This is a genomic window from Hongsoonwoonella zoysiae (assembly GCF_013266695.1).
GTDB lineage: Bacteria > Pseudomonadota > Alphaproteobacteria > Rhizobiales > Stappiaceae > Hongsoonwoonella > Hongsoonwoonella zoysiae.
The window spans coordinates 341,072-388,138 of sequence record NZ_JABRXF010000001.1 but is presented as its reverse complement, the minus strand read 5'-3'; the positions used below and the strand labels follow the sequence as shown (position 1 = coordinate 388,138).

Sequence of the window (47,067 nt, the reverse complement as noted above, 5' to 3'; positions counted from 1 at the left end):
CCTGACGCGGACAACGGCGGTCAGACGGAGACGGGCGCGGAGAGCTACGGCTACACGGCAACGGATGCCAACGGCAACACGGTGACGGGCACGATCACCATCGACATCGTCGACGATGTTCCGATCAACATCGACACCACGGCCTCAGCCACGGTTCATGAAGACGCGCTGGACAATTACAACCCAGGTGTCGTGCTTCCGGGCATTGAGGGATCCAGGGGAAACAACGAAGGCGGCAAGACCACGACGGCCGTCTTTACCTATGCCACGATCGCCGCCCTCGTAAATTTCGGGGCCGATGGGGCCGGCGCGATCACGCTCAATGACGACGGCAGCATCAACGGCACGGCCATTTCCGGCGTCACGTCAAAGGGTGATGCCCTCACCTGGCAGGTGAGCGGAAGTGAGCTTCTGGGCGTGGCCGCGGACGGGCGAACCGTCTTCAGGATCACCCAGACCGCCGGTGGCGGCACGGCCGCCCCGCAAGACGATGAGTTCACGTTTGAACTTCTCGACCAGGTCGATCACGAGACGGCACTTGGAGACGACGATCAGTCCGTTACGATCGATATCTCGAACGCATTCGTGGCAACGGACGGGGATGGCGATACGGTCGTTCTGGATGCGGGCCTTCAGGTTGCGGTCGAGAATGATGTTCCGTCAGTGATCTTCCCCGATCATGCAGTCGTGGAAAACGGTGCGGGTTCTTCGGCGACCTTCGCGCTGGACCTTGATGGAGATATCGCGAACAACGTGGGCGCCGACGAGCTCGGGACGGTGCGGTTCAATGTCGTCAATGGAATCGATAGCGGTCTGACTGCCAATGGCGTGCCCATCCTTTACACGGTTTCCGTCGACGGATTGACGCTGACCGGTGCGGCGAACGGTACGACCATATTCACGATCGTGCTCGACCCCGCGGCATCGACCTATACCGTGAACATGTCGGGCGCGGTGGATTCGCTGGTGGATGTCAGTTTCAGCGATGGCGGATACAACTTTGTCGGCGGAAACAATTCGTGGTCGGGCTTCATTCCCGACACCGAAACCGTTGGCGCACCGATCGACAACGACAGCAGGGATCTGCTCCTGACGCCGTCGATAGGAGGCGTAAACGACGGCACGATCAACTCCAGCTCGGTGGCCGGCGGCATTGGCGGCGGCGCATCGGTGGGCGGGAGCGAAGTTTTCCGTGTCGATTTTGTGGTCGATCTCAGGGGTAATCCGGCTGACGGCCCGGGAGACTATGACACTGCGGCCAACAGGGATCATGTCTTTGACGGACACTATACGACGAATGGCGCATCCGCGGTGTTCACGGCGACGGGTGGTTCGACGGTCAGGGTAGCAGCCTATGACGATCCTGACGGCAACACGATCGTAGGTGACGGCACAAGGGACCAGATCACGGGTATCGTGATCGCCTACAACGGCGTTTCGTCGGCCCTAATTACGGCTAATGGTACGTATCTTGTGAATGGCAATTCCTACACCGTGACCTTTGATAGTGACAGCAACGGTGCGGTGGATATTGCCGGTGTGGTCGGCACCAGCGGTGCTCAGGCCATCGGAACGGAAATCGCCGTTTATACCAATGATGGATACAACAGCCTCGAATACGGATGGGTTTCGGGGAATACCTACAAGATCGGCGATTTCGGCGCATCCGTTCAAACAGATGAACCGGTAAACTTCAACGTTCCGATAGAAATCGTCGACAGTGACGGGGATGCGGCTGGAAGCAGCCTTTCGGTGACGCTTACTTCGCAAGGAGAAGGGATCCAGGATTATTCGGGTTCCCCGACGTTTGTGATAGCCACGTCAACGAGTACGGATCCGCACATCATAGGTTCTTCCTACGATGATACTCTGACAGGGGATGGCGGCGACAACGTACTCGCCGGCGGCGCCGGCAGCGACCTGCTCGTCGGTGGTGACGGTGCCGACCTTCTGATCGGCGGTTCGGGTGCCAACACCTACAACCTTTCGGATACCGACGACGCCGTCGATACGGTGGTGATCGACAAGTCCGCCCTGGCCGGGATCGATCCCGACGATATCGTCGGCTATGGAGCGGAAGATGTCGTCGATCTCACGGAACTCGTGTCGGCAAGCGCCGGAGACGATGTGAACGATTACGTCCGTCTCAACCCCGGCAACGACCAGGAACTGCAGGTGGATGCCGATGGCGCCGCCAATGGCGAGAACTGGGTTACCGTTGCAACATTCGACGTAACGCCTGCGAGCGTGAACATACTCTATGACGAAGACGGTAGCGACAAGCAGGGAACCGTATAGACTGGATGAGATAGGTGTGGAGCGGGCGAAAATGTTCGCCCGTTTCTTTGAATGCGGGAAGACATTCGTGTATTCCTGATATAGGGAATTGCGGAAAGCGATAGAGCTGGAGGGCTTTATGAAGAAAGTTGCGCTCGGGGTCAGCCTTGTTTTGGGGGCGTTTTGCGCCAGTGGCGCGCAAGCGGCCGACTTGCTAAGCAGCGATTATTGCCCCGTGGCTGAAAACGCGAAGCTGCTTGCAATCCAGAGCGACGTCGAATTGACCAGTGAAGTCGTGCGTCTCATGGATGAAGCGGTGGCGGTATCCGACAGTCCTCAGTGGATTTATTCCGGCCGCCCGGCCTTTGTTTGGGCTTCGGAAGCGAAAGTCGCGTGCGGAAAGGCTTTCGGATATCTTCGGGCGAATTACCGCGACGAAGACAATCTGAACAAATGCGAGTGCTTTCACTCGAGAATGCTTCAATACATGAACTGAATTGCGATCCGGCCGCCGATGCGACGAACCACCGTTCGACAAAAACGCCTGCCGGATCTGGTCCGCCATGTGCGCTTCCCGATACGCGGAGTTTCGGCGCCGGAATGGTCGTCGTCGTTCTTCGAGCGACGCCTCCGACGGGGCATCATGGCTTGCGGCGTGCCGCTTCTCGCTCTCATCATGGCCGCTTGTCAGTCCTCGTCGATCGACGAGGCGTTCGACGAGGAGAGGGGCATTGTGGCCAAAGTTTCTCCCGGCATGGAGACCGTTGGCGAAGGTGCTGTGACAATAGGAATGGTCACAGGCCTCGCCGGCCCGCGCAACGACCTTGAGCTGCGTTATCTGAGCGGCGCCCGTTTCGCCGCGAGCCAACTCGGAACTGATCTCGTTCGGCTATCCATATACAACGCGCAACCCACTAAATCCGGAATCGACGAGGCACTTTCAGCACTTCGCGATGCGGGGGCGAAGTTGATCATAGGGCCGTCGGACGAAGCTCAGCTCGGCGCCATAGCCCAACACGGCAATGGCGATTTGCCTCCTGTCATTGCTCTCGTTTCGAACGACGCCACCCGCGGAAAGGGTGTCTATGCCTTTGTTTCGAATGAGGTGGACAGTGCGATAGAGGTTGCCGCATACGCGATCGGGGCGGGGCGAAAGGACATTCTGCTCGTTCATCCGGCGGGCGCGCCGGAAGATGCATTGGCGCGGCTCGGGAATGCGATCGTTTCCAAAGGCGGGCGAGTATCGGGGGAAATCCGGATAGAGGCGAACCGGGACGATCCGTTTGCGGATGCGCAAAAGGAAATAACCGGCGCACGCACTGTCTTGCTTGCGCCGGGTTTCGCCGATCCCGGTGCCATCGCAGCCAGCTTGAAGGCGAGCCGCATGCTCTCCGCGGATGCGTGGCTTCTCGCTACGCCGGAAATCGGCTCCGGCGCAGGAGCCTCCGGCAGCTATTTCTGCCGCTTTGATCGGCTGGAGATTGGAGGCTTGGCGCGTGAATACCAGGCTGAATACGGGGTGGCGATGAGCGATGCGGTGGCCTATGGCTTCGACGCGGCGGCGCTGTCCATAGGCCTTGTGCGAACAAACGGGGCCAGTGCGCTGTCCGCAGAAGGTTTGAAGTCACCTTCCGGCTTCCAGGGATTGATGGGGGCTTTCCGCTTTTCCGCTTCCGGCTCGGTGGAGCGCAATTGTTCGATATATCGCGCCGCGCAAACGGGCTTTGAATTGATCGATCCCGCACCCAAGACATTCTGATACCCGCGCGTTGCCAAGCGATTTTACCTGGCAGGTCCGTCGTCGGAGCAGCTCTTCCTGTTGCCGATCCATTCAGGCTTGCCGTTCCGGTCCCGCTGCCTTCAAGTTCCCATCTGCTATTCTCTTTCCTTGTCATCGCACTGCCTGCTGCCGCGAGCCCGAAGGTCGATTTAGCCGGCGCTTCGGCGGTTCACATGTATGCGGGCGCTTGTGCGCAGGCTCGAATTCAAGTAACTATTAATATAATAGTCACTGGAGTTCCGCCATGGCCGAAGAGCAGCATCCGACGATCCTGAAGCTCAAGGAGACGCCCGCCAAACCGCCAGTCCGCAAAGTCACGGCGGGGTGGCTGAAGGCGCTTGCGCTTGAGCACGGGGCGGATGACGTTGGTCTTGTCGAGGTAGGGCGCGAGGCGATCGCCGATCAGCAGCCCTACATCGATCAGGTGTTTCCCAAGGCGAAAACTCTGCTTTCCTTCATGGTGCGTATGAACCGTGAGCCTGTGCGTGCGCCGGCGCGCTCCGTCGCAAACCAGGAATTTCACGCCGTTTACGACGATGTGAATGATACGGCACGGGCGATCGTCCGTGCGCTGGATGAGGCAGGGGTCTCGGCCTGCAATGCGGTCGCTGCCTTCCCGATGGAGGTTCAGCTTCCCGGACGTGGCTGGCTCGTCGCGCACAAGCCTGTCGCGGTGGAAGCCGGACTTGGGCATGTCGGCCTTCACCGCAGCGTCATTCACCCGAAATTCGGCAGTTTTGTGCTTCTGGGTACGATCCTGATCGACGCGCAGGCCGATGCCTACGATCGGCCGATCGATTACAACCCCTGTCTTGAATGCCGGCTTTGCGTTGCCGCTTGCCCTGTCGGCGCGATAAGCCCGGACGGCAAGTTCGATTTCCTGAACTGCTATACCCATAACTACCGGGATTTTCTCGGCAATTTCACGGATTGGGTCGACGCGGTCGTCGATTCCAGTTCCATGAAGCAGTATCGGGAGCGGTTCACGGATGGCGAAACCGCCTCGATCTGGCAGTCGCTCTCCTTCAAGCCCGGCTACAAGGCGGCCTATTGCATCGCTGTTTGCCCAGCCGGAGAGGAGGTTGCCAATCCTTTCCTTCAGGACCGTCCGGGTTATGTCGAGGAAGTCGTCAAGCCGCTGACGGAGAAATCCGAAACGGTCTATGTGCTTCCCGGTTCGGATGCGGAAAAACATGTCGCGCGGCGCTTTCCCGGCAAAACGGCAAAGCGGGTGCGTCGGTCGACGAGGATCGGCAACGTGCGAACGTTCCTCGCCTATTTGCCGATCACTTTCCAGCGGGGCCGTTCAAAAGGGCTTTCGGCAGTTTATCACTGGACGTTTACGGGCAAGGAAGAGGTTGAGGCTACGATCGGGATCAAGGACGGTACGATTGATGTGAAACCGGGACACCTGGGGGAGGCTGATGTGCGTATATTCGCGGATTCGGATACTTGGGTGAAAATTCTCAACCGAGAGTATAAGATGGTTCCGGCTATCATCCTGCGCAAGGTTCGCGTGAAGGGGTCGATGGACCTGTTCCGCGCCTTCGGCAGGTGCTTTCCGAGGTAAACCATGCGATCAAAAAGCTACAAGGGAATGGCTTGTTCGATCGCCGGCGCGCTGGAAGCCATCGGCGACCGCTGGGCATTCCTCATCCTGCGCGACCTGTCGCTCGGACTTACCCGATACGACGAGTTCCAGACATCCACGGGCATTCCGCCGAATACGCTCGCCGACCGGCTCAAGTCGCTTCAGGCAAGCGGTCTGGTCGAACGCAGGCTTTACAACGAACGCCCGCCCCGTTTCGAGTATATTCTCAGCGAGAAGGGCAGGGACCTCTGGCTCGTCACCGTCGCGCTTCTGCAATGGGGCGACAGGTGGGACGCAAGCGGGAAGGGCGCGCCGCCCGTGGAGCTCCATGATATCCAGACCGGGCGTCAGCCGGTTCTTGCCATGGTTGATCCCGAAACCGGCGAAATCGTGCCGCGTCAGCGCATCGTTGCGCGCGCGGGGCGGGGGGCAGACGATATCGCGCGCTGGCGTGTTGATGCTCGTCGGACGAGGGAATTGGAAACGACCGAAGACTGACCATACCTCATCGCGTAAAGCGAAGTCCGTGAGTCAACCCGTCTCGCAACTCAACCGGACGAGCGCATTCAGCACCAGTTGCGCGCCTTTTTCGATGTCCGACCAGTCGGTCCATTCTTCCGGTGCGTGACTGATGCCGTTTCTGCTTGGTACGAAGATGAGCGCCGACGGGCAGAGCGACTGCATGGTCTGTGCGTCGTGTCCGGCGCCTGACGGCATGGGCAGAGCGGCAAGCCCCATCGCCCCGGCCTCTTCGCTAAGCAGTTCGGCAAGCCGGTTGTCTAGCGCGACGGGTACGAGCCAGCTTTTCGTCTCTGTCACATGGCTCAGGCCATGCCGTCTTGCGGCGGCCTCTATGCTCGCCTTTACGGCGTCCGTCAACGCGCGCATCACGGTCTCATCCGTGTCGCGAATGATGACGGTGAATTCCGCGAAACCGGGGATCGTGTGCGGGAAATTCGGTTCCAGATCGACCTTCCCTATGGTGATACGGGATTGGTCGGTTCCGGTCTTTTCAATCAAATTCGGAATTTCTACCGCGACATCGGTAAGTCCCCTGAAGGCATCCGCGCGCAGGTGCATCGGCGTCGTGCCGGAGTGGTTGGCCCGCCCTTCCATGCGCACGGCGATATAGCTTACGCCCGATACCGAATGCGCAATGCCGATCGGATTGCCGTTCGCCTCCAGCACGGGCCCCTGTTCGATGTGAAGCTCCACGAAAGCCTTGATGGAGCCGGCCGGCCTCGCGGCGTCGAGCACGGCATATGGATCAAGCCCCTGTCCGCGCATAGCCGCGACAAGGGTTTCGCCGGAAGCGTCCGCCGCCTGTTCGATCCAGTCGCGGGTGACTTGACCGGTAATCGCCTGCGAGCCGAGCATGCCCCCGAAGCGTCCTTCCTCTTCCGCCGTTGCCACGGCTTCCACGGCGATTTTCGGTGTCATTCCGGCATCTCGCATCGCGCGCAAGGCCTCCCATGCCACGGCGACACCCAGCGCGCCGTCGAAGGCGCCGCCTTCAGGCACCGTATCGAGGTGAGATCCGCTCATGATGCAGGGGCTGTTTTCCGGCCCGTAGCGCACGAAGACATTCGCCGCCGCATCGCGGCGCACTTTAAATCCGTCCGCGCGCGCCTCATCTTCGAACCAGCGTCTGACGGCCATGTCCGCATCCGAAAACCCTTGCCGGTTGTAGCCGCCCGTTTGCGGGTTGTGGCCGAAGGCATTGATGCCATCAAGGGTCTTGCGCAAGCGCGCGCCATCGATGACTGGGCGATGTGAGGGCATTATTCCACCTGAATTTCAACACCTTAAGCGGATGCGACCCGATTTTCGAGCTGCGCCCACCTAAAATTTATTATGATAAAAACTTGCTATTGCGCAAATTATTTTCATTAATTACCCCACCAGGGGAGACAAGGGAGAACACCAATGATACGCCTGCTGGCTGCTGTCATCGCCTCCGTGTGGATGACAATCTCATTTCAAGCGGCCGCCCAGACGCCGCCCAATGTTCTGGTCGTCGGCCAGATCGCGGAACCGAAGTCGCTCGACCCGCATGCCGTGACCGCCGTCAACGATTTCCGCATTCTCGTGAACATCTATGACGGGCTGGTGCGGTACAAGGACGGCACGCTGGAGGTGGAGCCATCCCTTGCCGAAAGCTGGGATATCTCCGAAGACGGCAAGACCTACACCTTCAAGTTGCGCGCCGGCGTGACCTTCCATGACGGGACGCCCTTCAACGCCGAGGCGGTCAAGTTCAATTTCGACCGTATGCTGGACGAAAGCCACCCCTTCCATGACACGGGGCCGTTCCCGCTTTCGTTCTTCTTCTCCGCTGTCGACGAGGTGACGGCGGTTGACGAAAGCACCGTCGAGTTCAAGCTGTCGGAACCCTACGCTCCCTTCCTGTCGAACCTGGCCTACCCCACGGGCCTCATCGTCTCGCCCGAGGCGGTCAAGCAGCATGGCAAGGATTTCGGCCGCAATCCGGTCGGCACCGGCGCCTACAAGTTCGAGGGGTGGGATCCGAACGCCAAGGTCGTGGTATCCCGCAATGAAGCCTATTGGGATGATGCCGCTCCGCTTGAGGCGGTGATCTTCCGTCCGATAACGGATGCGAACACGCGTATCGCCGAAATGCTCTCCGGCGGCCTCGACATCATGGTGGAAGTACCGCCCGACAGCCTGCAGCAGTTTCGCGGCGACGATCAGTTCACCGTGCACGAGCAGGCCGGCCCGCACGTCTGGTTCCTGATCCTGAACACGAAGGAAGGCCCATTCGCCAACAAGGCCGTACGCCAGGCCGCCAACTATGCGATCAACAAGACCGCGCTCGTCGAAAACATCCTGCAGGGTACGGCGGAAGTCGCCTCCAGCCCGACGCCGCCCGCATTCGCCTGGGCCTACAACGAAACGCTGGAGCCCTATCCGTACGATCCGGAAAAGGCGAAGGCTCTGTTGGAGGAAGCTGGCTACAACGGCGAGGAACTGACGTTCTACGTGACTGAAGGCGGTTCGGGCATGCTGGACCCGGTTGCCATGGGCACCGCCATCCAGGCCGATCTTCAGGCCGTCGGCATGAAGGTCAAGATCGAGACCTACGAGTGGAACACCTTCCTCGGAAAGGTCAATCCAGGACTGGAAGGCAAGGCCGATATGGCAGAAATGGCGTGGATGACGAATGATCCGGACACGCTTCCCTTCCTTGCGCTCAGGTCCGAGGCCTTCCCCGACAAGGGCGGCTTCAACTCAGGCTATTACGCCAACGAGAAGGTCGACGAGCTTTTGAACAAGGCCCGTCAGGTGACCGATCAGTCAGAGCGCGCGAAGCTCTACAAACAGATGCAGGAAATCGTCTACGAAGACGCGCCCTGGGTGTTCGTCGCCAACTGGAAGCAGAATGCGGTAACGTCCTCGCGGGTGGAGAATTTCAAGCTTCAGCCGTCGTTCTTCCTGATGCTTCAGGACGTCGCCAAGCCTTGAGGCGGGATCGGTGACTACAAAACGCGCCTCCGGCGGAAACCGTTCCGCCGGAGGCTGACCTCTTTATGACCTTCACGGGAGCCTGAGCCTTGGCGGCCTATATCCTCAAGCGGCTCGTCGCCGCGATCCCCGTGCTTTTCGGGCTGACGATCATCGTCTTCCTCATCATGGCGATGATCCCCGGCGATACGGCAACCGCCATTCTCGGCTCCTACGCGACGCCTGAAAACGTCGAAAAGCTCAACCGGGACCTTGGCCTCGACAAGAGCCTGCCGCAGCAATATCTCATCTGGCTCGGCAATCTCCTGCAGGGCGATCTGGGCCGTTCCTATTCGCTCAACCGCCCGGTCCTTGACGAGGTGGTGGAGCGCTTTTCGGCAACCATGATCCTCGCCGGAACGTCGCTCGTGCTCTGCTCGATCTTCGGTCTGCTTGCCGGCGTGATGTCCGCCGTTCGCCAGTTCGGCTGGACGGACAAGATCGTCACCTTCTTCGTCCTCATTGGCATATCAACGCCGTCCTTCTGGCTCGGGCTTCTTCTCATTCTGGCCTTCGCCGTGAAACTCCGGCTTTTCCCCGCAAGCGGCATGTTCGCGATCTACGGCGGCGGCGACCTGCCGGACCTGATCCATCATCTGGTGTTGCCCGCGTTGACGCTTTCCGTGGTTGCAACGGGCGTGATCGCGCGCCTCACGCGCACCTCCATGCTGGAGGTGCTCCGGCAGGATTATATAAGGACCGCCCGTGCCAAGGGGCTTGCCGAGCGCAAGGTGATCGCAAAACACGCCTTCAAGGCCGCACTTGTCAGCGTCATTCCGGTAATCGGGATTCAGGCAGGCTTCGTCATGGGGGGCGCGGTTTATATCGAGACCGTCTTCCAGTGGCCGGGCATCGGGTCGATGCTCGTGACGGCCATTTCCACGCGCGACCTGCTACTGGTTCAAGGTGGCGTTCTCTTCGTGGCAGCGGCCTATGTGCTGTTCAACCTCGCGGCCGATATCGTCCAGACCATGCTTGATCCGAGGCTACGCTGATGACTGAGGCCGCCGTTTCCCCCGCGCCGAAGGCGCGCGCGACAGCCCGCCGCCCGGACAGCATCCGGCTTCTGCTCAACAACTCGCTGGCGACGGGCGGTTTCTTCATTCTCGTGACGATGGCGCTGGTCGCTTTGGCAGCGCCCTTCCTGCCGCTTGCAGATCCGGATGTGACGGCGCCCGCAAACCGCCTGATGCCGCCGTTCTCACCCGATCATTTCCTCGGTACGGATGCGCTTGGCCGCGATATTCTCTCGCGCATCGTCTGGGGCACGCGGGTCAGCCTCGCCGTCGGCTTGTCGGCAACCGTGATTGCCGCTTTCTTCGGCTCGCTTATCGGCCTTGTCGCCGGGTATGCCGCAGGCCGCGTCGACAGCGTGCTGATGCGCGGCATCGACATGATCATGGCCTTTCCCTACATCCTGCTTGCGCTTGCCATCGTCGCCGTGCTGGGTCCGGGACTTCTCAACGCGCTCTACGCGATCGCTGTCGTCAATATCCCCTTCTTCGCCCGCAGCATTCGCGGCATCACGCTTGGCCTTTCCCGGCGCGAGTTCGTCGATGCCGCGCGGTTGTCGGGCAAATCGAACGCGCAGATCCTCTTTATCGAGGTTCTGCCGAACGTCCTTCCCGTCATCATCATCACCATGTCGACGACCATCGGCTGGATGATCCTCGAAACGGCGGGCCTTTCCTTCCTTGGCCTCGGCGCGCAGCCGCCGCAGGCCGATCTCGGCTCCATGCTGGGCGAGGGGCGCAAGATCCTCTTCACCGCGCCGCATGTCTCCGTCGTTCCGGGCCTGATGATCCTGGTGCTCGTCATGAGCATCAATCTCTTCGGCGACGGCGTACGCGATGTGCTGGACCCACGCTTGAAGTCCGGCGTGCTGACGCGGCCCGTGGCGCGCACGACGGTAGACCGCAAGGATGCATCATCGGGCTTGAAACCTCGCGCGGATGCCATCCTCGATGTTCAGGACCTGCGTACGGAATTTCACCTCGGCGGCACGGTTTATAAGGCGGCCGGCGGGGTCGACCTTCATCTGGCGCAAGGGGAATGCCTTGGCGTGGTGGGGGAATCCGGGTCCGGCAAGTCGGTTTCCGCCATGTCGATCATGGGGCTCGTGCCTTCCCCACCGGGGCGCATCGTCGGCGGTGCTGCGTTCCTGGGCAATGAGGATCTCTTCTCCGCAAGCGACGAGCGCATCCGCCAGCTTCGCGGGGCCGATGTCTCCCACGTTTTTCAGGATCCGCTTTCCACTCTGCATCCGCTCTTCACGATCGGCGACCAGCTGACGGAGGCGATCCTCGCCCACCGGCAGGTCTCTGGGTCGGAGGCGATGAAGATTGCCGAGGATCTCCTCAACCTCGTGCGCATTCCCAATCCGTCGGAACGTCTCAAGGTCTATCCGCATGAGCTTTCGGGCGGCATGCGCCAGCGCATCTGTATCGCCATGGCACTTGCCAATGATGCCAGGGTGATGATCGCCGATGAACCGACGACTGCGCTCGATGTCACCGTTCAGGCGCAGATCCTGTCGCTGATGAACACGTTGAGGCACGAGCGCGATGCCGCCATCCTTTTCATCACGCATGACTTTGGCGTGGTGTCCGCCATCTGCGACAGGGTGGCGGTCATGTATGCCGGCAAGGTCGTGGAAACGGGCGCGACGCAGGAAATCCTGAACAGCCCCGCACATCCCTACACCGCCAAGCTGATCGATTGCGTGCCCGTGTTGGGCGAGCCTGAGCGCCGGCTCGACGCGATCGAGGGGCGCCCTCCCATGGTCAACAACCTTCCGCAAGGCTGCGCCTTCGCCGACCGCTGCCCGAAAGCGCAGGCCGATTGCCGGGCGGCTCCGATCCCGGTGACGGAGTTCGCGGAGGGGCGCTCCGTGCGTTGCCTACATCCGGTGAAGGAGGGCGAACATGTCTGAGCCCGCGCTTTTGACCATCGATCGTGCCGAGCGCGTCTTCGGCGGAGGGCGCACGATATTCGGCATGCCGAAGCCTGCCGTTCATGCTGTGCAGGATGTTTCCCTGGAGGTTCGAAAGGGCGAAACGCTCGGCGTCGTCGGCGAATCCGGCTGCGGCAAGTCAACGCTCGCCCGTCTCATCGTCGGCCTCGACCGCCCGACGGGCGGTTCGATCACGCTTGACGGGCGCGACATCGTCCAAGATGCGGATAAAAATCCGCGAAAGCTGGCCAGGAAGGTGCAATACGTCTTTCAGGATCCGGTTTCCTCGCTCAATCCGCGCAAGACGGTCCGCACCATCCTCACCGCGCCGCTCATCCATCTGATAGGGCTAAACAGGCAGGGCCAGGAAAGGCGGCTTGAGGAACTGATGGAAGCGGTCAATCTCACGCCGGAATTCCTCGACCGCTATCCGCATGAAATATCGGGCGGTCAGGCACAACGCATCGGCATCGCCCGCGCACTTGCCGCCGATCCGGAGGTGATCGTGCTGGACGAGCCGGTGTCCGCGCTGGACGTTTCCGTTCAGGCGCAGGTGCTCAATATTCTCGATGACCTGAAAACCCGCTTCGGCCTCACTTACGTTTTCATCAGCCATGACCTGTCCGTGGTCGAAAGCGTGAGTGACCGTGTGGCGGTCATGTATTTCGGGCGGATTGCCGAGATCGGACCCGCGCGGGAGGTTTTCAGGAATCCCAACCATCCCTATACGCATCTCCTGCTACAGTCCGCGCCGGCTCCTGGCCGCAGGTCCCTGGTGCCGGAGGATGCGAATACGGAACTGCCGGATCCCTATAATCCGCCGCCGGGTTGCGCCTTTTTCGCGCGTTGCCCGAATGCGACCGGAAGATGCGGGGAAAGCCGTCCCGCCCTGGAAGCGAAATCCGGGGAAGCCACGCATCTTGCGGCTTGCTATCATCCCCATGGCGGGAAGGAAGAATGACGGATCAAAACGAACCGGAGGGCGGCGATACGCTGCCGCCGCTTTCCGGCAGGCGGCGTAAGCGCCCGGATATAATCGCCGACCGGATTCGCGAACTTGTCGTGGAGCGTGGCCTCATGCCCGGCGAGCGCCTGCCGCAGGAATGGCTGTCGCCGGAGACGATGAAGGCTTCGCGCGGAACCTTGCGCGAGGCGATGAAAATCCTCGAGATCCAGGGGCTCGTCACCAGCAAGACCGGGCCGGGCGGCGGTATCTTCATTTCCTCTTTGACGTCGGCAGAAGCCATCCAGCTTCTCGACAATCTCTTCTTGTTCAAGCAGCCCTCGATCGCCAACATCTACCAGCTTCGCAAGCTTCTTGAGCCGGAGCTGGCTGCCAGCGCCGCCGGAAAACTCACCGACGAGGGGTTCGCGGCGCTTCAGGCCACGATCCGCCTTTACGAGGACGAACCGCAGACTGCGGAAGAAGAATACGAGCAGCGTCTGGCGGAGCTTGATTTTCACGCCGAGCTTGCGCGACGCTCCGGCAACGAGCTTCTGGGCTTTGTCTGCATCTTCCTCCTGAGCCTCTTGCGCGACATGACCGAGTGCCGGGAAATTTATCGCAAGCCGAACCCGTCCTTGCGCGAGACGGGCTTGAACTATCAAGTCAGGCTCATGCGCGCCTTGAAGGCCGGCGACGGCGCACGGGCGCGCAAGATCATGCATGACCACATGGCGGAAGCCGAGAAATACATGCTGGAAATGGCGGCCATGCGGGTGCGTGGCAAGGCAAGGGCTGGATAGGGCTGAGGGCGAAATGGGAAAACATCGGCTGGCGCATACGATCCATCGCCACGACCATCACTGCGGCTGGGACAATTCCATTGCGCCGACAGCCCATGCGAAGCCGGGCGAAACGCTTCTGTTCGAATGTCTGGACGCCGCAGGCGGTCACTTTACCGGTGAAAGCACGGCCGACGACATCGCCCGAATGGATCCGGACAAGGTCAATCCGGTCACCGGGCCCGTTTTCGTGGACGGGGCGGAGCCGGGCGATGCGCTCAAGGTTACCATTCACGAGTTTCAGCCTTCCGGCTTTGGATGGACGGCGATTATTCCTGGCTTCGGCTTGCTCGCCGATCAATTCACGCAGGCGAAGCTGAACCTGTGGACGTATGACAGGACAACGGCTTCTCCCGCCCTTTTCGGAGAGTATGCGCGGGTGCCGCTGAAGCCCTTCGCGGGTACTGCCGGCGTTGCGCTGGCGGAGTCCGGCCGGCACTCGGTTATCCCGCCGCGCCGTGTGGGCGGCAACATGGATATCCGCGATATCGCCGCAGGGGCCGAGCTTTATCTTCCTGTCGAGATTGAAGGCGCTCTGTTTTCCATTGGCGACACGCATGCCGCTCAAGGAGACGGCGAGGTTTGCGGCACGGCCATCGAAAGCGCGATGAACGTCGTGCTCACCGTGGATGTCGTCAAGGGGGCGGCTTCCCGCTTCCCGCGCTTCTCGACGCCCGGGCCCGTGACGCGGCATCTCGATGCGAAGGGTTACGAGGTGACGACCGGGATAGGCCCGGATCTGATGGCGGCGTCGCGCGATGCGGTCAGCGGAATGATCGACCTGCTCTGCGCTCAACACCGTCTCGCGCCGGAGGAAGCCTATATGCTTTGTTCAGTTTGCGGGGATTTGCGCATAAGCGAGGTTGTCGATGCACCGAACTGGGTCGTTGCCTTCTATTTTCCCCGCGTAGTATTCGAGTAAAGGTTGTCGCCAAGTAAAATTCGCCTCCCGGCTCTAAACATCTGATGAGGGTTTCATTTTTACTTTTCCTGCAAGTCAAGAGGTGAATTTACGTTCAAATTTAGTGAAAAACGGTAGATTGAACACATTCTCGCCATCGGATCGATGTAAGCGTGCCACAGTCAAATAAAAACAAAAAAGTACGGGTTGATTAACGCGGTCGGCAGCGGTTTCAGGCGCGGCCGCATTCCGACGGGAGGTGTTTCCATGCGTGTTCAAAAGGGCAAACAGTCCTCCGCGGCTGTGCCGTTCGAGTTTCCGATGTCTTCCGGCGCCGCCGAGAAGCTGGCGGAGAGCGGCCGCGCTTACTTCAATGCCTGCCTGGAATGGCAAAAGGAGCTCGCAGACTTCACCAACGAGCGGCTGCACAAGGACCTCGATCTGCAGCGTTCGGCCGCGCAGTGCAAGAGCGCGGGCGAACTGGCCAAGCTTCACCAGGAATGGGTCGAAACCACGCTCAAGGACTACGTTCGGGAATCGGAAAAGCTCTCGACGCTCTTTCGGGAGGCTGCTTTCAACGGGGCGAAGTCCGTGGAGGCGGTCACTGAGGCCGCGCAGCCGGACGTGATTTCCAAATAATCCGAATTGCCGTGCCGTGCCCCTTTCTTTTGGGCTGCGCGGAGATGAAATGTTGGCTTAAGCCGTCTTGGGTTGTTGCTTTTCAACTTCGTGGGGGCATGGAGAAGGCCATGCACGAGATCGATATGGCGATGTCATCGGATGTGTTGATATTGGGTGCGCCGCGCGCCGTGATCGAGCGGTACGGAGGGCGCATGCATCGCTTTTCCGGTGAATTCCGCGAGGCAGTGCGCTTCGCTGTCGCCGAGCTTCCGCATGAACTAGCCGATTACACGGTTATTCACGCCGCCGACGGGCATTGGTTGAATGCGCGGGAGATCAAGGAACAATACCGCCATCTCGCCCGGCATTAGGCGATTGAACGTTGAACAATGTCTAAATTTCATGACATCCGGATGCGCACAGGCGCTGGCAAATGGTTTCGGCGCGCATTCGGGTGTTTCGTTGACGTTTCTTTAATGACTTAGCTTTTGGGCCTGATTTCTTAACAAGACCATCTCTCCCGATATTTGCTAGGTTATTGCAATTCAAGTTTTATCATAAAAATCCGCATGCATGGAATCGCTTTGTTGGCGAACTTGTTTTCACCAATTTCCGACTGGTTTCGTGGTACGCCAAGTTCCTCGCGATTGATCCATGTTGAGGAAAATATTTATCGAAATTGACCGGAATTAGAAAACTTCCCACTATCATTACGTGGGGAAATCGTATCCCGGTGTTTGAGTAAGCGTCTCCGCGGATATACCCCTGAAAAAGCTCGGGAACGAAATGAAATCGACCAGAGTATCGGTCGGTTATATTTTCGAATGTCTTGAGGACTACAGCGATTAAGTAATATGGCACGGATGAGTACTTTCGTGCCGAGGTTATCGCTTGTGGTTATGCCAGGGGCGGCGCAGCCGTACTTGGTCAATAAGGGAGGTGTCAAATCCGGTCGTGCGTATTGAACCTCAACCCGATCGGGGGGCTGACCGTTGCAACGGCTCACGCCGTCTTCGGTAAACAAGACATCCCGATTTCCAACTGAAAACTTGCACCTGGGTCTAACGCTAGTTCCGCTACGCAGAAGATAGGCGGTATGGCGACGGGCAGGGTGCGTCCTTTTGTATGTGGAGTACCCGTAATGGCTGACGATCGTAACAACAATATCGCCAATGCCGATATCGAGGATTCCATCGTCATGGTAGCCGGCGACGGCGGGGACGGTGGTGATGGTGCCCGTGGCGGTGACGTAAACGGCAACAACAAGGCCGAAGTCGATGATGTTCAGGCCGCACTCCTTGCCGAAGCCGAAGTCGAGGATCAGGAAGCTGAGTCCGAAGGCGGCGATGGTGGCGACGGCGGCGATGGCGGCGACGGCGGCGACGTAGAGTTCAGGGACAATGACATCGGTGGCGTCGTCCTTGAAGACGGCGCGGTTGAAGCCGAAGCCGACTTCGAAAATGCGAAGATCGGCAATATCAAGGACAACAACCTCGACAATTCCAACGATGTGAACATCGTCTTCCCCGAAGAACTCGGTGGGGATGTCGTCGATATGGAAGATGCCGAGATCGAAGCCGAGATCGAGGACGAGGTCAACGAGTCCGTTGCCCAGGCGATGAACGTCACGCAGGGCCTGGAAGGTAACGGCAACAACATCAACATCAACCAGGTCAACAACTACGTCGGCGACAACGACTTCGACGGCGACGAGGCTTTCCAGGATATTCAAAACGATTGGGAAATCGACGTCGATCCGTTCAGTGACAACGACGGCGGCGACGGTGGCGATGCCGATACCGAAGGCGGCGACGGCGGCGAAGGCGAGGGCGAGATCAAGATCGAGGACATCGAAGCCGATGCCGAAGGCGGTGACGGCGAAGTCGATGACATCGAAACCGAACTCGAAGCCGAAGCGGAAACCGGTGGCGCATTCGCGCTCGGTCTGGGCGGAAACCTCGCCGAAACCGAATCCGGCGAAGCCGAGGTCGAGGATATCGACGTCGATCAGGACGCCGATTCCGACGGTGGCGATGCCGACATCGAAGATGTCGAAGCCGAGGTGGAAGACGTTGACCTTGACGGCGGCAACGCCGACGTGACCGACGTTGCGCAGAGGCTGGATTCGCAGGCCGACAGCGGCGATGCCGATTCGGATGCCGATTCCGACGCGGATTCCGATGCCGACAACGAAAGCGAGATCGAAGAGATCGATGTCGAAGGCGGTGAAGGCGAAGTCGAGCGTCAGGTGGCCCGTTCCGACATCGATTCCGACGGCGGCGACGCCGACGTCGACGATCCTACAGCTCTCAATGTCGGGGTTGGTCTCGGCCTTCTCGGCATCGGCGTGAACGACGATAACGAGTTCGACGTGGATGCCGACGGCGGCGATGGCGGTGCGGTCGACAACACCTCGCTCGATCAGGATGCCGATGCAACCGGCGGTCCTGCCCGGATCGGCGAAATCGACAATGACGGCGACGCCGATGCGGATGCTGATGCAGATGCGGATGCCGATGCCGACACGGGCGATGCTCTGGCTGGCATTCAGTTCGCCGAGCTCGACAACGATGCCGACGGCGGTAACGCCGATTCCGACATCGATGCCGATGCGGATGCTGATGCGGACGGCGGCAATGCCAACACCGGCGATCTGGACTCCAGGGTCGATGCGTCTGCCGACAGCGGCGACGCCACCACGGATCAGGTCACACGTCTCGACACCGCCGCCACGTCTGGCGACTCGATGGTGGGCGATTCCCAGATCGGCGATATCGCCGCGACGGCAAGCGGTGCAGCCGGCACGGTTGGCGACATGTCGTTCGACGGTCTGGCCGCTGAAGGTTACGGCGGCGGCGGCGGCGGCGGCGGAACGGCCACTGGCGGAGCCGGCGGTAACGTCGACCAGGATTGGACCGGCGATTCCCGCATCGATGTCGACTCGTCGATCAACTTCGACATCGTGGTCGGTGCGCAACTTCAGTACAACAGCGTCAACATGAACATCGCCGGCGGCGATGGCGCTGGCGACATGCTGAGCGACGACAGCTGATCCTAAATTTTGCAAAAGCGTTCCGCGCGGGTTTCTTCCCGCGCGGAATCGTCTCTGAAATTGCCTGGCTTCACCGGAATTGCAGGCAAGTCGTAATGAGATCCGGCCTCGTTAAATGAAGAATTCAGGAGGCTGTCATGTATCAACCCGGCGTTACGGAAGCCATTTGGCACTTCGCGGGTTACCTGCATCTCGCAGACGAACTGGCGCGCGCAAGGATTGCCTATGAGGACTTCCTCCGGGAGCAGAACATTACAGCGGAGAAATTCGGTGTAGATCCGGAACTCACCAGCATCGAGCCGATCACATTCGAAGGCATGGGCGCCAATGCGCCTCATGACGACCTGCCTTACAAGCCCGACGCTTCATACGATGTAAAGATCAAGATCAAGCACGATGCGGATGTGCCGGCTGCGGATATCCCTCAACCGGCACAAGTCGATCAGGTGCAGGAATTTCTGGCGAGCCTGAACTTCGGCCCCGGCATGGTCGAGCCGGATTATTATCTTATCCGTTTCGAAGGCGGCGATCAGAAGTGGATCGAGATCCACCAGTCAAACCACTTGTTTTCCAGCAATTACGTGAACGTGGTCTGGGAGAGCGGGATCGCCGACCTGCATGCCATCGATGTCGAGGCAAGCCTTGCCTCCATGATGCGGCAGGCGGAAGAAGCCTTCCCCGAAAGTTATCAGCCGGAGGGGCAAACCGGCTCCGAAATCCTGGATTTCTTCATTGGCCATCAGGAAGAGATCGCAGCCTCCGGTGAAGCGCCTGCGCAAGTCGTGCAGGGTGTTTATGTCGACGGCGTGCTTCAGGAGGAAGGCGTAGAGGTCAAACTCGACCTTTTCGACGAGGACGGCCATCGCGAAGGCGCACCTCCCGCCATGCCGCGGCCGCTCGCGGATGAGGAGGAGGAAGACGGCGAAGACGCATCCCTGACGAATGCGGACGCCGGCGCGCTCGAACCGGTGGAGATGGAATACGAAGGTCCCTATCAGGCGGCGGCGGTGGGCGGCAAGATCGCCGAGAACTCGGCTGTCATCGTCGATGCGAATGAAGCCTGCGGCGCCATGGTCGTCATGGGCGACTGGCACGTCACGAACGCGATCTTCCAGTTCAACATCTACATGGACAATGACCATGTATCCGTGGCCGGTGCCGGCAACGGGATCGGCCAGCTGGTGAAAACCGGCGGCAACGTCGCCATGAACCGCGCGGAACTTGCCGACCGGGCTCTCTTCGACGACGAAATCAATAATCGCGGCATGACCGGATTTAACTGGGAGATCGAAACGGTCCACGGCGATTTCTACGATGTGAAGACGCTCTTTCAGGAAAACCACGTTTCCTCGACGGACATAACAGTCCAGTCCATGAGCACGGCCAACTACAGCCTGATGGTGGACCACACGGGGCAGTACAACCTGATTTCGCTGAGCGATCTCGGGTCGAGTTACGATCTCATCGTCGTTATGGGCGACTATCACAGCGCCAATTACATCAAGCAAATAAATATCGTTGAGGATTCCGACTACGTAATGTCGGCTTCCATGGCGGCGGACGGCGGCGGGCAGTCGGTTTATACGGGGCAGAACTACCTGCTCAACACGGCCAGTATCCATTCCTACCGGAATGGCGAATACCAGGACGTTACGGACGAACTGGAAAACTTTCTCGATGAAGTCGAGAACGCGAATTACATCCAGCCTGAAACCTGGTGGGAGATTTCCGGCGCCGGGTCGACCACGATGAACGTCCTTTACGTTACCGGCGACTATTACGACATCAACTACATCTGCCAGAAGAACGTCATCGCCGACGTCGATACCGCGTTGCAGATCTTCTCGCCTGACGGGGAAGGCGGCGGGCAGTATCTGTCCACGGGTGCGAATACGGCCGTGAACTACGCGTCGATCTACGATTTCGGCTCCTACAGCGATCAGTTCCTGGGCGGAGAGATGTACGAGGAGTCCATGCTCGTACAGACCAGCATTGTCGCCGGCGACGATGACGAAATCCAATATGGCGATGCCGACGAACTGGCGAGCGAGCTTGTCGCCTTCGTCGATACGTCCGGCGGCGTATCCCATGACGACGATGGCGGCGGCTTCGTGAGCGGCGCGGACATCGCAAGCGGAGGGGATGTGCTTGGAGGTGTCATGACCTGACCGTCGCGATGGCTGCGATCCGGCTGTGCGCGGATCGTCGATGGAATCCGGTGAATGCGCCGCCCGGACTTGAAGCAAGCAGGTGGACTTGCGAAGGCGGCGGAATACAGGGGAACAACGGTGGAGCTCAGCAACAAGAAGGGGCATGAAGACGGTCTTGGCCGGGGCGGGTTCAGGCAGGGATCCGGCGGAAAGACCGAAGCGTTTCCTTCGGAAGGGCACGCCATGGTCTATACCCTGGCAAAACGGCTTCGCGAAAGGCGGAGGACGGGGCTTTCCGCCCGCGTGGCGTTGGCCGATCGCGCATCCGCGGTCGGGACCCCGGCGGAAGTTTATCCGTTGCGCCGCGCGCCCGCTGCCCAAGCGTCATCTGCACCTTCCAGGGTCGAAGCCGGGAAAGGATGCCAGGCAGGGCCGCCGAGGGAGCCGACGGCCGGGACTTCGCCGCGTCCGTCTCCGCCGCAAGCGCCGGACCCTGCCGAGAGTGCACGGAAGAAGGCCGGGCTGGCGGGCCAGGCAGGCGCTCTCGCAAACGGGGATAAGGGCGGCGCCGCCACAAAGCCGGATTTGAAAACCGATAGGCCAGCCGCCGCGAAGGCGCGCGCCGACGCGGCGACACGGACGCCGGAATTGGCCAAGGGCGCCACGGCCAGGGTGGAGATGCGCAACCCGGCGCCGGCCAAAACCACCGGCGGCGGGGGCGACGGCGGTTCTGGCGGTTCTGGCGGTGGCGGGCAGGGCGGCGGTCGCGCGCCCAAGATGCAGAAGCGTTTTTATGACGACAATTTCCGCAACGTCCTGACGGACGGTTTGGCGAATGTCCGCAAGAACCTCGTCACGATCGGCATATTCTCCTTTTTCGTGAACCTTATCGTCCTTTGCGTGCCGATCTATCTGTTTCAGATTTCGGACCGCGTGCTGACGAGTCGCAGCACCGATACGCTGGTCATGCTGACGATCATCGTGGTCGGCGCTCTCATGGTCCATGTTCTGCTCGACATGGTCCGGCGCATGATCCTGATGCGCGTCGCCGTGGACACGGAAACGCGCCTCGGCCCTTCGGTGCTGAGCGCGGCGGCGAAAGCCTCCCAGAACGGCTCGAACCGTGAATACCAGGTGTTGCACGACCTGCAGCAGCTCAGGAACTTCATTACCGGACCGGTGCTTCTCACGTTCTTCGACCTGCCGGTCATGCCGCTTTATCTGCTGGTGGTCTTCCTGATTCACCCCGACCTTGGCTACATCGTGGCCGGTGCCGGGGCAATCCTGATGGTCATCGCGCTCATCAACCAGAAATTCACCGCCGTTCCCTTCGGCCGGGCGAATGCCTATGCGACGCGCGCGAACCTCCAGGCGGATGCCATGTCGCGCAACGCCCAGGTTATCAACGCAATGGGCATGATCCCGGAAGGGGTGCAGCTTTGGGGGCGCGAGACGCTTGAATCGCTCAAGGCTCAGGTCCAGGCGCAGGACTACAACGTCATGCTTGCCGGCATTTCCAAGTTCTCGCGCCTGACCACCCAGATCGCGATCCTCGGTTGGGGGGCCTATCTCGCGCTGCATTCGGAAATTACCGGCGGCATGCTGATCGCGGCCTCGATCATCGGCAGCCGCGCGCTCGCACCGATCGAAGGGGCGATCGAAGGCTGGCGCGGGTTCGTTCAGGCGCGCTCCAGCTACGCCCGCATCCATACGCTTCTCGTCAACTCGCCGCTCAATCTGGAGCGTCTGCGCCTTCCGCGCCCGCGCGGCAAGGTTTCGGTGGAGCGTGTGCTCTACGTTCCGCCGCCCAGCAAGAAGGTGATCCTCAACGGCATTTCCTTCGAGCTTGAGCCTGGAGAATCGATGGCGATCGTCGGCTCGTCCGGGGCGGGGAAATCGACGCTTGCGCGCATGCTGGTCGGTTCCATCGTGCCGACGGCCGGCAACATCCGTCTCGACCACATGGACCTGCGCAATTGGGACCCGCGCCAATTCGGCGAAAGCGTGGGCTATCTGCCGCAGGACGTTCAGCTCTTCCCGGCAACGATCAAGGCCAACATCGCCCGCATGCGTGAGGACGCGAGCGATGACGCGATCTTCGATGCCGCCGAAACCGCGGACGTGCACGAGATGATTTCGCAGTTTTCGGCCGGCTACGAAACCATGATCGGCCTTGACGGCTCGCCTTTGTCTGGCGGCCAGAAGCAGCGCATCGGCCTTGCGCGCGCCTTCTTTGGCGATCCGCGCATGGTGGTGCTCGACGAGCCGAATTCAAACCTCGATTCGCCGGGCGAACTGGCTCTGGCGCGTGCATTGAAGCGGGCGAAGGCCAAGGAGATCACGGTGATCGCGATCACCCAGCGTCCGACGCTTTTGAAGAGCGTCGACAAGATCATGCTCCTGAAGGGCGGCACGGTGCAGGCGTTGGGCAAGCGCAACGACATGCTGGAGCTGCTGCGCAACAACCTGCCGGACGCCAAGGGCAATTCGGCCAAAAGCCTCACTCGCAAATGAGGGCAACTCGATTGGCATGAGGCATGACGAAAAAAGAGAAAGGGAGCGGCGGTAAATGTCTTACCTGGCGATTGACCAGCAATGGGACCGGCAAATCGCCCGTACGGCGCGCAGGGCCACCATCTTCGGATACGGGTTGCTCGTGGTCTGCCTGCTCGGATTCGGCGTTTGGGCCAACGCCGCGCCGATCGCGGCCGCGGTCATCTCCTCCGGCGTTTTCGTCGCGACTGGCGAGAACAAGATCGTTCAGCATCTGGAAGGAGGCGTGATCAGGGACATCCTCGTTCGCGAGGGCGACCACGTGGAAAGGGGCGAGTCGCTGATCGTCCTTGACGATACGACGCCACGTGCCGAACTCAGGCGTCTTGAACTCAAGCTGGCGCGCCTTCAGGCGGTGCAGGCCCGCTTCGAGGCGGAGATGAACTGGGATCCGGAAGTCGACATTCCGTCGCCCCTGCAGGCGCAAGCCGAAAAAGACCCGGATGTCGCCGCCATCATCGACGCGCAGATCCTGACCTTCAAGGCCCGCCGCGACACCCTGGAAAGCGAGATCGCAACGCTGATCGACGGCATCAACGCCCTGGAACAGAGGATATCGGGCAGCAAGGCGGAAATGTCGTCCGTACGCGACCAGCTCACGCTGATCGAAGAGGAACTTGAGGGCAAGACCGGGCTGTTGAAGAGCGGGCTGATCCGCAAGCCGGAGATCCTGGCGCTGCAACGCGCGCGCGCCAACCTTCAGGGCAATATCGGCCGGCTGACCGGCGAAATCGGCGATTCGCGGGAGCGTATCGCGCGGATAACGGAGCAGGTGCAGGTCGCGCGCAACACCGCCATCAAGAACGTGGTGGAGCAATTGCATGAGGTGAATGCGGAAATCGACGACGTGCGCGAGCGCATCAGATCGGCACGTTCCGTGCTCGGCCGCATAAATATCACCGCCCCGGACGAGGGCATCGTCGTCAAGATGCGCTATCACACGTCGGGAGGCGTTATCGAACCTGGAAAATCCATTCTCGAGATCGTGCCGGTTCAGGAGGAGCTCATCATCGAGGCGCCTGTGCGTCCTCAAGACATCGACAACGTGCGCGAGGGCCAGACGGCGACGATACGCCTGACGGCGCTGAGCCAGCGCGTGACGCCGATGATAGAGGGCAAGGTGATCTACGTTTCGGCGGATGCCCTGCCGAGCGACGAGAGCACCTATCAGAACATGGGCTCCGCGGATGCCTATGTCGTGCGCATCAGTCTGGACAAGGACTCCGCGGCAAAGGTGGAGAATTTCCGTCCCACGCCCGGCATGCCGGCGGAAGTTTACATCAAGACGCATGAACGCACGTTCTTCAACTATCTGATCAGACCACTGAAGGACTCCATGAACCGGGCGTTCCGGGAGTCCTGACACGTGGGCGCGGGCTGGGCGTCTTCCTGCTCAACGCCCGGGCCCGCCGCATCGGCGGCGGGCCTGCCCGCGTCATCGGCCGGCGGCGGTAAACCCTCAGAAGTCGACCGCGTTCTCATCGCGCGCCATCACCTTCCCGGTGTGCTGAGGTTGCCTCCCAGGCCTTCCGGCCTCCTCGTCTTTGCGCTGGGGGCGGGCTCCAGCTGCCGGAGCCCGCGCAATATCCGGCTGGCCGAAGATTTCTGCTCGAGCAATTTCGCCACTCTTCTTTTCGACCTGCTCGACGACGAGGAGGCGCTTGAGCGCGGCAATGTCTTCGATATCGCGAAACTGAGCTCGCGCCTGGTCGAGGCGGTGCGCTGGGCCGAAGGCGATGCGCGGGTGTCGCATCTTCCGCTCGCACTGCTTTCGGCAAGGACGGGCGCGGCCGCGGCCCTTCGCGCGTCGGTGTCTCTCGCCGGGCGGGTCAAAGCCGTAGTCGCCCGCCGCGGGCGTCCTGATCTGGTTGAGGATGTTCTGGCGCAAGTGCGCACGCCTACGTTGTTTGTTGTTGGAGGTAAAGACATCCGATCTCTTCAGATCAGCCGAAGGGCATGCGAGCAAATGCGTTGCAAAGTCGATTTACAGATCGTGGAAGGCGCGGCTTCGTTATTTGAGAGTGCGGAAATTTATCGAACAACTTTTGATATGATGGCATTGTGGTTGCATCGGGAACTGGATTAAAGGCGTTACGTTGCCCGTTCTTTACTGTAAGGTGTGAACTTCGTATAATTTTCCTGTAAAAATGCGGAATAAAAATAAGCATTTCGTGGAAATGGGGCTGGCGTCGAGTACGGAGTATGCTGGGGAGTCGCGAATGTCACTCTTGTCGCATGCGTTTTTTCGTAATGAAGAAGCCGCTTATGAATTTGTGGAATCTAGGGTTTGGCCGCGCGGGCCGGTTTGTCCGCATTGCCGGGAACACCGCAACATCAGGAAACTGAACGGAGCGAGTACCCGCATCGGCACTTACAAGTGCTATGCCTGCCTGAAGCCCTTCACGGTCAAGATCGGCACCGTTTTCGAAGCAAGCCGCCTGCCGCTGCATGTATGGCTCCAGTCGATTTATCTGATCGCCCAGGCGGATCATGTCGTGCCTGCGCGTGAGCTGGAGCGTGCGCTCGGCGTTTCGCCGAAGACCGCCAAGGTCCTGACCTATCGGTTGCATAAGGCAATCTATTCGCCAGTCGCGCGGGTTCGTCCTTCCGTTCGGTCCGGCTCCGGCCTGGCGCTGCGGCCGGGCATGACGCCGCGGACCGAGCCTCGCAGCGAAGCGCTGGAACGGCGCCGCGCAACCGCTCTTGAGGATATTTTCTCCGCCTTTCATCCCGTCTGACGCCGGAGGTTTTCATGTCTGGGAAAGCGGAAGGACCAGCTTCTGGCGCGCTGGGCAATTCAAGGCGCGGGCGCGCGAAACGGGCGGAGCCATCGCCGGACAATCCGGCGCAATTCAAAGCTTTCATCGATACCGTACGGCGGCTGGAGCTTGGCGGGCCCGACAATGACCGCGCCTTCCTCGATGCGGTGAAGCAGGTGCTTCCGCCGCGTCTCGCACGACGGCGCGGCCGCCATGGCTCGCGCACGTGAAAAGCGCCGGTCAGCCGCGATCGGCCGGGTCGACCTGTGCTTCCTGGAACGGCTCCAGTGTCATCGGCTGCTCGAAGAATTCATGCCACAGGTCCAGGAGTTGGCGGTCCCGTTCGCTGGCGTATCCGCCAGGCGCGCCGCCGGCACCCGGAATGCCCGGCAAACGCGGATCGTGGTCCAACCCGTCGCCGCCTGCCGTCATCGCGTCCATGAAGGCGATCGCGTTCAGGCATCCGCGCTGAAAGTCGCGGTGCCCGTTGACGCTGAGCAAGCAGGCTTCCTCACCGCCGATGTTGCCCGGCAGTCCGGTGATTTCCTCCCACGCCTCGGCCTGGACGATGCCCAGCGTGTCGTCGTCGATCGAGTGGACGCGCCGCCTCGCGACAAGGCTGATAAGCATCATGACGAAACCGATCATATAGGCGTCGAGCCAGTGGCGCTCGGTGATGCGGCTGCCCTGGAACTTTGACCTGCGAACCATCGGCGCAATGGTTGCTACCGCCGCCTTCCGTGCTTTTCGTGCCTTCCAAAGTTCCAGCATCGCAGTACTCCGGCCGTTTCGGCCCGAAAAACAAGGTATAAGCTTGGCATAAATCCTTATGTTAAACCGGCGAATTACATTTTAATTCATGAATTTACAAGCCAGGAATAACTTCTGAAATCTCGATAATCATTGTACTATAATTTGATCTACCGTGACGAGACCGCATATCCGGATGTAAATACCGGAATGTGCGACCGAGGGTGAAATGGCTCAACTGCCGCCAAGTCCCGATTTCGAGACCATGGAAGCGAACGCGCCCCGGACGGCGGAGCAAAGGACGGCGATCCTTTCGCTCATCGGCAGTCTCGTGTTCAGCTGGTCCAACAACGAAAGCCTGTTCATCTATGTCCTGAACATTCTGCTCGACAGCGACGAGATTTCGGCGGCGATCGTTTTCACCACCTTGAACACCACACGCGCGCGGCTTGACCTGATAGACAGGCTGGCCAAGGTCAAGATCCATGACGAGGAGGTGGCGGCGGAGCTTCAGAAGCTGGTCAAGCGCTTCAACAAGGCCAGCCGCATGCGCAATGAGTTCAATCATTGCCTTTACATGCTCGGGCCCGAGGGTGACATCACCCACACGCAGACCCTCAAGCTGATGGAGGTCCGCGGCCAGCTCAAATGGGGCGATATCAAGCCGGTCGACGAACATCGTTTGAGGCAGATGAAGAAGTCGATCGAGGATCTGCGCGCCCTCAACCGGGATATATGGGCTTTCCTGCCCCGGCTTCACAAGGCATGCCATTCGCGGCTGCAGCCGGTTCCCTCAGCGCCGCAAAATTCCCCGTCGGGCGAAAGTCGGTGAGGCCAGCCCGGCCTCCGGCGGTGCTCTTCTCGCGTGGCCCTTTGGCATGCACCATTTTAGCGGGCCAGTTTCGTTCGTTTGCGTCTGTCGGTCGCGACGTGGTCGAGGTAGGCGGGATTGTACTGGGCGACCTCGACCGCCTTGTCGAAATCGAGGAATTCCACGTAGCCGTCCTTCAGGTTGACGACGCCTTCCTGGCGCAGTTCCCGCATGATGCGGTTCAGATGCACCGAAGTCAGACCGAGCGCATCGGCAATCTGTCCCTGATTGAGCGGGCAGGAAAAACTTTCGCCGTTGCATTTGCCGACCAGCGCGAGGCGGTCCTGAAGCTCCAGGAAGAAATGGACGACCCGCTGCAGCGCCGTTTTCCTGCCCACGCCGACGAGGCGCTCAACAAGCAGGGCTTCCTCGCGTGATGAAGACCATAGAAGGCCCGCGGCAAGCCGCGGGGCGGGATCGAGAAGTTCGAGTATCGTCCGCGATGAAATCTCGTAGACGACCGAGGTCGTGATCATGGCCGCGGCGAAATCGAGATTGCGCAGCATCAGCGAGCGCATCCCCAGAATGTCGCCGGGAATGGCCAAATCCACGATCTGGCGCGCCCCGCTCGGCAGTTGCTTGTATGTGCAGGCCCAGCCGTCGTTTATGAGAAAGGCCTTGTGCGGCCAGGATTGGTCGAGGTTCAATTCCTCCCGGGCTTCCACAACCCGCGGTTTGCCGATTCTTTCGGCAAGAACGTCGAATTCGCGATCAGGAATCGTTGAGAAGGCGCAAAGCTTACGTCTCAGGGTGACAAATGTGTGCATGTTGAGCCTTCGCACAAGCCGTTTGGTGCCAAATCTAGCTGCGTAAATGCGTTCAGCCATGACTTGGCTCAAACGCTTTCGCCCGTGCCTCAACCCAATTCGTTAAACGTACAGACTATTGTCGGAAACAACAATCAGGAATATCTCAGCGTCATGCGGAGCATGCAGCTAGGTTAATCAGGTAATTCTCGCGCAATTTCTCTTGCGCATGATTTCAGGAGGTTGACGGTATCTTCACGCTTGCGTGAGGTAAAGCGGCCAGCCAGTCCCGATACCGTCAGCGCGGCCACCAGGCGGTCCAAGCGATCGAAAACCGGTGCCGAAACGGAAGCCACATCCGGATCGCGGGCGCCGACCGATGTGGCGAAACCGTCTGTCACGGTGCTGTCGCCGGGCGCTTGAGAGGCGCCGGCAAAGCTTCTCAGCACTTTTGAGGTCGCGCTTTCGTCAAGGGGAAAGCGGGCCCCTTCATCCAGGTGGTGGCGGATGGCCCGGGGGGAGTTGCGGCGGTAGAGGCACACGCGGAAATTGTCTTCGCGAATGTAGAAGGAAGCGGATTCGCCCGTCGCCTCCACCAGCCGGTCCAGTTTCGGCCGCACCACCTCTTCCATGTCGAACTGGCTTCGGTAAAGCGCGCCGAGCCTCCACAGCGCCGGGCCGAGGCGGAAGTGGCCCGTTCGCTCGCGGCGAAGATAGCCGAAACGCGAAAGGGATGTGGCCAGCCGCAGGATGGTGCTTTTGTAAAGGCCGGAACGCCGTGAAAGCTCGGCGAGAGAGAGGCTTTTGTCAGCCCCGTCGAAGCAGTCGAGAATCCTGAGCGCTCGCTCCACGGCCTCCACTCCGCGTTCCCCTGTTCCATCATCTTTCGGGTTTGCCGATGTCATTTCGCCTGCCGCTTTCAATTCGGAGTTCGTTCTGTTATATTGAATATCGTTCTGTAGAATAGAACAAAGAGTTTCAAACGGCAAGCGACGGCTCGCAGGTGCGCGTACCGCCGTCCGCGCTCATTCATGCCGCCGGGAGACTTCAGTTGAGCAAACCTCTTGCGGGAATTCGCGTTCTCGATCTGACGAACGTGCTTGCCGGCCCCTTTTGCTGCCACCAGCTCGCTCATTTCGGGGCCGAAGTCATCAAGGTCGAAGCGGCCGGGCGGGGCGATCTTGCGCGTCAGCTCGGCGCGGATGCGGGCCTGAACGAAAAGCTCATGGGCGTCTCGTTTCTTGCCCAGAACGCCGGCAAGAAGTCCGTGACCGTCAATCTCAAGCACGAGGACGGCAAGGCTCTTCTGAAGAAGCTGGTCGCCACGGCCGACGTGCTGGTGGAAAATTTCCGCCCCGGCGTCATGGACCGGCTCGGCGTCGGCTACAAGGTGCTGAAAGAGATCAATCCGAAGCTCGTTTATTGCGCCATTTCCGGTTTCGGGCAGGACGGGCCGTGGGCGCATCGGCCGGCCTATGACCAGATCATCCAGGGTGCGGCCGGTGTCATGTCGATCACGGGCGAGGAGGCTTCGTCGCCGTTGCGCGTCGGTTATCCGATCGCCGATACCATCGGCGGCATGACGGCAGCTTTTGCGGTTTCCGCTGCCCTCAATGACCGGGAGAAAGGCGCCTTCATCGATGTTTCCATGCTGGAATCCGTTGTCGCGACCATGGGCTGGGTGGTTTCCAACTGGCTGATCGCCGGTGTCATGCCCGCCGCTCATGGCAATGAGAACATGACCTCGGCGCCCTCCGGCGCGTTTCAGGCCGCGGACGGCCTTTTGAACATTGCCGCCAACAAGGACGAGCAGTGGCGGATACTTGCCCGGCACATCGGGCGGGAGGACCTTTTATCCCATCCTGATTACGCTACGCGCGAAAAGCGTAAGGAAAATCGCTTCGCGCTGAAGGCGGAGATCGAGGAGGCGCTTCAGTCGAAACCGGCGCGCGAATGGGCGCGTGAATTGAACGCGAAGGGCGTGCCTTCCGGCGCTGTCTTCGACGTGCCGGAGATTCTCGCGCATGAGGTCGTCGCTTCACGCGGGATGCTGGCGGATTTCGCCGATGTTCCCGGTGTCGGGCGTGATATCACCGTCGTGCGCACGGGCGTCAAGCTTGATGGCGAGGCGCCGTCGGTCGAAAGTCCGCCGCCCGTTCTCGGGCAGCACAATGATGAGATTTACACCGCGCTCGGTCTTTCGGGCGAAGAGGTCGGCCGCCTGAAATCCGAGGGTGCGATATGAGCATTGAGCGCAACGACGTTTCCGACTGGTGGCGCACTGAAATCATCGACATGGCGCCGGGCGTCATCCGCTTTCGCGGGCATCCGATCGAGGATCTGATCGGCAACGTCAGCTTCCCGCAGATGATCTGGCTGATGGTGCGCGGCGCTCTGCCGGGCGCGGAGGAGGCGGCGCTCTTCGAATGCGCGCTGGTCGCCGCCGTCGACCACGGCCCGCAGGCGCCTTCCATCGCGGCGTCCCGCATGGCGGTCACCTGTGGCTTGCCGCTGAACAATGCCATGGCGTCAGCCGTCAACATGCTGGGCGACGTTCACGGCGGGGCGGGCGAGCAGGCGGTGGAGCTTTACCACATGATCGATGAGGTCGGCGGGCCGGCCCGTGCCGGTGAAATGATCGACCGCTGGCAGGCGGAGCGCACGCCTTATGTGCCCGGTTTCGGTCACCGCTTTCATAAACCGGTGGACCCGCGTGCGCCGCGCCTGCTGGCACTTGTTGACGAAGCGCAGGCAAAGGGGGTGGTTTCGGGCCGCTTTGCCGCAATCGGTCGGGCGATCCAGACGGAGCTCGACGCCCGCAAGGGCAAGCCGGTGCCGATGAACATCGACGGCGCAACGGCGGTGATCTACGCCGAGCTTGGCTTCGCGCCACCGCTTGCGCGCGGGCTCTTCTGCCTGTCACGTTCCGTCGGCATTCTTGCCCACGCCTGGGAGCAGATGAACCAGGGCGGGCGCAACAAGGGCCCGACCCCGCCGAAATACCGGTGGACCTACGACGGGCCGGACCCGATAGAGAATTAGTGCGTCAGGATCGAGCGCACGTAGATGGCGACCGCATGGGTGCGGTTCTTGGCGGAAAGCCGCTCGATCGCGAGCGACATATGAGCCTTCACGGTCGCGACGGTGATGCCCAGTTCATGCGCGATCTGCTTGTTCAATAGCCCTTCGGAGGCAAGGCGCACGATCTCGCGCTGGCGGGACGAAAGGGCGTCGAGCGTGGATTTGCGCTCGCGCGCCGCAGGGCGGTAATCGTCCTCGACGTCGTGAGCCGGAATGTCCTTTTCGAAAAACTGAAGCGCGCCAATCCCGTCCATTGCCATGTCCTCCCTCGGTATGCGGCTGGCAATCGTGCTGGCGATTCGCGCCGGATTGCTGCACCGCGATAGGAAGACGGATAAAGTTTGCGCCGCAAAATTGCTAGATGTAAAAGTGGCAGGAGAAATCTTGTAAAAATTTTACAATTTGCAGGACTTAGCCTTATGGCCAAGAAAATCTTCGCAGGTCACGTACTCAGGAAGGTGCGAGAGGGCCAGCGCCTCACGCAGATGGAATTCGCGAAGAGGCTCGGCCTTTCCGCGTCCTACGTCAATCAGCTCGAGGCGAACCAGCGCCCCCTGTCGGCTGCCGTCCTGCTTTCCGTCGGCCGGATCTTTTCCGTAGACATGGCAAGTTTCGAAGCTGACGATCTCGACCGGATCGTGGCCGATCTCGGCGAGGCCTTGGCCGATCCCATGTTTCGCGGCGCAAAGCCGGGCCTGCAGGATCTGAAGTCTGTCGCCACTCATGCGCCGGATTTCGCCAAGGCGTTTCTCGATCTTCACGGCGCAATGCGCCGTGTGCTGGAGCATCAGGCCTCCGTTGATGACGTCATAAACGCCCATGGCACCTCGCCGCGCGCCGAAGCGCGCGCCGCCCTGCCTTACGAGGAGGTGAGGGACCATTTCCACTATATCGACAATTACGTCGATGCCCTCGACCGCGCGGCGGAAAGGACGGCGGGCGAGCTTGGCCTTGCATGGTCGCAGGAAAAGGCCCGCCTTATTGGCGAGCGTCTGGAAGCCTTGCACGGGGTTTCCGTTTCGGTGATGGACGCCGCCGATCCGCACGGGCCGATCCTGCGGTTCGATCCAGCGCGTAGGATGGCGAGCGTCGCGCTCTCCCTGCCGCAGTCGACGCGCGACTTTCTGCTCGCCGGCCTGCTTGCCAGGTTCGAGGCGGCGGAGATCATCGACGATCATGTGGCGAAGGCCGGGTTTCGCGCGCAAGGGGCGGAGGAAGTATGCCGGCTCGCCATGCGGAATCATTATGCGGGCGCGCTGCTCCTGCCCTATCAGGCGTTTCTGGATCTGGCCCGCTCCACCCGTCATGATCTCGACCGCATGCAGATCGTTACGGGCGCTTCGCTGGAGCAGGTCGGCCATCGCCTGTCCACGCTCCAGCGGCCGGGCAACAAGGGAATTCCGTTTTACTTCCTGAAGGTTGATCGAGCCGGCAACGTCATCAAGCGTCACAGCGCGACGCGCTTCCAGTTCGCGCGTTACGGCGGCGCCTGCCCGATGTGGAACGTGCATGAAGCTTTCGAGCGTTTGCCGGCGCGCACCCTCGTGCAGATCGGCGAGATGCCGGACGGCTCGCGTTATCTCTGTCTTGCCCGCAGCACGGTCAAGCCGCCGACGAGCCACCAGACGCGCGAGCGCCGCTATGCGCTGGGGCTCGGCTGCGAAATCTCCTACGCCAGTGAGATCGTCTATGCGGACGGCCTTGCGATCGGCGAAAAGAGCGAGGTCGCGAAAATCGGTATCAACTGCCGCATTTGCCCGCGGGACGATTGCCTGGAACGCGCTTTCCCCGCGGTCGACCGCAAGATCGAGCTTGATCCGGACGCCCGCGGCATCGTGCCGTTCACGCTGGCCTGATTTCGATTTCTTTCGGACCTCAGGCCTCGCTTGCCAGGCCGAAGGCTTCGAAAATGGCATCCGCTCCGAGATCGGGAGACGGCGGGTAAATCCACTGCCTGTTGATCTGCTGCTTCATCTCCTTGCCTTCCTCCCGCGTCTTCTGCACTTCGCGGTCCCAGCCGGTCGTGAACGCTGCCCCCCATGGCCCAAGATCAAGGCAGGTTGCGTAAAATTCCTTCCTGAAGACTCGCGTCGGCAGGCCCAGAAGGTCTCGCAGGGCGTTGTGTCCGGCGAATTGGCCAAGCGGCATGGCGTGCTGGCAGGACATGAAGACTTCATGTGTGTCGTCGGCAAGCACGTTTGCCGTGTCTCCGGCGGCGAAGACGTCGTTCGTGCCGGTCGCCTTCAGGTCTCGATCGACCGTGAGCCTGCCGTGCCTGTCTCTTTCGCCGGGGATGGATTTCGTGAGCGGGCTTGCCTCCATGCCCGTTGCCAACACCGTTACGTCCGTCTCGATGCGCTCGCCGTCGTCGAGCATGACTTCGCTGGCGGAAATTCGCTCAACCGCGCGCCCGAAGCGGGTCTCGATCCGGCATTCGCCGAGCGCTTCCTCGATGGCCGCGCGCAGATTGGGGCCGAGTTCGATGCCGGCCCTTTCGGCATGGTCGATCAGGACGATCCGTGCCATTGCCCCCATGCGTGCGCGCAATTCCGTGGCAAGCTCCAGGCCGGTGAAACTTGCTCCGATCACGACCGCCGTCGCGGTGTCGGGCAGGCCGGCAAGCCTTTCGTCGAACCTTGCCGCTTCTTCGAACGTATCGACAGAATGGCAGTATTCATCGGCACCCCGCACGGGTATCCGCTTCAGTCGGCTCCCGGTCGCAAGCACCAGCCGCCGGTAGGACAGCGTCCGACCGTCGGAGAGGATCACGCTTCGCGCCGCCGGGTCTATATCGCGCGCCGTCGCGATCGTCAGGTCGACGCCGATCGTCTTCAGCAGGGGCGCGAGCGGCACCCGCATTTCCCCCGCTGCTCCTTCGTAGAGCCTGGGCCGGATCGTGAGGCAAGGGTCCTTGCTGACAAGCGTGATCGAAATGTCTCGCCCGGTGGCTGCCTTGCGTTCCGCGGCCGCGCTCATCGCCGCCCAGACGCCGGCGAAACCGCCGCCGAGAATGATGATATCGCTCATTCCGGTCTCCATCGTTTGCGAAGAATTCCGGGCAAGTGTGCAATTTGCGAATTATTTAATAAACTTGCTATTCAGCGAACCGAATTTGCAAAGGTGCAAACAAATGCTTGCCTGGGGGGATTACCACCTCGTTCTCGAAGTGGCGCGGGCGCAAGGGCTTGCCGGCGCGGCCGAGAAGCTTGGCGTAACCTTTTCGACCGTTTTCCGTCGGCTCGAGCGGGTCGAGGAAGAGCTTGGCGCCAAGCTGTTCGAGAGGCTTCGCTCGGGTTATGTGCCGACCGATACGGGCGGAGAGATCGTGCGGGCCGCGGAGCGGATGGAACAGGAGGCACTCGCCGGGGACCGCGCCGTGACGGGGCGCGACCAGCAGCTTGTGGGCCGGCTCGTGGTCACGGCAACGGAAGTTCTGGCGACCTGCTTTCTCGCCCGCCATCTCCCGCACTTTTGCGCCGCGCATCCCGGTTTGTCCATCGAGTTGGTATCCGACAACCGCCGCCTCAGCCTTGTCGATCGGGAGGCGGATATCGCGATCAGGCCCCGGCGCCCGCAGGAGGAAAGTCTTGTCGCGCGCAAGGTCGGAACCCTTGGCTGGGGAATTTTCGCGTCACCCGAGACGGCCCGCCGCATCGGTCAAGTCCGGACGCTTGCGGACCTTGTCGAACCGGAACTCGTTTGCTGGGATGGGGGCGCGGCGGCGCGGGAGGTGCAGGGCTGGATCGAGGCGGCCTTCGAAAATCCGAAGGTCACATGCCGTTCCAGCAGCATGATGACGGTTGCGGCTCTCGTTGCGCATGGCCGGGCTTGCGCGGCCCTGCCGTTCATGCTCGCCAACATGTGGCCGGGCCTGCAGCCGGTTTATCATCCGCTGCCGGGTCTTGCCGCCGAACTGTGGATCGTTACCCACCAGGATCTGCGCCGGAACGCGAGGGTTCGCGCGCTGCTGGACTTTCTTGCCGGTGCTGCCCGTGGCGATGTTGCGCTGAACGCGCTTGCGCGTGAAAGCGGGTGATGCCGCCCGGCGTGGCGCGCCCCGTCAGATTTCGAAATCGGGAATCTCGGCCACGGCCGCGCGCAGTTTTTCCGACCAGAGCTCCGAAAGCTGCGAGAAATAGGCGTTGTCCTTTTCGATGCGCATCTGGCGTTCGGCTGTGAAGCTGTCGGTGTTGTAGAGCAGGAGGTCGATGGGCATGCCGACCGAAAGGTTGGAGCGCAGCGTGGAATCGAAGGAAAGAAGCACCAGCTTCGCCGCCTGGCCAAGGCGCATGTCCTGCTGCGTCACCCGGTCGAGGATCGGTTTGCCGTATTTGTGCTCGCCGATCTGCAGGAAGGGCGTGTCCGCGGTTGCCTCGATGAAGTTTCCCGCGTCATAGATCTGGAACAGGCGCGGTGCCTCGCCCTTGATCTGCCCGCCGAGGATGAAGCTGACGAGGAAGCTTTCCGCGCTGGCCTCAAGTTGCTCGCCGTCAATCTTCTTCACCATGCGCGCGGCGCTTCCCACCACGCGCGCGGCCTGGAACATGGTTTCAGCCGTCATCAGCGTCGGGCCTTTCGCCTCCGGGTCGTTCATCTGCTCGCTTAGCAGGCTGACGACAGCTTGCGTAACGGCAAGGTTTCCCGACGAAAGAAGGACGAGCACCCGCTCGCCCTTTTTTTCGAAAACCGTCAGTTTCTTGAAGGTGGCGACGTTGTCGAGGCCGGCGTTGGTGCGGGTGTCGGAGGCGAAGACAAGCCCACGGTCGAGTTTGAGACCCACGCAATAGGTCATATGTTGTCCTGACGTGTCAGCGCGGCAAATGGAATGCCGGACGCGATACGGTTTACTGCTGCTGGAATTGCTGCTGGTGTTGCGACACGGAAACCTCGACCTGCAGCCGTTCGTCGATTCCCCCGAATTGTACTCCGCGAATTGGCGCTGCGGAACGGGAATCGAGCCCTATCGACAGGCGGATATGATGATCCGTCGGGCAAAGACCGTTGGAGATGTCGAATCCTACCCAGCCGAGGCCTGGAAGCAACACTTCCGCCCAGGCGTGATGGGCCTCGGATTCCTGTTCTTCGGTAAGCAGCAGATAGCCCGAGACGTAGCGCGCCGGTACGCCGATGGAGCGCGCGGCGGAAATGAAGATATGCGCATGGTCCTGGCACACGCCTTCGCCCGCGGCCAGCGCGTCGGCACCGGCGGAATGCACTTCCGTTACGCCCACCCGGTAGGCCACCTTTTCGCGAATTGCCGCCATAAGGTCGTGGAAGCCGGAGAGCATGTCTTCCTTGTCGGCAAGCGCGCCCAGGCGGCGGATCGCCTGGTTGGGTCGTGTCAGCGGCGTCTCGCGGGTGAAGACGACGTCGGGCGCCGGGCAAGGGGGCTTGCCGATCACGCCCGAAAGATCCTGCGTTTCCACGATGCCGCGCGCGGTGATCGCGATTTCGCTCATCGGCTCGCGGTGGCTGACGATATGGACGAGGTTGCCGTAGGCATCACGATAGGTCGCCGCCTGCTCGATACCGGGCACGTCGATCGTCCATTCGAGCACTTTCTGTCCCGGCCCGCTCGCCGGCGTCAGGCGCAGCTGCTGGATGGTGTGCGCCAGCGGTTCATCGTAGTGATATCGTGTCGTGTGATTGACGGCGAGGCGCATTTTCTTGTCGTCTCCGTCCGGTCCGGCCTTCAGGCGAAGTTGTAATCGGCGGACAATTGATGGCTGAGCCCGTTGTTGCGGGCGATGAAGTCGGTCAGAAATTCATGCAAGCCGTTCTGGAAGATTTCTTCCATCGTTTGCTGGGTTAAAAGACCGTGCGTGTCGGTTGCCATATCGTGACTGAGAAGTTTCTCGCCATAACTTTCCGTCAGATCGGACATGCAGTCTTCGATCCAGTCGTAGCAATAGGCAAGCGAGCGCGGCATCTCTTTCCTCAGGATCAGGAATTCCGCGACGTTGAAGGCCTTCAGGCTGGAATCCCGGTAGGCGTGGCGGTAGCTGCGGTTGGCCGAAACCGAGCGAAGGATGGTCGACCACTGGTAGGTGTCGAGGCTGCCGCCGATCACCTCGTTGTCGGGCAGCAGGATCCAGTATTTCACGTCGAGGATGCGCGCAGTGTTGTCGGCGCGCTCGATGAAGGCGCCGAGCTGGGAGAAATAGTAGCCGTCGTTGCGCATCAGGGTGCCGAGCAGCGCGCCGCGGAAAAGCATCGCCCGCTGCTTCACCCAATTGAGGAAATCGGGCAGCTTGTCGTCCGTCATGTGCTGCGGGCGCACCTCGGAAAAGCCGATGTAGGTTTCGTTCAGGCTTTCCCACATTTCGGAGGTTATGGCGGTGCGCACCGAGCGGGCGTTGTTGCGCGCCTGTTCGATGGAGGAACGCACGGACGACGGGTTGTCGCGGTCGAAGAGGAGGTAGTTGACCGCGTTTTTCTGCGTGAATTCCTCGTATTTCTCCTCGAAACCCGTACAGCATCCGGCACTGACGAGGGTCGAGCGCCAGTCTTCTTCCGCGTCGGAGGCAAAACGCGGCGTCATGGCAATGCGGTAGGCCACCTCGAGCAGACGGGTCATGTTCTCCGCTCTTTCGTTGTAGCGCGACATCCAGAAGAGCGAAGAGGCTGTTCTGCCGAGCATGGCTTTTTTCTTTAGTCTTCTAGGACCCATGTGTCTTTCGTGCCGCCACCCTGGCTGGAGTTGACGACGAGCGATCCCTTCTTGAGTGCAACGCGTGTTAGCCCGCCCGGCGTGATGCGGACCTTGTCCCCCACCAGCACGTAGGGCCTGAGGTCCACATGCCGGGGCGCGACTCCGGATGAAGAATGCGTCGGGCAGGTCGAAAGCGAGAGCGTCGGCTGGGCGATGTAGTTGCGCGGGTTTGCCTCCAGCCGCTTTCTGAATTCGGCGAGTTCCCGCTTGGAGGAGGTCGGCCCGATCAGCATGCCGTAGCCGCCGGAGCCATGGACCTCCTTCACCACCACTTCGGAAAGGTGGTCGAGAACGTATTTCAGGTCGTCCTCCTTGGCGCAGTTCCATGTCGGCACGTTGTTCAGGATCGGCTTTTGTCCGGTGTAGAATTCGATGATGTCGGGCACATAGGCGTAGATCGCCTTGTCGTCGGCGATGCCGGTTCCCGGCGCGTTGCAGATCGTCACGTTGCCAGCCCGGTAGGCATCGAACAGGCCCGGAACGCCCAGCATGGATTCGGGCCGGAAGGTGAGCGGGTCCAGGAAGGCGTCGTCGATGCGCCGGTAGATCACGTGAACCTGCTGGGGGGTGCGGGTCGTGCGCATCCACACCTTGCCGCCTTCCACGTAAAGGTCGCGCCCTTCCACGAGTTCGGCCCCCATCGTGTCGGCAAGGAAGGCATGCTCGAAATAGGCGGAATTGAAGATGCCGGGAGTGAGCACGCAGATCGTGGGATCTTCGACACCGTCGGGCGCGACGCTTTTCAGCGTTTCCTTCAAGAGGTCGGGATAATGTTCGACCGGCGCCACCCGGTACTTGCGGAAGAGGTCCGGGAAGAGGCGCATCATCGTCTCCCGGTTCTCCAGCATGTAGGAAACGCCGGAAGGTGTGCGCGTGTTGTCTTCCAGCACGTAGAACTCGTTCTGGCCGACGCGCACGATATCGGTGCCTATTATATGGGCATAGACCCTGGCCGGCGGCGTGAAGCCGATCATCTCGGGCAGGAACGCCTCGTTCTGGATGATGAGATCCGCCGGGATCCGCCCCGCGCGGATGATTTCCTGCCGGTGGTAGATGTCATGGAGGAAGGCATTGAGAGCCTTCACCCTTTGGTCGATGCCGGCGGAAAGCCTGCGCCATTCGGAAGCCGATATGATCCGGGGCATGATGTCGAAGGGGATCAGCCTCTCGGTCGCCTCGGATGTTCCGTAAACGGCGAAGGTGATGCCAAGGCGGCGGAAAATGACTTCCGCCTCGCGGGATTTCTTTCTCAGTTCGGCGGGGTTCTTGCCTTCAAGCCATTTCGCCAGGTCGCGATAGGGCGCGCGTGCGCCGCCGCTCTCGTCCAGCATCTCGTCGAAAAACCGCAGTTCCTCCATGCGACCCCCGGATTTGTTAATTACGCAAGCATTGCAAAGATTTCGGGTAAACCCAAGCCCATTATCCATTCGTTGTTTGCCCAAAGGTCCGGCAGGCGCGGAATCATGCGGCGCCGGTGGCGAAGACGTGGGCGTTCGCAAACCGGTTTGACGCATGCAACGGCGTCGGCCAAAGTCGTTCACCCGATCAACGATCCGGCGCACCGATCCGGCAAGGGCGGGCTTGCGCCAAATGACAAGGACAATCCGGGAGGAACTGAATGAAGCGTTTCCTGAAAGCCGCCTTTGCGGGCGCGGCAGTCCTCATGGCTGCGGCAAGTGTCCACGCGCAGGAGGTCACGCTGCGCGTGCATCACTTCCTGCCGCCTCAGGCGCCGGTGCCCAAGAACTTTATCACGCCCTGGGCGGAAAAGGTGGAAAAGGAGTCCGGCGGCCGCATCAAGGTCGAGGTCTATCCGGCCATGCAGCTCGGCGGAAAGCCGCCCGCCCTTTACGACCAGGCGAAAGACGGCGTGGTCGATATCGTCTGGACGCTGCCGGGCTACACGCCTGGCCGGTTCCCCGGCACGGAGGCGTTCGAGCTTCCCTTCATGCCGGCGAAAGCGGAGGCGACCAGCCAGGCCGCCTGGGATTTTTATGAGAAATACCTGCAGGACGAGTTCAAGGACACGCATATGATCGCCGCCCACGTGCATGGGCCCGGCCTGCTTCACGTGAAGGGCGACGGCGTTCAAAAGCTTGAGGACATGCAGGGGTTGAAGCTTCGCGGCCCCACGCGCCAGACGACCGCCCTTCTTGAAAAGCTGGGTGCCACCGCCATCGGCATGCCCGTGCCCGCCATGCCCGAGGCGCTTTCGAAAGGCGTTATCGACGGTACGGTCATCCCGTGGGAGGTGACGGCGCCGCTCAAGGTTTCCGAGCTTGTCGACACCCATACGGATTTCGACAGCGACAGGGGCCTCTATACGGCGTTCTTCGTCTTCACGATGAACAAGGACCGTTACGAAAGCCTGCCGGAGGACCTGAAGGCGGTGATCGACGCAAACAGCGGGCGTGAGACGTCGCGCTGGGTCGGCCGCGTCATGGACGAAGGCGATGCGCCGGGCATCGCGATCGCCGAAAAATCCGGCAACAAGATCTTCAAGCTTCCGCCCGAAGAGGTTGCCCGCTGGAAGGAGGCCGCCGCTCCGGTCGTCGACGCCTGGATCGAGGATGTCTCAGCCAATGGCTATGATGGTGCCGCCATGGTCGAGGACGCCAGGGCGCTGATCGCCAAATACGCCGGAGGCAATTGATTGAGAAGACGAAAATACGGAGCCCGGAGGGATGCCGGGCTCCGCATCTGTTTTCGGGAGGCGCGCCCATGACGGTGCTTATTTCGGGTGGTGGCATCGCCGGCCTGACGCTTGCGCTCAGCCTTCACGAAGGCGGCGTTCCGGTGAAGGTTTTCGAGGCGGTGGAGGCGCTGAAGCCGCTTGGCGTCGGCATAAACCTTCAGCCCCACGCGGTGCGGGAGCTTGACGAGCTTGGCCTTCTTGCGGAGCTTGACAGGATCGCGCTTCGCACGCGCGAGGTCGCTTACTTCTCCACGCACGGCAAGCTCATCTGGTCGGAGCCGCGCGGCCTTGAGGCCGGCTATAACTGGCCGCAGTTCTCCATCCATCGCGGCAAGCTGCAGATGCTTCTCTTCGATGAGGTGCGCCGGCGCATCGGGGAGGAAGCCATAGTCACCGGCGCTGCCGTGGAGGGCTGGCGGGAGTTTGGCGACGGGGTGGAGATCGATCTCGCCAATCGCTCGAATGGCGCTTCGCTCGGCGCGGTGTCGGGTTCGCTCTTCGTTGCCGCCGATGGCATCCATTCCGCCACGCGCGCCGCACTTTATCCGGACGAGGGCCCGCCCGCCTGGGGCGGCACCGTCATGTGGCGCGGTGTCACGCGGGGGCCGCGCTTCCTGACCGGACGCTCGATGGCGATGGCCGGCTGCAAGGCGCGCAAGTTCGTCTGCTATCCGATTGCCGACGATGGCGAGGATGGCTCCCTCATCAACTGGATCGCGGACCTCAGGTTCCCGGACGATTATCTCTGGCGGCGGGAGGACTGGAACCGACCGGGCAGGCTTGAGGACTTTTTGCCGAGCTTCGAGAACTGGCATTTCAGTTGGCTGGACGTTCCCTCGATCATCCGTGGTGCCGAAAGCATCTACGAATATCCGATGGTCGACCGTGATCCGCTGCCGCAATGGACCTTCGGGCGCATGACGCTGATGGGCGATGCGGCGCATGCCATGTACCCCATCGGCTCCAATGGCGCGAGCCAGGCCATTCTGGATGCCCGCGTTCTCACGCGTGAGCTTCTCATCCACGGTCTGTCGCCCGCCGCCCTTCGCGCTTATGAGGCGGAGCGGCGTCCGGCGACCGCGAATATCGTGATGTTGAACCGCGCCGACGGTCCGGACAAGGTGCTTGATATCGTGGAGGAAAAGGCGCCCGACGGTTTCGCCGATATTCATGACGTCATGAGCCGCGAGGAGCTTGAGGAAACGGCGAATGCCTACAAGCAGACGGCGGGCTTCGCGGTTGACGCGCTCAACGCGAGAGAACGGATCGTGCCTCTCGGCGCGACGCTTGGGCCGTGATCCAGGTTGATAAGCATGTATAGCTTCTCAACCTGGTCCTGCCCCATAGGGCGAAACCGGTGAAGCGTGGCCCCGTTCTGGCTTATTCCTGCTTCTTGAAGTCGATTTCCGCCATCAGGTCGCCGGCAAGTTCCTCAAGGGCGGCGCGGAGATCGCTTTCGTCGGCGTCGGGCGGCAGGACGATGTCGGCCTGAACGGAGAACATGCGCTCGCCGCTCATCGAGCCGGAATAGGCCTCGCTCGTCAGCTCGTCGATCGATACGCCATGGTCGGCAAGGGCGGCGGCCACCGAATGGATGATACCGGGGTGGTCCTGGCAGACGAGCGAAAGCGAGGCGTGACGCCCTTCGGGCGGCGGGGTCGGCGCGCCCCGGCGCACTGTCACGGCGATGCCTTCGCGCCCGAGCCCGTCCAGCGCTTCCTCCAGCATCGGCACGCGGTCGTCATCCACCTTTACGCGCACGATGCCCGCGAATTCGCCGGCAAGCCTCGCCATGGAGCTTTCCACCCAGTTGCCGTCTTCGGCGGCGATCACATCGGAAAGCTTTTCGACGAGGCCGGGGCGGTCGTTGGCGATAACGGTCAGCACGAGATCGGTGGACATGGGGGCGATTCCTCGGTAAGCGCGGCGTCGTTTTGACGTAGCGTATTCCCGTACTGCCCCTTTGAACACAGTCCTTGCGCCTTCTATCCGCCTATTTGCGACCCGGAACCTGGGCGTCGCCGAAAAGCTTGTGGCCGATCTGGCGCAGTTTTCTGGCCATCTTCATCTGGAAACGCACGAAGGGCGGCAGCACGCTGTGATTGAACGCCACTTTTCGCACATTGTCGCGCACGTGCCATCGGAACCATGACCCTGCCGGAAAATAGGCCGTATCGCCTGCCCTGAGGAGACGCCGCGATCCGTCGGGCGCGGTCACCTCCACGGAGCCTTGGAGGATATATACCGCCTCGTCGCCGCCGTAGTACCAATGGAACTTGCCGGCCGTGCAGTCCCATACGGCGGTGTTGGCGAAGCCGTCGACGGAACGCGCGAGTGGCGCCACCCGCGCCACCGGTTCGCCTTCGATGATCCATTGCGGGCGGATGGGTGCGGGGCGCATGGGAAGGGTGCCGACCGATGCGGCTGCGAAATCGAATTCCGAGACCCCGGATTTGCTGCCGATGTCCGCAAGTCCGGCGGCGAAATCATCCGACATCCTGTCCCCCTCCCGAAATCATATTTCCCCAACCGAGGAAGAGTGGCGGAGAGATGCTGAAAATCGCGTTTGGATTTTTCGGACACTTTTAATGACCGCGAGGGAAATGAATTTGCCCCTTTTGCGGCCTCCTGGACGCCGCCGACTGAAAATCACGCCACGGTACGACGTTTGGCAGACGGCATCTGTCGCATTTCTTCTTGCGGGGCGCTCCCCGCTCCACTAGCGTGCGGCAACTCAAGACGGCGTCCCGTAAGGGGCTGAAAACGAGTTCGGTGGCGGTCGACCCAATCCGGGGGCCCAGTCCGGAGCTGTCTGATGCTGCGGGATCCCGCGCAAGCAGTCTTTCGCTTGCGCAATGGCCTTTGGCCTCTTTCGTTTTCAACCCCTCGCAATGGTCGCCGGATCGATTTTCGACCGAACGAGGGAGTCCCTCCGCATGTTCCGATTCTTGCCCGCAGCCGCAGCCGCTTTTTTTCCGGTGCTCGTTCCCGCTGCCGCCAATGCCCATGTCGGCCACGTCGGCGATCTTGCCGGCCATTCGCACTGGGCGGGCATTGCCGCGGTCGCGGGAGCGGCCGTTCTCGCCGGCATTGTCGCTCTAAAGGCGAAGCGTAAAAGGCAAGCTGAAGCCGGAACGGAGGATGGAGAGGCGGTCGAAGCTGATTCGGATGCGCCGGAGGCCGCCCGATGAGCGAGAAACTCGGTCTCATGATTTGCGGCCACGGCAGCCGCAACCGCGCCGCCGTGCGCCAGTTCGCCACCCTGTCGGAGCGTTTGAAGGAGCGGTTTCCCGACTGGCCGGTCGAATACGGCTATCTGGAATTTGCAGAACCCGTCATTCGGGACGGGCTCGACAAGCTGCGCGATTCGGGGTGCACGCGCATTCTCGCCGTTCCGGGCATGCTCTTTGCCGCCGGTCACGCCAAGAACGACATCCCTTCAGTCCTCAACACCTACCAGGCGGAGAATTCTGGTGTTCGCATCGATTATGGCCGCGAACTTGCCATCGACACGCGCATGGTCCGCGCGGCTGGCGACAGGGTGCGCGAGGCGCTCGATGCCGCGGGCGGCGACGTGCCGATGCATGAGACGCTACTCGTCGTCGTCGGCCGTGGATCGTCAGACCCGGATGCCAATTCCAATGTCGCCAAGATCACCCGCCTTTTGTGGGAAGGCATGGGCTTCGGCTGGGCGGAAACTGCCTATTCTGGCGTCACATTCCCGCTGGTGGAACCCGCACTTGAACATGCGGCGAAGCTCGGTTACCGGCGCATCGTCGTTTTCCCGTATTTCCTTTTCACGGGCGTTCTCGTCAGCCGCATCTATTCCTTTACCGATGAGGTGGCGGAGCGTCACCCGGATATCGAGTTCGTCAAGGCGGGCTACCTCAACGACCACCCGCAGGTGATCGATACCTTCGTGGAGCGCGTGGAAGAGATCCTGCAGGGCTCGAACGTGATGAACTGCCAGCTCTGCAAGTACCGCGAGCAGGTACTTGGTTTCGAGGCGGAAATCGGCCTTCCTCAGGAAAGCCACCACCATCATGTGGAAGGGCTCGGGTCGTCCGCCGAATGTCACCTTTGCGACGATATCTGTACCGGCGCGTGCGAAAAACAGGTGCGCGAAGGCGGTCATCATCATCATCACCACGGGCACGACCATCACCATCATCACGACCATGGTCACGATAACGATCATTCCCACGATCATGGGCATCACCACCATCCCTACCCGCATGCGGATCACCCTCTCGGGCCGAAATCCATGAGGCGAACGTGAGCAAAACCGGCGCGCCCGCCCGTCTTTACGATTACGAGCGCGACCCGGCCGCGATTTATCGCCAGTCCTTCGCCATCGTGCGCGAAGAGGCAAATCTCGACCCTCTCCCCGAGGAACTTCGGGAAGCCGCGATCCGCCTCGTCCACGCTTGCGGCATGCCGGACATCATAGGCGAGCTTTCATGGAGCGGGGATATCGTTTCGCGCGCCAGATCCGCGATTGGCGCGGGCGCGCCGGTTTTCACCGATGTGAAGATGGTCGAACACGGGATTATCGGCAAATACCTGAAGGCGAATAACGAGATCGTCTGCACGCTGGATGATGCCCGCGTGCCCGCTCTTGCCGAAAAGCTCGGCACGACACGCTCGGCCGCTGCCGTCGATCTGTGGGCGGAGCGGCTGGAAGGCGCTGTGGTTGCCATCGGCAATGCGCCGACCGCACTTTTCCATCTGCTTGAACGCATTGCGGAAGGTTATCCGAAACCGGCTGCGATCCTCGGGTTTCCGGTCGGTTTCGTCGGTGCCGCGGAATCAAAGGATGCCCTGGCCGATAACCCGTTCGGAATTCCCTTTCTGACACTTAGGGGAAGGCGAGGCGGCTCTGCCCTTGCCTCCGCCGCCGTCAACGCGCTTGCTGCCGGCCTGCCGGAAGAGGTGCGCCAATGACCGGACCCTGGCTGACGGTGATCGGCATCGGCGAGGATGGCCCCGCTGGGCTGTCGGAAATCGCCAGATCGGCGCTGAAATCAGCCGAATTCGTCATCGGCGGCAAAAGGCATCTGGCTCTCGCCGGCCCGCTGACCGGCGAAAGCATGGAGTGGCCTGCCCCCTTTTCCGACGGCCTGAAACTGATTGAGGAACGGCGCGGAAAACCGACTGTCGCACTCGCCACCGGCGATCCCATGTGCTTCGGCCTCGGCGCCACCTTGTCGCGCCGCTTTTCTGCGCGCGAAATGACGGTCATACCGGCTCCTTCGTCCTTTTCCCTCGCCGCATCAAGGCTTTGCTGGCCATTGCAGGATGTCGAAACCCTGTCGTTTCATGGCCGCCCGCTTGATGGGATACGGGCGCATCTTTACCCCGGCGCACGGCTTTTGTGTCTGACGGCGAATGGCGAAACGCCAAGGCTTGCCGCCGATATTCTGGCGGATGAGGGCTATGGCGCAAGCCGCATGACGGTGCTCGAACACCTTGGCGGTCCGCGCGAGCGTATCGTTTCTGGAATCGCTGAAAGCTGGCATGAACGGGGTGCCGATCTCAACCTGATGGCGATAGAGGCCGTGCCCGTGCGTGATACGCCGGTGCGCGCCCGCGTTCCCGGCCTGCCGGATGACGCTTTCCGCCACGACGGCAAGATCACCAAGCGGGAAATCCGGGCCGCGACGCTTGCCAAGCTTGAGCCCCATGCGGGCGCGCTTCTTTGGGATATCGGGGCGGGTTCGGGTTCCGTTTCCATCGAGTGGATGCGTTCATCTCCGCGCGCCAGGGCAATCGCGCTGGAGCCGAATGCCGAACGTCGCGGATTCGCGCTTGCCAATGCGGCAGCACTTGGCACGCCAGGCCTTGATCTGCGCGATGCATCGGCGCCCGAAGGCCTGGAAGGCCTGGCCCAACCGGATGCCGTCTTTTTCGGCGGCGGTCTTACGGCGCCTGGCGTGGTCGAGGTGGCGCTCGACGTGCTGAAATCCGGCGGACGGCTTGTTGCCAACGCGGTGACGCTTGAAAGCGAGGCGGTGCTCCTGAAAGCTTTCGAAAAACATGGCGGCGAACTTTGCCGGCTCTCCATCCAGCGTGCTTCGCCCGTTGGCGGGCTCACCGGCTGGCGTCCGTTGATGCCGGTCACCCAATGGAGCTTGGTGAAACCATGACGACGCCCGGCACGCTTTACGGCGTCGGGCTCGGCCCCGGCGATCCGGAACTTTTGACTTTGAAGGCCCATCGGCTGATCTCGAACGCCGCCGTGATCGCCTATCCCGCACCCGATGACGGC

44 protein-coding genes (1 of these 44 running past the window's edge) are annotated in these 47,067 nt (G+C 61.1%); 32 read left to right on the top strand and 12 right to left on the bottom strand.

Translation table 11 applies throughout. From position 1 onward, the window contains the following. From HPQ64_RS01750 to HPQ64_RS01730, 5 genes are all read left to right on the top strand, one after another. Positions 1-2,298 (top strand): beta strand repeat-containing protein (locus HPQ64_RS01750; protein WP_210260048.1); only part of this gene is annotated, 2,298 nt, incomplete at its 5' end. A gap of 118 nt (positions 2,299-2,416) precedes the next feature. After that, complete coding sequence (locus tag HPQ64_RS01745) at positions 2,417-2,773, top strand: hypothetical protein (RefSeq protein ID WP_172886676.1); 357 nt, start codon at positions 2,417-2,419, stop codon at positions 2,771-2,773. A gap of 18 nt (positions 2,774-2,791) precedes the next feature. Then, positions 2,792-4,036, top strand: a complete 1,245-nt coding sequence (locus HPQ64_RS01740) for an ABC transporter substrate-binding protein (RefSeq protein WP_172886675.1) — start codon at positions 2,792-2,794, stop codon at positions 4,034-4,036. Positions 4,037-4,301: 265 nt separating this feature from the next. After that, positions 4,302-5,627: an SCP2 sterol-binding domain-containing protein gene (locus HPQ64_RS01735; RefSeq protein WP_172886674.1), complete on the top strand. Its 1,326-nt coding sequence runs from the start codon at positions 4,302-4,304 to the stop codon at positions 5,625-5,627. Between the two features lie 3 nt (positions 5,628-5,630). Continuing rightward, the gene (locus tag HPQ64_RS01730; protein ID WP_172886673.1) at positions 5,631-6,146 is read left to right on the top strand and encodes a winged helix-turn-helix transcriptional regulator; all 516 of its coding nucleotides are present in this window, start codon (positions 5,631-5,633) and stop codon (positions 6,144-6,146) included. A gap of 33 nt (positions 6,147-6,179) precedes the next feature. On the opposite strand, the gene HPQ64_RS01725 is transcribed toward HPQ64_RS01730, so the two are convergent. Beyond that, the gene (locus HPQ64_RS01725; protein ID WP_172886672.1) at positions 6,180-7,430 is read right to left on the bottom strand and encodes a Zn-dependent hydrolase; all 1,251 of its coding nucleotides are present in this window, start codon (positions 7,428-7,430) and stop codon (positions 6,180-6,182) included. A 144-nt stretch (positions 7,431-7,574) separates the two neighbouring features. Here HPQ64_RS01725 and HPQ64_RS01720 point away from each other — a divergent pair, with 144 nt between their 5' ends. From HPQ64_RS01720 to HPQ64_RS01650, 15 genes are all read left to right on the top strand, one after another. Then, a complete protein-coding gene (locus HPQ64_RS01720) occupies positions 7,575-9,131 on the top strand; it encodes an ABC transporter substrate-binding protein (protein ID WP_172886671.1) in 1,557 nt (518 codons plus the stop codon). A gap of 89 nt (positions 9,132-9,220) precedes the next feature. After that, a complete protein-coding gene (locus HPQ64_RS01715) occupies positions 9,221-10,165 on the top strand; it encodes an ABC transporter permease (protein ID WP_172886670.1) in 945 nt (314 codons plus the stop codon). After that, the gene (locus HPQ64_RS01710; RefSeq protein WP_172886669.1) at positions 10,165-12,102 is read left to right on the top strand and encodes a dipeptide/oligopeptide/nickel ABC transporter permease/ATP-binding protein; all 1,938 of its coding nucleotides are present in this window, start codon (positions 10,165-10,167) and stop codon (positions 12,100-12,102) included. The genes HPQ64_RS01715 and HPQ64_RS01710 overlap by 1 nt, the downstream gene beginning before the upstream one ends. Continuing rightward, positions 12,095-13,084, top strand: coding sequence for an ABC transporter ATP-binding protein (locus HPQ64_RS01705; RefSeq protein WP_172886668.1), 990 nt, complete (start codon positions 12,095-12,097; stop codon positions 13,082-13,084). The genes HPQ64_RS01710 and HPQ64_RS01705 overlap by 8 nt, the downstream gene beginning before the upstream one ends. Then, entirely contained in the window at positions 13,081-13,869 is a 789-nt protein-coding gene (locus tag HPQ64_RS01700; RefSeq protein WP_172886667.1) for a FadR/GntR family transcriptional regulator, read from the top strand. Before HPQ64_RS01705 ends, HPQ64_RS01700 begins: the two co-directional genes overlap by 4 nt. A gap of 13 nt (positions 13,870-13,882) precedes the next feature. Next, positions 13,883-14,830, top strand: coding sequence for an acetamidase/formamidase family protein (locus tag HPQ64_RS01695; protein ID WP_172886666.1), 948 nt, complete (start codon positions 13,883-13,885; stop codon positions 14,828-14,830). A 246-nt stretch (positions 14,831-15,076) separates the two neighbouring features. Beyond that, positions 15,077-15,448 (top strand): phasin family protein, encoded by a 372-nt coding sequence (locus HPQ64_RS01690; protein ID WP_172886665.1) that lies wholly within the window; start codon positions 15,077-15,079, stop codon positions 15,446-15,448. Between the two features lie 110 nt (positions 15,449-15,558). After that, the gene (locus tag HPQ64_RS01685) at positions 15,559-15,801 is read left to right on the top strand and encodes a hypothetical protein (RefSeq protein WP_172886664.1); all 243 of its coding nucleotides are present in this window, start codon (positions 15,559-15,561) and stop codon (positions 15,799-15,801) included. Between the two features lie 770 nt (positions 15,802-16,571). Beyond that, positions 16,572-18,482 carry a hypothetical protein gene (locus HPQ64_RS01680; protein WP_172886663.1) on the top strand — a complete coding sequence of 637 codons (1,911 nt, stop codon included), beginning with the start codon at positions 16,572-16,574 and terminating at the stop codon, positions 18,480-18,482. A gap of 137 nt (positions 18,483-18,619) precedes the next feature. Continuing rightward, the gene (locus HPQ64_RS01675) at positions 18,620-20,650 is read left to right on the top strand and encodes a hypothetical protein (RefSeq protein ID WP_172886662.1); all 2,031 of its coding nucleotides are present in this window, start codon (positions 18,620-18,622) and stop codon (positions 20,648-20,650) included. A gap of 660 nt (positions 20,651-21,310) precedes the next feature. Then, the gene (locus HPQ64_RS01670) at positions 21,311-23,146 is read left to right on the top strand and encodes a type I secretion system permease/ATPase (RefSeq protein ID WP_425483804.1); all 1,836 of its coding nucleotides are present in this window, start codon (positions 21,311-21,313) and stop codon (positions 23,144-23,146) included. Positions 23,147-23,201: 55 nt separating this feature from the next. Next, positions 23,202-24,548: an HlyD family type I secretion periplasmic adaptor subunit gene (locus HPQ64_RS01665; RefSeq protein ID WP_172886661.1), complete on the top strand. Its 1,347-nt coding sequence runs from the start codon at positions 23,202-23,204 to the stop codon at positions 24,546-24,548. Positions 24,549-24,551: 3 nt separating this feature from the next. Then, positions 24,552-25,271 carry a dienelactone hydrolase family protein gene (locus HPQ64_RS01660; RefSeq protein ID WP_172886660.1) on the top strand — a complete coding sequence of 240 codons (720 nt, stop codon included), beginning with the start codon at positions 24,552-24,554 and terminating at the stop codon, positions 25,269-25,271. Positions 25,272-25,404: 133 nt separating this feature from the next. Further along, positions 25,405-25,923, top strand: coding sequence for a transposase (locus tag HPQ64_RS01655; RefSeq protein WP_172886659.1), 519 nt, complete (start codon positions 25,405-25,407; stop codon positions 25,921-25,923). A gap of 14 nt (positions 25,924-25,937) precedes the next feature. Beyond that, positions 25,938-26,174, top strand: coding sequence for a hypothetical protein (locus HPQ64_RS01650; RefSeq protein ID WP_172886658.1), 237 nt, complete (start codon positions 25,938-25,940; stop codon positions 26,172-26,174). 10 nt (positions 26,175-26,184) lie between these two features. Here HPQ64_RS01650 and HPQ64_RS01645 read toward each other — a convergent pair whose 3' ends face one another. Then, positions 26,185-26,715 (bottom strand): hypothetical protein, encoded by a 531-nt coding sequence (locus HPQ64_RS01645; protein WP_172886657.1) that lies wholly within the window; start codon positions 26,713-26,715, stop codon positions 26,185-26,187. Between the two features lie 208 nt (positions 26,716-26,923). Here HPQ64_RS01645 and HPQ64_RS01640 point away from each other — a divergent pair, with 208 nt between their 5' ends. Next, the gene (locus tag HPQ64_RS01640) at positions 26,924-27,526 is read left to right on the top strand and encodes a hypothetical protein (RefSeq protein ID WP_246270243.1); all 603 of its coding nucleotides are present in this window, start codon (positions 26,924-26,926) and stop codon (positions 27,524-27,526) included. Positions 27,527-27,582: 56 nt separating this feature from the next. Here HPQ64_RS01640 and HPQ64_RS01635 read toward each other — a convergent pair whose 3' ends face one another. Together HPQ64_RS01635 and HPQ64_RS01630 are read right to left on the bottom strand one after the other, a co-directional pair. After that, positions 27,583-28,332 carry a Crp/Fnr family transcriptional regulator gene (locus tag HPQ64_RS01635; RefSeq protein ID WP_172886656.1) on the bottom strand — a complete coding sequence of 250 codons (750 nt, stop codon included), beginning with the start codon at positions 28,330-28,332 and terminating at the stop codon, positions 27,583-27,585. Between the two features lie 173 nt (positions 28,333-28,505). Further along, complete coding sequence (locus tag HPQ64_RS01630) at positions 28,506-29,216, bottom strand: IclR family transcriptional regulator (protein ID WP_172886655.1); 711 nt, start codon at positions 29,214-29,216, stop codon at positions 28,506-28,508. Positions 29,217-29,362: 146 nt separating this feature from the next. On the opposite strand from HPQ64_RS01630, the gene HPQ64_RS01625 reads away from it, so the two are divergent. Both HPQ64_RS01625 and HPQ64_RS01620 read left to right on the top strand, forming a co-directional pair. Beyond that, entirely contained in the window at positions 29,363-30,556 is a 1,194-nt protein-coding gene (locus tag HPQ64_RS01625) for a CaiB/BaiF CoA transferase family protein (RefSeq protein WP_172886654.1), read from the top strand. Then, positions 30,553-31,353, top strand: a complete 801-nt coding sequence (locus HPQ64_RS01620; protein ID WP_172886653.1) for a citryl-CoA lyase — start codon at positions 30,553-30,555, stop codon at positions 31,351-31,353. The genes HPQ64_RS01625 and HPQ64_RS01620 overlap by 4 nt, the downstream gene beginning before the upstream one ends. Here HPQ64_RS01620 and HPQ64_RS01615 read toward each other — a convergent pair. Next, positions 31,350-31,646, bottom strand: a complete 297-nt coding sequence (locus HPQ64_RS01615; protein WP_172886652.1) for a helix-turn-helix domain-containing protein — start codon at positions 31,644-31,646, stop codon at positions 31,350-31,352. The genes HPQ64_RS01620 and HPQ64_RS01615 overlap by 4 nt on opposite strands. A gap of 165 nt (positions 31,647-31,811) precedes the next feature. On the opposite strand from HPQ64_RS01615, the gene HPQ64_RS01610 reads away from it, so the two are divergent. Further along, positions 31,812-33,248, top strand: a complete 1,437-nt coding sequence (locus HPQ64_RS01610) for a helix-turn-helix domain-containing protein (protein ID WP_172886651.1) — start codon at positions 31,812-31,814, stop codon at positions 33,246-33,248. A 19-nt stretch (positions 33,249-33,267) separates the two neighbouring features. On the opposite strand, the gene HPQ64_RS01605 is transcribed toward HPQ64_RS01610, so the two are convergent. After that, positions 33,268-34,419 carry an NAD(P)/FAD-dependent oxidoreductase gene (locus tag HPQ64_RS01605; RefSeq protein WP_172886650.1) on the bottom strand — a complete coding sequence of 384 codons (1,152 nt, stop codon included), beginning with the start codon at positions 34,417-34,419 and terminating at the stop codon, positions 33,268-33,270. Positions 34,420-34,522: 103 nt separating this feature from the next. Here HPQ64_RS01605 and HPQ64_RS01600 point away from each other — a divergent pair, with 103 nt between their 5' ends. Beyond that, on the top strand, positions 34,523-35,428 hold the full coding sequence (locus tag HPQ64_RS01600; protein WP_172886649.1) for a LysR family transcriptional regulator: 906 nt from the start codon (positions 34,523-34,525) through the stop codon (positions 35,426-35,428). 24 nt (positions 35,429-35,452) lie between these two features. On the opposite strand, the gene HPQ64_RS01595 is transcribed toward HPQ64_RS01600, so the two are convergent. Genes HPQ64_RS01595 through HPQ64_RS01580 form a run of 4 tightly spaced genes read right to left on the bottom strand, consistent with a single transcriptional unit; the run spans position 35,453 to position 39,462 of the window. After that, entirely contained in the window at positions 35,453-36,184 is a 732-nt protein-coding gene (locus tag HPQ64_RS01595; protein ID WP_172886648.1) for a proteasome-type protease, read from the bottom strand. Between the two features lie 52 nt (positions 36,185-36,236). Beyond that, complete coding sequence (locus tag HPQ64_RS01590; protein WP_172886647.1) at positions 36,237-37,055, bottom strand: transglutaminase family protein; 819 nt, start codon at positions 37,053-37,055, stop codon at positions 36,237-36,239. Positions 37,056-37,084: 29 nt separating this feature from the next. After that, on the bottom strand, positions 37,085-38,032 hold the full coding sequence (locus HPQ64_RS01585) for an alpha-E domain-containing protein (protein WP_172886646.1): 948 nt from the start codon (positions 38,030-38,032) through the stop codon (positions 37,085-37,087). An 11-nt stretch (positions 38,033-38,043) separates the two neighbouring features. Next, positions 38,044-39,462: a circularly permuted type 2 ATP-grasp protein gene (locus HPQ64_RS01580; protein ID WP_172886645.1), complete on the bottom strand. Its 1,419-nt coding sequence runs from the start codon at positions 39,460-39,462 to the stop codon at positions 38,044-38,046. Positions 39,463-39,722: 260 nt separating this feature from the next. Between HPQ64_RS01580 and HPQ64_RS01575 the strand changes: the two genes are divergently transcribed. Together HPQ64_RS01575 and HPQ64_RS01570 are read left to right on the top strand one after the other, a co-directional pair. After that, positions 39,723-40,757: a TRAP transporter substrate-binding protein gene (locus HPQ64_RS01575; RefSeq protein WP_172886644.1), complete on the top strand. Its 1,035-nt coding sequence runs from the start codon at positions 39,723-39,725 to the stop codon at positions 40,755-40,757. Between the two features lie 68 nt (positions 40,758-40,825). Beyond that, entirely contained in the window at positions 40,826-42,097 is a 1,272-nt protein-coding gene (locus tag HPQ64_RS01570) for a flavin-dependent oxidoreductase (RefSeq protein ID WP_172886643.1), read from the top strand. Positions 42,098-42,179: 82 nt separating this feature from the next. Here HPQ64_RS01570 and HPQ64_RS01565 read toward each other — a convergent pair whose 3' ends face one another. Both HPQ64_RS01565 and HPQ64_RS01560 read right to left on the bottom strand, forming a co-directional pair. Beyond that, positions 42,180-42,701: a glycine cleavage system transcriptional repressor gene (locus HPQ64_RS01565; protein WP_172886642.1), complete on the bottom strand. Its 522-nt coding sequence runs from the start codon at positions 42,699-42,701 to the stop codon at positions 42,180-42,182. Between the two features lie 91 nt (positions 42,702-42,792). Continuing rightward, positions 42,793-43,296, bottom strand: a complete 504-nt coding sequence (locus tag HPQ64_RS01560) for a cupin domain-containing protein (RefSeq protein WP_172886641.1) — start codon at positions 43,294-43,296, stop codon at positions 42,793-42,795. Between the two features lie 439 nt (positions 43,297-43,735). Between HPQ64_RS01560 and HPQ64_RS01555 the strand changes: the two genes are divergently transcribed. The 5 genes in view from HPQ64_RS01555 to cobI are tightly spaced (each overlapping or abutting the next) and all read left to right on the top strand, a layout consistent with a single transcriptional unit that may run on beyond the window. After that, the gene (locus HPQ64_RS01555) at positions 43,736-43,990 is read left to right on the top strand and encodes a DUF6732 family protein (RefSeq protein ID WP_172886640.1); all 255 of its coding nucleotides are present in this window, start codon (positions 43,736-43,738) and stop codon (positions 43,988-43,990) included. Further along, positions 43,987-45,078, top strand: coding sequence for a sirohydrochlorin chelatase (locus tag HPQ64_RS01550; protein ID WP_172886639.1), 1,092 nt, complete (start codon positions 43,987-43,989; stop codon positions 45,076-45,078). The genes HPQ64_RS01555 and HPQ64_RS01550 overlap by 4 nt, the downstream gene beginning before the upstream one ends. Then, positions 45,075-45,743, top strand: coding sequence for a precorrin-8X methylmutase (locus HPQ64_RS01545; RefSeq protein WP_172886638.1), 669 nt, complete (start codon positions 45,075-45,077; stop codon positions 45,741-45,743). Before HPQ64_RS01550 ends, HPQ64_RS01545 begins: the two co-directional genes overlap by 4 nt. Further along, positions 45,740-46,945 (top strand): precorrin-6y C5,15-methyltransferase (decarboxylating) subunit CbiE, encoded by a 1,206-nt coding sequence (cbiE, locus tag HPQ64_RS01540; protein WP_172886637.1) that lies wholly within the window; start codon positions 45,740-45,742, stop codon positions 46,943-46,945. The genes HPQ64_RS01545 and cbiE overlap by 4 nt, the downstream gene beginning before the upstream one ends. After that, positions 46,942-47,067, top strand: partial view of a precorrin-2 C(20)-methyltransferase gene (gene cobI / locus HPQ64_RS01535; RefSeq protein ID WP_210260047.1) — the 5' portion only. Its footprint extends 606 nt past the window's final position; 126 of the gene's 732 nt are visible here — the first part of the coding sequence; it begins with the start codon at positions 46,942-46,944; its stop codon lies beyond the right edge, outside the window. Before cbiE ends, cobI begins: the two co-directional genes overlap by 4 nt.

What these genes read in the sequence shown, in the direction of transcription:
- HPQ64_RS01710 (WP_172886669.1), top strand. Translation starts at nt 10,165, where the DNA reads ATGACTGAGGCCGCCGTTTCCCCCGCGCCGAAGGCGCGCGCGACAGCC.
- HPQ64_RS01615 (WP_172886652.1), bottom strand. Translation starts at nt 31,646, where the DNA reads ATGGACGGGATTGGCGCGCTTCAGTTTTTCGAAAAGGACATTCCGGCT.
- HPQ64_RS01585 (WP_172886646.1), bottom strand. Translation starts at nt 38,032, where the DNA reads ATGCTCGGCAGAACAGCCTCTTCGCTCTTCTGGATGTCGCGCTACAAC.
- HPQ64_RS01605 (WP_172886650.1), bottom strand. Translation starts at nt 34,419, where the DNA reads ATGAGCGATATCATCATTCTCGGCGGCGGTTTCGCCGGCGTCTGGGCG.
- HPQ64_RS01595 (WP_172886648.1), bottom strand. Translation starts at nt 36,184, where the DNA reads ATGACCTATTGCGTGGGTCTCAAACTCGACCGTGGGCTTGTCTTCGCC.
- HPQ64_RS01735 (WP_172886674.1), top strand. Translation starts at nt 4,302, where the DNA reads ATGGCCGAAGAGCAGCATCCGACGATCCTGAAGCTCAAGGAGACGCCC.
- HPQ64_RS01705 (WP_172886668.1), top strand. Translation starts at nt 12,095, where the DNA reads ATGTCTGAGCCCGCGCTTTTGACCATCGATCGTGCCGAGCGCGTCTTC.
- HPQ64_RS01640 (WP_246270243.1), top strand. Translation starts at nt 26,924, where the DNA reads ATGGCTCAACTGCCGCCAAGTCCCGATTTCGAGACCATGGAAGCGAAC.
- HPQ64_RS01555 (WP_172886640.1), top strand. Translation starts at nt 43,736, where the DNA reads ATGTTCCGATTCTTGCCCGCAGCCGCAGCCGCTTTTTTTCCGGTGCTC.
- HPQ64_RS01740 (WP_172886675.1), top strand. Translation starts at nt 2,792, where the DNA reads ATGCGACGAACCACCGTTCGACAAAAACGCCTGCCGGATCTGGTCCGC.
- HPQ64_RS01575 (WP_172886644.1), top strand. Translation starts at nt 39,723, where the DNA reads ATGAAGCGTTTCCTGAAAGCCGCCTTTGCGGGCGCGGCAGTCCTCATG.
- HPQ64_RS01635 (WP_172886656.1), bottom strand. Translation starts at nt 28,332, where the DNA reads ATGCACACATTTGTCACCCTGAGACGTAAGCTTTGCGCCTTCTCAACG.
- HPQ64_RS01675 (WP_172886662.1), top strand. Translation starts at nt 18,620, where the DNA reads ATGTATCAACCCGGCGTTACGGAAGCCATTTGGCACTTCGCGGGTTAC.
- HPQ64_RS01560 (WP_172886641.1), bottom strand. Translation starts at nt 43,296, where the DNA reads ATGTCGGATGATTTCGCCGCCGGACTTGCGGACATCGGCAGCAAATCC.
- HPQ64_RS01695 (WP_172886666.1), top strand. Translation starts at nt 13,883, where the DNA reads ATGGGAAAACATCGGCTGGCGCATACGATCCATCGCCACGACCATCAC.
- HPQ64_RS01725 (WP_172886672.1), bottom strand. Translation starts at nt 7,430, where the DNA reads ATGCCCTCACATCGCCCAGTCATCGATGGCGCGCGCTTGCGCAAGACC.
- HPQ64_RS01550 (WP_172886639.1), top strand. Translation starts at nt 43,987, where the DNA reads ATGAGCGAGAAACTCGGTCTCATGATTTGCGGCCACGGCAGCCGCAAC.
- HPQ64_RS01720 (WP_172886671.1), top strand. Translation starts at nt 7,575, where the DNA reads ATGATACGCCTGCTGGCTGCTGTCATCGCCTCCGTGTGGATGACAATC.
- HPQ64_RS01620 (WP_172886653.1), top strand. Translation starts at nt 30,553, where the DNA reads ATGAGCATTGAGCGCAACGACGTTTCCGACTGGTGGCGCACTGAAATC.
- HPQ64_RS01610 (WP_172886651.1), top strand. Translation starts at nt 31,812, where the DNA reads ATGGCCAAGAAAATCTTCGCAGGTCACGTACTCAGGAAGGTGCGAGAG.
- HPQ64_RS01590 (WP_172886647.1), bottom strand. Translation starts at nt 37,055, where the DNA reads ATGCGCCTCGCCGTCAATCACACGACACGATATCACTACGATGAACCG.
- HPQ64_RS01670 (WP_425483804.1), top strand. Translation starts at nt 21,311, where the DNA reads ATGCGCAACCCGGCGCCGGCCAAAACCACCGGCGGCGGGGGCGACGGC.
- HPQ64_RS01600 (WP_172886649.1), top strand. Translation starts at nt 34,523, where the DNA reads ATGCTTGCCTGGGGGGATTACCACCTCGTTCTCGAAGTGGCGCGGGCG.
- HPQ64_RS01665 (WP_172886661.1), top strand. Translation starts at nt 23,202, where the DNA reads ATGTCTTACCTGGCGATTGACCAGCAATGGGACCGGCAAATCGCCCGT.
- HPQ64_RS01655 (WP_172886659.1), top strand. Translation starts at nt 25,405, where the DNA reads ATGTCACTCTTGTCGCATGCGTTTTTTCGTAATGAAGAAGCCGCTTAT.
- HPQ64_RS01630 (WP_172886655.1), bottom strand. Translation starts at nt 29,216, where the DNA reads ATGACATCGGCAAACCCGAAAGATGATGGAACAGGGGAACGCGGAGTG.
- HPQ64_RS01685 (WP_172886664.1), top strand. Translation starts at nt 15,559, where the DNA reads ATGCACGAGATCGATATGGCGATGTCATCGGATGTGTTGATATTGGGT.
- HPQ64_RS01650 (WP_172886658.1), top strand. Translation starts at nt 25,938, where the DNA reads ATGTCTGGGAAAGCGGAAGGACCAGCTTCTGGCGCGCTGGGCAATTCA.
- cbiE (WP_172886637.1), top strand. Translation starts at nt 45,740, where the DNA reads ATGACCGGACCCTGGCTGACGGTGATCGGCATCGGCGAGGATGGCCCC.
- HPQ64_RS01680 (WP_172886663.1), top strand. Translation starts at nt 16,572, where the DNA reads ATGGCTGACGATCGTAACAACAATATCGCCAATGCCGATATCGAGGAT.
- HPQ64_RS01745 (WP_172886676.1), top strand. Translation starts at nt 2,417, where the DNA reads ATGAAGAAAGTTGCGCTCGGGGTCAGCCTTGTTTTGGGGGCGTTTTGC.
- HPQ64_RS01565 (WP_172886642.1), bottom strand. Translation starts at nt 42,701, where the DNA reads ATGTCCACCGATCTCGTGCTGACCGTTATCGCCAACGACCGCCCCGGC.
- HPQ64_RS01730 (WP_172886673.1), top strand. Translation starts at nt 5,631, where the DNA reads ATGCGATCAAAAAGCTACAAGGGAATGGCTTGTTCGATCGCCGGCGCG.
- HPQ64_RS01700 (WP_172886667.1), top strand. Translation starts at nt 13,081, where the DNA reads ATGACGGATCAAAACGAACCGGAGGGCGGCGATACGCTGCCGCCGCTT.
- HPQ64_RS01690 (WP_172886665.1), top strand. Translation starts at nt 15,077, where the DNA reads ATGCGTGTTCAAAAGGGCAAACAGTCCTCCGCGGCTGTGCCGTTCGAG.
- HPQ64_RS01570 (WP_172886643.1), top strand. Translation starts at nt 40,826, where the DNA reads ATGACGGTGCTTATTTCGGGTGGTGGCATCGCCGGCCTGACGCTTGCG.
- HPQ64_RS01580 (WP_172886645.1), bottom strand. Translation starts at nt 39,462, where the DNA reads ATGGAGGAACTGCGGTTTTTCGACGAGATGCTGGACGAGAGCGGCGGC.
- HPQ64_RS01645 (WP_172886657.1), bottom strand. Translation starts at nt 26,715, where the DNA reads ATGCTGGAACTTTGGAAGGCACGAAAAGCACGGAAGGCGGCGGTAGCA.